Annotated in this window: 45 protein-coding genes (1 of these 45 running past the window's edge); 33 read left to right on the forward strand and 12 right to left on the reverse strand. The window is 65.6% G+C overall.

The features are described 5' to 3' along the window. Window positions 1–658: 658 nt before the first annotated feature. On the reverse strand, window positions 659–1315 hold the full coding sequence (locus GGR00_RS18000; RefSeq protein WP_184700265.1) for a TerC family protein: 657 nt from the start codon (window positions 1313–1315) through the stop codon (window positions 659–661). A 333-nt stretch (window positions 1316–1648) separates the two neighbouring features. Here GGR00_RS18000 and GGR00_RS18005 point away from each other — a divergent pair, with 333 nt between their 5' ends. The 8 genes from GGR00_RS18005 (at window position 1649) to GGR00_RS18040 (ending at window position 11031) form a co-directional block, all read left to right on the forward strand. After that, window positions 1649–2323: a Crp/Fnr family transcriptional regulator gene (locus GGR00_RS18005; RefSeq protein WP_055975907.1), complete on the forward strand. Its 675-nt coding sequence runs from the start codon at window positions 1649–1651 to the stop codon at window positions 2321–2323. A gap of 186 nt (window positions 2324–2509) precedes the next feature. Next, entirely contained in the window at window positions 2510–4483 is a 1974-nt protein-coding gene (locus GGR00_RS18010) for an AMP-dependent synthetase/ligase (protein WP_184700266.1), read from the forward strand. Then, the gene (locus tag GGR00_RS18015; RefSeq protein ID WP_184700267.1) at window positions 4480–5259 is read left to right on the forward strand and encodes an ABC transporter ATP-binding protein; all 780 of its coding nucleotides are present in this window, start codon (window positions 4480–4482) and stop codon (window positions 5257–5259) included. The genes GGR00_RS18010 and GGR00_RS18015 overlap by 4 nt, the downstream gene beginning before the upstream one ends. Window positions 5260–5373: 114 nt before the next feature. Beyond that, a complete protein-coding gene (locus GGR00_RS18020) occupies window positions 5374–6348 on the forward strand; it encodes a branched-chain amino acid ABC transporter permease (RefSeq protein WP_184700268.1) in 975 nt (324 codons plus the stop codon). 4 nt (window positions 6349–6352) lie between these two features. After that, window positions 6353–7429 carry a branched-chain amino acid ABC transporter permease gene (locus GGR00_RS18025; protein ID WP_184700269.1) on the forward strand — a complete coding sequence of 359 codons (1077 nt, stop codon included), beginning with the start codon at window positions 6353–6355 and terminating at the stop codon, window positions 7427–7429. A 48-nt stretch (window positions 7430–7477) separates the two neighbouring features. Continuing rightward, window positions 7478–8809, forward strand: coding sequence for an ABC transporter substrate-binding protein (locus GGR00_RS18030; protein WP_184700270.1), 1332 nt, complete (start codon window positions 7478–7480; stop codon window positions 8807–8809). A gap of 69 nt (window positions 8810–8878) precedes the next feature. After that, on the forward strand, window positions 8879–9715 hold the full coding sequence (locus tag GGR00_RS18035) for an ABC transporter ATP-binding protein (protein ID WP_055975924.1): 837 nt from the start codon (window positions 8879–8881) through the stop codon (window positions 9713–9715). Window positions 9716–9792: 77 nt separating this feature from the next. Continuing rightward, window positions 9793–11031, forward strand: a complete 1239-nt coding sequence (locus GGR00_RS18040) for a phenylacetate--CoA ligase family protein (protein ID WP_184700271.1) — start codon at window positions 9793–9795, stop codon at window positions 11029–11031. Between the two features lie 60 nt (window positions 11032–11091). Here GGR00_RS18040 and GGR00_RS18045 read toward each other — a convergent pair whose 3' ends face one another. From GGR00_RS18045 to pdxA, 4 genes are all read right to left on the reverse strand, one after another. Further along, window positions 11092–12222 carry an iron-containing alcohol dehydrogenase gene (locus GGR00_RS18045; protein ID WP_184700272.1) on the reverse strand — a complete coding sequence of 377 codons (1131 nt, stop codon included), beginning with the start codon at window positions 12220–12222 and terminating at the stop codon, window positions 11092–11094. Window positions 12223–12265: 43 nt separating this feature from the next. Then, entirely contained in the window at window positions 12266–13402 is a 1137-nt protein-coding gene (locus tag GGR00_RS18050; RefSeq protein WP_184700363.1) for a sialidase family protein, read from the reverse strand. A 79-nt stretch (window positions 13403–13481) separates the two neighbouring features. Then, complete coding sequence (locus GGR00_RS18055) at window positions 13482–14387, reverse strand: dihydrodipicolinate synthase family protein (protein ID WP_184700273.1); 906 nt, start codon at window positions 14385–14387, stop codon at window positions 13482–13484. Beyond that, a complete protein-coding gene (gene pdxA / locus GGR00_RS18060; RefSeq protein ID WP_184700274.1) occupies window positions 14384–15373 on the reverse strand; it encodes a 4-hydroxythreonine-4-phosphate dehydrogenase PdxA in 990 nt (329 codons plus the stop codon). Before pdxA ends, GGR00_RS18055 begins: the two co-directional genes overlap by 4 nt. Window positions 15374–15749: 376 nt before the next feature. Here pdxA and GGR00_RS18065 point away from each other — a divergent pair, with 376 nt between their 5' ends. From GGR00_RS18065 to GGR00_RS18130, 14 genes are all read left to right on the forward strand, one after another. Continuing rightward, window positions 15750–17399 (forward strand): ABC transporter substrate-binding protein, encoded by a 1650-nt coding sequence (locus tag GGR00_RS18065; RefSeq protein WP_184700275.1) that lies wholly within the window; start codon window positions 15750–15752, stop codon window positions 17397–17399. A gap of 82 nt (window positions 17400–17481) precedes the next feature. Further along, the gene (locus GGR00_RS18070; RefSeq protein ID WP_184700276.1) at window positions 17482–18438 is read left to right on the forward strand and encodes an ABC transporter permease; all 957 of its coding nucleotides are present in this window, start codon (window positions 17482–17484) and stop codon (window positions 18436–18438) included. 7 nt (window positions 18439–18445) lie between these two features. After that, window positions 18446–19405 carry an ABC transporter permease gene (locus GGR00_RS18075; protein WP_055976007.1) on the forward strand — a complete coding sequence of 320 codons (960 nt, stop codon included), beginning with the start codon at window positions 18446–18448 and terminating at the stop codon, window positions 19403–19405. Continuing rightward, the gene (locus GGR00_RS18080) at window positions 19402–20412 is read left to right on the forward strand and encodes an ABC transporter ATP-binding protein (RefSeq protein WP_184700277.1); all 1011 of its coding nucleotides are present in this window, start codon (window positions 19402–19404) and stop codon (window positions 20410–20412) included. The genes GGR00_RS18075 and GGR00_RS18080 overlap by 4 nt, the downstream gene beginning before the upstream one ends. Further along, window positions 20412–21404, forward strand: a complete 993-nt coding sequence (locus tag GGR00_RS18085; RefSeq protein WP_184700278.1) for an ABC transporter ATP-binding protein — start codon at window positions 20412–20414, stop codon at window positions 21402–21404. The genes GGR00_RS18080 and GGR00_RS18085 overlap by 1 nt, the downstream gene beginning before the upstream one ends. Further along, complete coding sequence (locus GGR00_RS18090) at window positions 21401–22480, forward strand: four-carbon acid sugar kinase family protein (RefSeq protein WP_184700279.1); 1080 nt, start codon at window positions 21401–21403, stop codon at window positions 22478–22480. Before GGR00_RS18085 ends, GGR00_RS18090 begins: the two co-directional genes overlap by 4 nt. Next, window positions 22477–23265, forward strand: coding sequence for a FadR/GntR family transcriptional regulator (locus GGR00_RS18095; RefSeq protein WP_184700280.1), 789 nt, complete (start codon window positions 22477–22479; stop codon window positions 23263–23265). Before GGR00_RS18090 ends, GGR00_RS18095 begins: the two co-directional genes overlap by 4 nt. 51 nt (window positions 23266–23316) lie before the next feature. Further along, window positions 23317–24279, forward strand: a complete 963-nt coding sequence (locus GGR00_RS18100; RefSeq protein ID WP_184700281.1) for a hydroxyacid dehydrogenase — start codon at window positions 23317–23319, stop codon at window positions 24277–24279. 2 nt (window positions 24280–24281) lie between these two features. Then, complete coding sequence (locus GGR00_RS18105) at window positions 24282–25328, forward strand: Ldh family oxidoreductase (protein WP_184700282.1); 1047 nt, start codon at window positions 24282–24284, stop codon at window positions 25326–25328. Between the two features lie 216 nt (window positions 25329–25544). After that, entirely contained in the window at window positions 25545–37133 is an 11589-nt protein-coding gene (locus GGR00_RS18110) for a DUF5801 repeats-in-toxin domain-containing protein (protein WP_184700283.1), read from the forward strand. A gap of 39 nt (window positions 37134–37172) precedes the next feature. After that, on the forward strand, window positions 37173–37532 hold the full coding sequence (locus GGR00_RS18115; protein WP_184700284.1) for a hypothetical protein: 360 nt from the start codon (window positions 37173–37175) through the stop codon (window positions 37530–37532). An 88-nt stretch (window positions 37533–37620) separates the two neighbouring features. Further along, window positions 37621–37995 (forward strand): hypothetical protein, encoded by a 375-nt coding sequence (locus tag GGR00_RS18120; RefSeq protein WP_055975969.1) that lies wholly within the window; start codon window positions 37621–37623, stop codon window positions 37993–37995. A 73-nt stretch (window positions 37996–38068) separates the two neighbouring features. Continuing rightward, window positions 38069–38806: a lytic transglycosylase domain-containing protein gene (locus tag GGR00_RS18125; RefSeq protein ID WP_246441473.1), complete on the forward strand. Its 738-nt coding sequence runs from the start codon at window positions 38069–38071 to the stop codon at window positions 38804–38806. Between the two features lie 133 nt (window positions 38807–38939). Beyond that, on the forward strand, window positions 38940–40157 hold the full coding sequence (locus GGR00_RS18130) for an ABC transporter substrate-binding protein (RefSeq protein ID WP_184700285.1): 1218 nt from the start codon (window positions 38940–38942) through the stop codon (window positions 40155–40157). Window positions 40158–40223: 66 nt separating this feature from the next. Here GGR00_RS18130 and GGR00_RS18135 read toward each other — a convergent pair whose 3' ends face one another. Together GGR00_RS18135 and alr are read right to left on the reverse strand one after the other, a co-directional pair. Next, on the reverse strand, window positions 40224–41477 hold the full coding sequence (locus GGR00_RS18135; RefSeq protein WP_184700286.1) for a D-amino acid dehydrogenase: 1254 nt from the start codon (window positions 41475–41477) through the stop codon (window positions 40224–40226). A 14-nt stretch (window positions 41478–41491) separates the two neighbouring features. After that, window positions 41492–42625, reverse strand: a complete 1134-nt coding sequence (gene alr, locus GGR00_RS18140; RefSeq protein ID WP_377864177.1) for an alanine racemase — start codon at window positions 42623–42625, stop codon at window positions 41492–41494. A gap of 132 nt (window positions 42626–42757) precedes the next feature. Here alr and GGR00_RS18145 point away from each other — a divergent pair, with 132 nt between their 5' ends. Further along, the gene (locus tag GGR00_RS18145) at window positions 42758–43222 is read left to right on the forward strand and encodes an Lrp/AsnC family transcriptional regulator (protein WP_184700288.1); all 465 of its coding nucleotides are present in this window, start codon (window positions 42758–42760) and stop codon (window positions 43220–43222) included. 46 nt (window positions 43223–43268) lie between these two features. Here the strand turns inward: GGR00_RS18145 and GGR00_RS18150 are convergent, their stop codons facing one another. The 3 genes from GGR00_RS18150 to GGR00_RS18160 form a co-directional block, all read right to left on the reverse strand. Continuing rightward, complete coding sequence (locus GGR00_RS18150; RefSeq protein ID WP_184700289.1) at window positions 43269–44702, reverse strand: NAD-dependent succinate-semialdehyde dehydrogenase; 1434 nt, start codon at window positions 44700–44702, stop codon at window positions 43269–43271. A gap of 77 nt (window positions 44703–44779) precedes the next feature. Beyond that, window positions 44780–45901, reverse strand: a complete 1122-nt coding sequence (locus GGR00_RS18155) for an NAD(P)/FAD-dependent oxidoreductase (RefSeq protein ID WP_184700290.1) — start codon at window positions 45899–45901, stop codon at window positions 44780–44782. 1 nt (window position 45902) lies between these two features. Then, the gene (locus GGR00_RS18160) at window positions 45903–46589 is read right to left on the reverse strand and encodes a GntR family transcriptional regulator (RefSeq protein ID WP_184700291.1); all 687 of its coding nucleotides are present in this window, start codon (window positions 46587–46589) and stop codon (window positions 45903–45905) included. Between the two features lie 196 nt (window positions 46590–46785). On the opposite strand from GGR00_RS18160, the gene GGR00_RS18165 reads away from it, so the two are divergent. Next, on the forward strand, window positions 46786–48156 hold the full coding sequence (locus tag GGR00_RS18165) for an aspartate aminotransferase family protein (RefSeq protein WP_184700292.1): 1371 nt from the start codon (window positions 46786–46788) through the stop codon (window positions 48154–48156). Window positions 48157–48467: 311 nt separating this feature from the next. On the opposite strand, the gene GGR00_RS18170 is transcribed toward GGR00_RS18165, so the two are convergent. Both GGR00_RS18170 and pcaQ read right to left on the reverse strand, forming a co-directional pair. After that, the gene (locus tag GGR00_RS18170) at window positions 48468–49220 is read right to left on the reverse strand and encodes an SDR family NAD(P)-dependent oxidoreductase (protein ID WP_184700293.1); all 753 of its coding nucleotides are present in this window, start codon (window positions 49218–49220) and stop codon (window positions 48468–48470) included. A gap of 78 nt (window positions 49221–49298) precedes the next feature. After that, window positions 49299–50216: a pca operon transcription factor PcaQ gene (gene pcaQ / locus GGR00_RS18175; protein ID WP_055972314.1), complete on the reverse strand. Its 918-nt coding sequence runs from the start codon at window positions 50214–50216 to the stop codon at window positions 49299–49301. A 94-nt stretch (window positions 50217–50310) separates the two neighbouring features. On the opposite strand from pcaQ, the gene pcaD reads away from it, so the two are divergent. From pcaD to GGR00_RS18220, 9 genes are all read left to right on the forward strand, one after another. Then, the gene (gene pcaD, locus GGR00_RS18180) at window positions 50311–51108 is read left to right on the forward strand and encodes a 3-oxoadipate enol-lactonase (protein ID WP_055972312.1); all 798 of its coding nucleotides are present in this window, start codon (window positions 50311–50313) and stop codon (window positions 51106–51108) included. 7 nt (window positions 51109–51115) lie between these two features. Next, window positions 51116–51526 carry a 4-carboxymuconolactone decarboxylase gene (gene pcaC / locus GGR00_RS18185; RefSeq protein ID WP_184700294.1) on the forward strand — a complete coding sequence of 137 codons (411 nt, stop codon included), beginning with the start codon at window positions 51116–51118 and terminating at the stop codon, window positions 51524–51526. Beyond that, window positions 51516–52271, forward strand: coding sequence for a protocatechuate 3,4-dioxygenase subunit beta (gene pcaH, locus GGR00_RS18190; protein ID WP_184700295.1), 756 nt, complete (start codon window positions 51516–51518; stop codon window positions 52269–52271). The genes pcaC and pcaH overlap by 11 nt, the downstream gene beginning before the upstream one ends. Beyond that, window positions 52271–52885, forward strand: coding sequence for a protocatechuate 3,4-dioxygenase subunit alpha (pcaG, locus tag GGR00_RS18195; protein WP_184700296.1), 615 nt, complete (start codon window positions 52271–52273; stop codon window positions 52883–52885). The genes pcaH and pcaG overlap by 1 nt, the downstream gene beginning before the upstream one ends. 41 nt (window positions 52886–52926) lie before the next feature. Beyond that, entirely contained in the window at window positions 52927–53991 is a 1065-nt protein-coding gene (locus tag GGR00_RS18200) for a 3-carboxy-cis,cis-muconate cycloisomerase (RefSeq protein ID WP_184700297.1), read from the forward strand. An 89-nt stretch (window positions 53992–54080) separates the two neighbouring features. Then, the gene (pobA, locus tag GGR00_RS18205; protein WP_184700298.1) at window positions 54081–55253 is read left to right on the forward strand and encodes a 4-hydroxybenzoate 3-monooxygenase; all 1173 of its coding nucleotides are present in this window, start codon (window positions 54081–54083) and stop codon (window positions 55251–55253) included. 139 nt (window positions 55254–55392) lie between these two features. After that, window positions 55393–56577 (forward strand): ABC transporter substrate-binding protein, encoded by a 1185-nt coding sequence (locus GGR00_RS18210; RefSeq protein WP_156381140.1) that lies wholly within the window; start codon window positions 55393–55395, stop codon window positions 56575–56577. A gap of 63 nt (window positions 56578–56640) precedes the next feature. After that, a complete protein-coding gene (locus GGR00_RS18215; RefSeq protein ID WP_055972374.1) occupies window positions 56641–57504 on the forward strand; it encodes a branched-chain amino acid ABC transporter permease in 864 nt (287 codons plus the stop codon). After that, window positions 57505–57671 carry the 5' end (the start) of a branched-chain amino acid ABC transporter permease gene (locus GGR00_RS18220; protein WP_184700299.1) on the forward strand. The gene runs 844 nt beyond the window's last position, so only the first 167 of its 1011 coding nucleotides appear in the window; it begins with the start codon at window positions 57505–57507; the stop codon falls past the right edge of the window.

A 57671-nucleotide genomic window follows, 5' to 3' on the forward strand; every position in this document is an offset into this window, starting at 1 on the left:
GTTTTGGTATCTGGCTGCCGGCTGACCGTCTGATTACAACCGCATCAGCCGCCCGCAAGGACCCCAGCGGCCGACGACGCGGGATAAGCCAAATCGCGACCAAATACAAAAACGCACCGCAGCCGAATTGCCATGAGCCCCTAGGCATGCACGTCAAAGGCCGTGGCCTGAGAGCGCCGCTTATGGTGTGGTGCGCGCCCAGGCGGTCGAACACTTCTCGCCAGCCGTGCCAGGCACTCGGATGCCCTCGACGCGTCGAGGCAAACGCCGCGCTACGTCAGCGCATGGCTTTGCAAGCTTCCACGAGCCCGTCCAAACGGTCTTGAGGACGTTATGCCGACCGGGCCAGGGCAGGTTTTGCACAGTTAAGACAGGTACGTGCAGGAATAGGTGCCAGGAAAACCAAGGTCCACAAAGTACAGCGACATGCGGCTCGCATGCAGGGGCGCGTGGCCAATGCCTGGCCGCTCGGGGGCTCCCGCCGGCAAGTTGAGTGGAGGAAAAGTGGCCCTGAATGAGCGATGACCTGGCCGTCCCAGGATCGCAGGCTGGTCGATGCCCGCCGGCCGCAAAAAAGGCCCGCGCGAAGCGGGCCTTTTCATGTCGCACCTGCAGACCGGAGACGTCGTTCTCCGGCCTGCCTGATCGTGCCGTGCCGTCAGGAGCCGGCGATGTAGGGCATCAGCTCATAGGCGCCGCGATAGATCATCTCGCCGGCGACGTAGAGGATGATGATCAGGCCGACATAGGCGATCCAGCGATGCTTCTGCAAAAGATTGGCGATGAAGCTCGCGGCGATGCCCATCAGCGCGATGGACAGCACGAGGCCGAAGATCAGCACGTTGGGATGGTCGCGCGCCGCACCGGCGACGGCCAGCACGTTGTCGAGCGACATGGAAACGTCGGCGATGAGGATCTGCCATGCCGCCTGTCCGAGCGTCTTACGCGGGGCCGAACCGGCAACCTTGCCGTCCTTGTCGATATCGCTTTCCGAAAGCGCCTCGATGGCCTGGGTTTCCTCGGTGTGGGTCTGCCGGAGCTCGCGCCACATCTTCCAGCACACCCACAGCAGCAGCACGCCGCCGGCAAACAGCAGGCCGACGATCTGCAGCAGCTGGGTCGTGGCAGCGGCAAAGCCGATGCGCAGCACTGTCGCGGCAACGATGCCGATGAGAATGGCCTTGGCGCGCTGGTCCTTGGGCAGGCCTGCGGCGGCAAGGCCGATGATGATCGCGTTGTCGCCCGCCAGGACCAGGTCGATCATGATCACCTGGAACAGTGCGGTCATCGCTTCTGGAGTGAAAAATTCTGTCATGCGGCACCCTTTGCTTTCAGCTGGGGGCGGCGCGGCTTGCAATCATAGCCGTAGGCAGCGCGGACTCCGCGCGTGTCACAAAGTGCTGCTACAGCGTAGGGATTTCAAAAGCCAGGCCACCCGGATTGGAACTTCCAGTCCGACATCACAGTCCTCGATGGACTGCCAGAGGGGCCCGGCCTGGTAGCGACTAGCTAATTGCCGCAAGCGAGAAACTCAAGGCCAAATTTTGCCAGGCGCAGAGGATTGGCGCCGATTGGCGGGCCTCGCGGCGTGACGAAGGCGTCGGCGGCATGGTACGCAGGTCACTCATGCCAGTGTGCAGGAGCGCGCGTGATCAGTTCGGAGCAATTTCTGACCTCGGTGTTCTGGGCGCAGGAGCTGCCAGGCGAGGAGCAGGAGCGGGCGCGGCGCGGCATTGCGCTGCGCAATCTCGACGTGGGTGCTTCCCTCATTCACCGCGGCGACCGCGTCGACAGCTGGATCGGCGTCGTCAGCGGCCTGCTGAAGCTCGGCTCGATCACCGATTCCGGCAAGGCGGTCAGCTATGTCGGCTTGCCGCCGAGCTGCTGGTTCGGCGAAGGCTCGCTGCTCAAGGACGAGCCGCGCCAGTACGACGTCGTCGCCTTGCGCCGCACCCAGGTGGCCCTGCTCAACCGCGCCACTTTTTTCTGGCTGTTCGAAAACAGCGTCGCCTTCAACCGGCTGCTGGTGCGCCTGTTCAACGAGCGCCTCGGCCAGTTCATCGCGCTGGTCGAGCACGACCGCACGCTCGATTCCACCGGCAAGGTGGCGCGCAGCCTGGCCTGGCTGTTCAACCCCGTCATCAGCCCCTTCCTTGGCAAGCACATCGACATCAGCCAGGAAGAAATCGGCCTGCTGGCCGGTGTTTCCAGGCCGGTCGCCAACCGCACCTTGCAGGAACTGGAGCGGGCCGGCCTGTTGCGCAACGAGGGCGGCGGCGTGACGATCCTGGATCTGGGAAAGCTGCGGCGCTACGGCGAATAGACGGCGCCAGCGGCACGGTCTTCGGCACTCGCCGCCGGGCGGCGGACCTAGTCCGGTAAGTTATATCAAGCATGCCCGGTCTGTCTGTCAAGCCAGCCCTTGAAAAAGACGGCCAAGGTTGCGAGCTTCCAATCAACGACCGGGAACACCCGGCGATCTACGAGGGAACAAACGGGAGGCGTGCCTTTGGCACAAGGGAGCGCAACGCGCGAGCTCGATACGTTTGCCAAGCTGTTGTGCGAGCATGCCCGCGTGCGGCCGAGCCGCCCGGCGATGCGGTACAAGGATCTCGGCATCTGGCGGACGTGGAACTGGAGCGAACTGGCCGAGACCATCCGCGCCTATGCTGCCGGCCTCGCGCAACTGGGCCTGGAGCGCGGCGCGACCATCGCCGTCATCGGCGAGAACCGGCCGGCCATGTACTGGACCATTCTCGCCGCGCAGTGGCTGGGAGCGATCCCGGTCCCGGTCTATGCCGATGCGGTGGCAGACGAGATGGCCTATGTGCTCGACCACGCCGACGTTGCCTTTGCCGCGGTGCAGGACCAGGAGCAGGTCGACAAGCTGATCTCGGTCCAGGACCGCGTGCCCAAGCTTCGGACCGTGCTCTATGACGAGCCGCGCGGATTGCGCGACTACGACCACAGCCGGCTCCATGCCATCGCCGACGTCATTGCCCGGGGACGCGAGCTTGTGCGCACCGACCCGGCTGCGGCAGCGGCCGTCGATGCCGAACGCGATCGCGGCCAGGCCAGCGACATCTCCATCATCCTCTACACCTCGGGCACCACGGGCCGCTCCAAGGGTGTGCTGTTGACCGCCGGCGGCTCGATAGCGGCGGCACGCGATACCGTCGCCTTCGACAAGCTCACCGACCGCGACGAGGTGCTTGCCTATCTGCCGCTGGCCTGGGTCGGCGATCACTACCTCAACTACGCCCAGTCGCTGGTCGCGGGTTTCTGCGTTGCCTGTCCCGAGAGCCGCGAAACGGCGGAAGCCGACACGCAGGAGATCGGGCCGAGCTTCTACTTCGCGCCGCCGCGCGTGTTCGAGACGCTGCTGACCCGGATCACCATCCGCATGGAGGATGCCGGCGCGCTCAAGCGCGGCATGTTCAACCACTTCGTCGGCGTTGCCAGGCGCTGGGGCGAAAAGATCCTCGACGGCGAAAAGGTACCGCTCCATGCCCACCTCGGCTACGCGATCGGGAACCTGCTGGTCTACGCGCCGCTGAAGAATGTGCTCGGCTTCTCCCGCATTCGCGTCGCCTACACGGCCGGCGAGGCGATCGGCCCGGATTTGTTTTCCTTCTACCGCTCGCTCGGCCTCAACCTGAAGCAGCTCTACGGCCAGACCGAGGCCTTCCTCTATGTCACGGCGCAGCCAGACGGGCAGATCCGCGCGGGCACGGTGGGACCGGCGACGCCCAATGTCGACATCCGCATCGCCGACGACGGCGAGGTGCTCTACCGGTCGCCGGGCCAGTTCGTCGGCTATTACAAGGACACCGAAAAGACGGCCGAAACGGTCACTCCGGACGGCTATGTGAAGACCGGCGACGCCGGCTTCTTCGATCCCGACGGCCACCTCACCATCATCGACCGCGCCAAGGATGTCGGCAAGCTGAAATCAGGCGCGCTGTTTGCGCCGAAATACATCGAAAACAAGCTGAAGTTCTTCCCCAACATCAAGGAAGCGGTGGCCTTCGGCCAGGACCGCGACTTCGCCACCGTCATGCTCAACATCGACCTGACGGCGGTGGGCAACTGGGCGGAACGCAAGAACATCGCCTACGGCTCCTACCAGGAGCTGGCGCAGCGGCCCGAAGTCTACGCGATGTTCACCGAGCATGTCGCCGAAGTGAACCGCGCTTTGGCCGCCGAGCCGCGCATGGCGGCGGCGCAAATCAAGCGTTTCCTGATCCTGCACAAGGAACTCGACGCCGACGACGGCGAGATGACGCGCACGCAGAAGGTTCGCCGCGGCTTCATCGCCGAACGCTACCAGCCGCTTGTCGATGCCCTCTACAACGGCGCCGAAGCCGCCGACATCTCGACCGAGGTGACCTTCGAGGACGGCCGCAAGGGCGTCATCGCGGCAAGGGTCCGCATTGCCGACGCCCAGGTGGCGCAGGGCGCCAAGCCGGGGGTTGCCGCATGAACGCCGCATCGGAAACATTGCTGGCGGTCGACGGCGTGTCGCTGTCCTTCGGCGGGGTCAAGGCCATCACCGATGTGTCCTTCGACATCCGCAAGGGCGAGATCCGCGCCATCATCGGCCCCAACGGCGCCGGCAAGACCTCGATGCTGAACGTGGTCAACGGCTTCTACCACCCCCAGCACGGCCGCATCACCTACAAGGGCAAGACCCGTCCGCGCATGCGGCCCTACCAGGCGGCGAGCCAGGGCATTGCCCGCACCTTCCAGAACGTGGCGCTGTTCCGCGGCATGACCACGCTCGACAACATCATGGTCGGCCGCACGCTGAAGATGCACCGCGGCCTGCTGTGGCAGATGCTGCGCTACGGCCCGGCGATGCGTGAGGAGATCGAGCACCGGCGCGTGGTCGAGGACATCATCGACTTCCTGCAGATCGAGGCGATCCGCAAGACGCCGGTCGGCAAGCTGCCCTACGGCCTGCAGAAGCGCGTCGAGCTCGGCCGGGCGCTGGCGATGGAGCCGGAACTTCTGCTGCTCGACGAGCCGATGGCCGGCATGAACATCGAGGAGAAGGAGGACATGTGCCGCTACATCCTCGATCTCAACAAGCATTTCGGCACCACCATCGCCCTCATCGAGCACGACATGGGTGTCGTCATGGACCTGTCCGACCGCGTCGTGGTGCTCGAATACGGGCACAAGATCGCCGACGGCACGCCCGAGGTGGTCAAGGCCGATCCCAAGGTCATCGAAGCCTATCTCGGCGTGGGGCATTAGCCATGCCGGTGTCTGGTGGAGGAGGAAAGTTCCGCATGAACACGAGACGCAGCGCAGCACGGACGATGGCAGGCCGCTCGACATCCGGCCGGGCCGGCTGAGGAAGGCAGACCGATGCTCTACAACATCTTCATCGACCCTTTCGTGCAGATGGCGCAGATGCCCGATCTGCTGGTCCAGACCCTGTGGGAAGGGCTGGTGTCGGGCGTGCTCTATGCGCTGATCGCCCTTGGCTTCGTGCTCATCTTCAAGGCGTCCGGCGTCTTCAACTTCGCCCAGGGCATCATGGTGGTGTTTTCGGCGCTTACCCTCGTCGGTTTCTACGACAAGTTTTCGGCCGCCGGTTTCTCCGGCCACGTCGCGGCCTTCGTCGCGCTGATCCTGACGGCGGCGGTGATGTTCGTGCTGGCGATGCTGGTCGAGCGCGTCGTGCTGCGGCCGCTGGTCAACCAGCCCGACATCATCCTGTTCATGGCGACGTTCGGCATCACCTACGTGCTGATCGGCTTCGGCGAGATGGTGTTCGGCGGCGACCCCAAGCAGATGATCGCCAGCGAGCTTTACCTGCCCAGCGGCTCGGTCGATGTCGAGATGCTCGGCGGCCTCGTCAGCTTCCAGAAGATCGACATCGCCGCCGCCGTCATCGCGTCCGTGATGATCGTCGGGCTGGCCCTGTTTTTCCAGAAGACCCGCATCGGCCGGGCGTTGCGTGCGGTTGCCGACAGCCACAAGGCAGCCCTTTCGGTCGGCATTTCGCTCAACCAGATCTGGGTCATCGTCTGGTTCGCCGCAGGCCTCGTCGCGCTGGTGACCGGCATCATGTGGGGCGCGCGTTCCGACGTCTCCTTCGCGCTCGAGATCGTGGCGCTCAAGGCGCTTCCGGTGCTGGTGCTCGGCGGGCTGACCTCGGTGCCCGGGGCGATCGTCGGCGGGCTGATCATCGGCATCGGCGAAAAGCTTGGCGAATTCTACTGGGGGCCTCTGCTCGGCGGCGGCATCGAGAGCTGGTTCGCCTACGCCATTGCCCTGCTGTTCCTGCTGTATCGGCCGCAGGGCCTGTTCGGCGACAAGATAATAGAGCGGATCTGACGACATGTTCTATCGCGAAACGGGTCAGTTCAAGCAAAGCTACGCGGCCGACCAGGCGGTGTTTCCGATCCTGCAGGACCGGCTCGGCCTGGCCGTCATCCTGCTCGTCGCCTTCGTCGCAGTGCCGCTGTTCGGCAACGAGTTCCTGCTCGCCTCGGTGATGGTGCCGTTCCTGATCCTTTCGCTCGGCGCGATCGGGCTCAACATCCTCGTAGGCTACACCGGGCTGCTGTCCCTCGGTTCTGCCGCCTTCATGGGCGTCGGCGCCTATTCTGCCTACAAGCTCTCGACCATCTTTCCCGGCGTCAACATCCTGGTCTGGATCCTCTGCTCGGGCTTCTTCGCAGCGGGCATCGGTGTGCTGTTCGGCCTACCGTCGCTGCGCATCAAGGGTTTCTACCTCGCGGTCGCGACGCTGGCTGCGCAGTTCTTCCTGCAATGGTGTTTCGTGCGGATAAGCTGGCTCTACAACGACAACCCGTCCGGCGCCATCGAAGTGCCGGCGCGCACGCTGTTCGGCCTCGCCATCACCGGCCCCTCGGCCACGCCCGTCACGCGCTATCTCGTGGTGCTGGTGATCGTCGCCGTCATGACCCTGCTCGCCTCCAACATCGTCCACGGCAGGATCGGCCGCACCTGGATGGCGGTCCGCGACATGGACATCGCCGCGCAGCTGATGGGCATCCGACTTTTGCCGGCAAAGCTGCTCGCGTTCGCGGTTTCGTCCTTCTACTGCGGCGTTTCGGGCGCGCTGATGGTCTTCCTCTGGCTCGGCGCCGCCGAGCCGTCGGCCTTCGACATCAAGCTCTCGTTCCTGCTGCTGTTCATGGTCATCATCGGCGGCCTTGGCTCGATGATCGGCAGCTTCTTCGGCGCTGCCCTGATCCACATCCTGCCGATCGTCATCCGCATGCTGCCCGAGGCGCTCGGCCTGCCGATCGCTGCGGCAACCGTGGAGCACCTGACCTATCTGATCGTCGGCGCCCTCATCATCTTTTTCCTGATCGTCGAACCGCACGGCCTCGCGCGGCTCTGGCAGATCGCCAAGCAGAAGCTTCGTGTGTGGCCCTTCCCTTACTAGGGGTCCCGCACAAGACGGAAATGCAAAAGAAGTAGGGAGGAGAACCAAATGTCGTTCAAGAACTGGCTATACGCACTTTCTGCAGCAGCAGCGCTGACCTTGCCGGCCGTCCACGGCGCGCAGGCCCAGGAAGAATCGATCTATGTGCCGCTGTTCACCTATCGCACCGGTCCGTTTGCCGGCTCCGGCACGCCGATTGCCAACGGCATGCACGACTATCTGACGCTTCTCAACGAGCGCGACGGCGGCATCGGCGGCGTCAAGCTGGTGGTCGAGGAATGCGAGACCGGCTACGACACCAAGAAGGGCCTCGAATGCTATGAATCGGTGAAGCCCAAGAAGCCGGTGATCGTCAATCCATGGTCGACCGGCATCACCTTGCCGCTGATCCCCAAGGCGGCCGTGGACAAGATCCCCGTGCTGTCGATGGCCTACGGTCTTTCGGCCTCGGCCAAGGGCGACACCTTCCCATGGATCTTCAACCCGCCGGCAACCTACTGGGATGGCTTCACCCAGATCCTGCAATACATCGCCACCCAGGAAGGTGGCGGCATCGACAAGCTCAAGGGCAAGAAGATCGGCTACATCTATCTCGATGCCAGCTTCGGCCGCGAGCCGCTGCCGCTGATCGAGCAGCTGTCCAAGGAGCTCGGCTTCGAGGCCAAGCTCTATCCGGTGGCCGCCGCCGACATGCAGAACCAGTCGTCGCAGTGGCTGAGCGTGCGTCGCGACAAGCCCGACTACATGATCCTCTATGGCTGGGGCGCGCTCAACGCCACCGCCGTCAAGGAAGCGGTCAAGACCAACTATCCGATGGAGAAGTTCATCTCGATCTGGTGGCCGAGCGAGGATGACGCCAAGGGTGCCGGCGACGGTGCAAAGGGCTTCAAGACGCTGAACTGGCATGCCGTGGGCGCGGACTTCCCGCTTCTCGCCGACATCCAGAAGCACGTCGTCGATGCCGGCAAGAGCCAGGTCTCGTCCAAGGACAAGGTCGGCCAGGTCCTCTACAACCGCGGCATCTACAACTCGATGCTGATCGCCGAGGCGATCCGCAAGGCGCAGGAGATCACCGGCAAGAAGGCGGTCACCGGCGAGGACGTCCGGCGCGGGCTGGAAGGCCTCAACATCGACGAGGCAAGGCTCAAGGAGATCGGCCTCGAGGGCTTCACCGGTGCGGTCAAGCTCTCCTGCGCCGACCACAACGGCCACTTCTCGACCTTCGTCCAGAGCTGGAACGGCACCACCTACGAAAAGGTCTCCGACTACATCGCGCCGATGAGCGACAAGGTCGGCCCGCTGCTCGATGCCGACGCCAAGGCCTATGCCGAGAAGAACGCGCCGTGGCCGGCCCGTGCCGAGGCGTGCGACGCCTCGTAAGCCGACTGCGCCCTTCAACGTATCCCTTCCCCCGGTCGGGGGGAGGGACCCCAGCTCCGGAGCTTCGTCATGCCTGAACATGCTTCCATCGCTGTCGACACCGCCCGGCCGATGCTGTCCGTCAACAACATCGAGGTGATCTACGATCACGTCATCCTCGTCCTCAAGGGTGTGTCGCTGGCCGTTCCGCAGGGCGGCATCGTCGCCATCCTCGGCGCCAACGGCGCCGGCAAGACGACGACGCTGAAGGCGATCTCGAACCTTCTTCACGCCGAGCGGGGCGAGGTCACCAAGGGCTCGATCGAGTTCGACGGCGAGCGCGTCGACAGCCTCAGCCCGAACGAACTGGTGCGGCGCGGCTGCATCCAGGTGATGGAGGGGCGGCACTGCTTCGGCCATCTGTCGATCGAGGAAAACCTGCTCACCGGTGCTTTTACGCGGCGTGACGGCAACCGCGCCATCCGCGAAGATCTCGACATGATCTACGACTATTTCCCCCGGCTGAAGCAGCGCCGGTCGTCCATGGCCGGCTACACCTCGGGCGGCGAGCAGCAGATGTGTGCCATCGGCCGCGCCATGATGAGCCGTCCCAAGATGATCCTTCTCGACGAGCCGTCGATGGGGCTGGCGCCGCAGGTGGTCGACGAGATCTTCGAGATCGTCAAGGACCTGAACACCAGGCAGGGCGTGTCGTTCCTGGTGGCCGAGCAGAACACCAACATGGCGCTGAAATACGCCACTTACGGCTACATCATGGAAACCGGCCGCATCGTCATGGATGGCGACGCCGCCTCGTTGCGCGACAACGAGGACGTCAAGGAATTCTATCTCGGCATCGGCGGCGAGGGCCGCAAGTCGTTCCGCGAGGTCAAGAGCTACAAGCGGCGCAAGCGCTGGCTCGCCTGAACCGCGTCATGTTCCGGGTGCTGCGCGGTCATGCCAGCTGGGCGGCGCGCCCCATCGTCCAGAAATCCAGGTGAACCATGGTCACGAACGCACATTACGATGCCGGGGAAACCCAGGATCCTGCCGCCCGCGAGGCCGCCCTTTTTGCCAGGCTGCATTCGCTGCTCGAGACCGCGCAAGCCGGCGCGCCGGCCTTGCGCCAGCAGCTTGAGGGCGTGGCCGTCGCGAGCCTCGTCGACCGTGCGGCACTCCAGCAGGTGCCGGTCATCCGCAAGGGCGACCTGCTTGCCCTCCAGGCCAAGGAACCGCCTTTCGCCGGCCTGTCGCCCGTCAGGCCGGGTGCGTTGAAGCGCCTGCTCGTTTCCCCCGGCCCGATCTTCGATCCCGAAGGCCGTGGCGACGACTGGTGGGGTTCTGCCCGCGCCCTGTTCGCATCCGGCATGCGCCGGGAAGACATCGTCCACAATGCCTTCAGCTACCACCTCACCCCAGGCGGCCACATGATGGAATCGGGTGCCCATGCGCTTGGCTGCGCGGTGATCCCGGCCGGCGTCGGCAACACCGACCAGCAGGTCGAGGCGATCGCGGCACTCAAGCCGTCCGGCTACATCGGCACACCCGACTTCCTCAAGATCCTGATCGACCGCATGAGTGCCGTTGGTGCTGCAAACCCGTTCCGCCACGCTTTGGTTTCGGGTGCGGCGTTCCCGGCGTCGCTGCAGCAGGAGATCGCCGGTGCCGGCATCGACGCCTACCAGGCCTATGCCACCGCCGAGCTCGGCGTCGCCGCCTATGAAACCACGGCGCGTTCGGGGCTTGTCGTCAACGAGGGGCTGATCGTCGAGATCGTGCGTCCGGGCACCGGCGAGGCGGTCGCCGACGGCGAGGTCGGCGAGGTCGTGGTCACGCGGCTCAACGCGGAATACCCGTTGCTGCGGTTTGGTACCGGCGACCTGTCGCGGGTGCTCTCCGGCCTCAGCTCCTGCGGCCGCACCAACATGCGGCTCGCCGGCTGGATGGGCCGCGCCGACCAGCGCACCAAGGTCAAGGGCATGTTCGTGGACCCGGCCCAGGTCGCCGTGATCGGCCGCCGGTTTCCCGGCCTCGGCCGGCTCCGCCTCGTCGTCGGCCGCGACGGCGCGCAGGACACGATGCTGCTGAAGGCCGAAGCCGGCGCGCCGAGCGACGAACTCCGTGCTGAGCTCGAAGCGGCACTGCAAGGCGCGACCAAGATGAAGGGCGGCGTCGAGATCGTCGCCCCCGGCAGCCTGCCCAATGACGGCAAGGTCATCGCCGACGACCGCCCGGTCGAATAGCGGCCGCCGCGTGGCCGCCAAGGCCAAACCAGCAGCTGTTCGGCGGCAGCGCGAAGCTGGTCAGTAGGCCGCCCGGTAGATCGACAGGATGTCGGTGCGCGCCAGGTCGCGCGGGTTGTTGTCGAGCAGGCGGCGGATGGCGAAGGCGTCATCGGCCATCGTCTCCAGGTCGTTTTCCGGCACGCCCAGCTTTGACAGCCGCATCTCGATTCCGAGCGAGGCGCAGTAATCATGCGTCGATCCGAACACGTCCTGCACGGCATTCGCCTCCGGCAGCCCGAGTGCAGAGAGCACATGACCGGTCTTCTCGGTCGCCGCCGGCAGGTTGAAGGCCAGCACATGCGGGAAGATCAGCGCGTTGGCGGCGCCATGGGCGATGTGCCAGCGCGTGCCCAGCGGATAGGCGAGCGCATGGCCGCCTGCCGTATTGACCGGGCCGAGGCAGAAGCCCCCATAGAGCGAGGCGAGCGACAGCCCGGCGCGGGCCTCGACGTCGCTGCCGTCCTTGACCGCACGCGCAAGGTAGCGGCCGACCAGCTTCACGCCTTCAAGCGCGTAGAGGTCGATCATCGGATGCGCCTTCTTGTTGGTGTAGGCCTCGACGCAGTGGGCCATGGCGTCGACGCCGGTGGCGGCGGTGACGGCCGGCGGCACGGTCATGGTCAGCGCCGGGTCGACGATCGCGATGTCGGCCAGCATCTCGATGCTTTCGACGGCGAGCTTCGCCTGCGTCTCCGGATCGGTGACGAGCGCGCGGATTCCGGCCTCGCTGCCGGTGCCGGATGTCGTCGGCACCTGGGCGAGCGCCACCCGGCGCCTTGCCGCCTTGCCAACACCGACGATGTCCTGCAGCCGCTGGCCGGTGCCGGCCATCACCGAGACAAGTTTGGCAAGGTCCATGGCGCTGCCGCCGCCGAAGCCGACGATCAGGTCGGCCTCCGAGCGGGCCGCCAGCTCCAGCACCTTTTCGAGATTGGGCAGGTCAGGCTCCGGGCGCACCTCGCCGAAGACGACCGTCTCGACACCCAGATCAAGCGTGTCCACCCGTGCCGCATTGAATCCGTCGGCGACGACCAGCGCCTTCCTGACGTTGCGTGCCTTCACCCAGGCGGCAAGCCGCGACACCACGCCGGGGCCGAACTCGATGACCGGCGGCCGAACGATCGTGATGGGCGTGTTGAGACCGGTCATCGTCATGGCTCCAGCTGGATATGGCCGCCGCAGTCAAGCATCGTCAGTACGCGCCTGGGGACAAGCGGACATATTTGATGGCGCGGCGGAAATAGGTGAAGGCGACGTGGATGACGCCATCCGGGGTCGCCAGGATCGACGGGTAGGAGAACTCGCGGTTCAGCCCGTCCTTGGAATTGTTGGTCAGGCAGAAGCCGTCGCCCGTCTCGAGGTCGATGCGGTTGCCGAAGCTCTCGCCGCCGTCGGAGGAGAAGGCGAGGCTGAGCGGCGCGCGCGGCACGCCCCAGACGGCCTTGCGGCCTTCCGGCTCGGTTGCTGGCTCGGCCGCGACGGGCTCGTCGCCCTCGATCTCGTCATAGAGCGACAATCGCCGGTCGTCGGACATCGAGGCGTTGGCATGGTTGTAGACGATGGCGATGCGGCCATCGGCCGTGCGCACGGCCTGCACCGACGAGTTGTTGTTGGGCAGGTCGGTGGCTTCAGGCGCGCTCCAGCTGCGGCCGCCGTCAAGCGAGCGGCTGCGCAGCACCTGTTCGGAAAAGCGGTTGCGGTACAGGGCCACCATCTCCTCGCTGCCGAGCGCCACGATGTTCATGTGCACGGCACCTAAGCTGTCGGGCACGTCGTGCATCGTCCAGCTGGCGCCGGCGTCGGTGGAAACCAGCACCGCCGCAGTGTCGACGTCGCCGCTCCAGCGTGTCCCCGGCCGGCCGATGCAGCGAAACACCGGCAGCAGCCATTCGCCGCGGCCGTTGATGATGATCGGCTGGCGCACGAAGGTGCCGGGAATGTCGCAGAGCACCGACACCTTGCCGAAGCTCTTGCCGCCATCCTCGGAGATGCGCCGCTTGACCACCGCGCCGTCCTGATGGCCCGAGGTCTGCGAGGTGTAGAGCAGCCAGACCTTGCCGTCGGGCGCGTTGAACAGCAGCGGGTTCTGTTCGGATTTCTGGGGGTCGTCCGACATCTTCTCCGGCGCCGACCAGCTGTCCGAGCCGGGCGCCAGTCGCGACAGGTAGACCGAGATGTCGCCCATGCCCTCCATCGTGCCGCCAAACCAGACGCAGGCCAGCGTGCCGTCGGGCAAAAGCGACAGGTTGGCGGCATGGTTCTGCACCGTCGGCGACGCCAGGAACGCGTCGCTGCGTCCCGACGACACCTGATGCAGCTTGCCGTCCATCTGCGCGGCGACCTCTGCGTGGGTCGTGACTGCGGCGGACGGGTGCGCCTGGGCTGTATTGGTGGCCACCGCGCCCTCCTTACGGCAGCCGTTCGAGCTGCGGCCGGAGCGCGGCGATCTCGCTTTCGCCCAAGCCCACCAGCGGCGGCCGCAGTCGCTGCCATGCCTTCTCGCCATGCTTCAGGCCGACCATGGCCTTGATGGTCGGGATCTGGGCGTAGCTGTTGGACAGGTTACGCCAGGCGTTGATGCGCGCCTGCGCGGCCTCGACCTTGGCCGCTGCTGCCGCATCGGCGTGGCCGTCGAACACGGTGCGCAGCGAATCCGCGATCAGGTTGGACGTCGCGGTGATGCAGCCGGCGCCGCCTTCGCGCAGCAGCGGCAGCATCAGCGGATCGGCGCCGGGGAACACGGCAAAGCCCGGATAGGCCTTCAACAGCGCCTGCATGTTGGCGAGGTCGCCCTTGGATTCCTTGATGCCGACGACCGTCTTCGGAAAAGCCTCGATCAGGTGGCCGACCAGCTCGACCGACAGCGAAATGCCAGAGACCTGGGGGATGTGGTAGAGCACGACCTTGAGCCGGTCGTCGGCCACGCCTTCGAGGATGCGCGAATAGGCGTCGAACAGGCCGTCGTCGGACACGCCCTTGTAGTAGAAGGGCGGCAGCATCACGACCTTGTCGATCCCCAGCGACAGCGCATGGCGGGTCAGCTCGATGGTCTCCGGAATGGCCGCGACGCCGGTGCCCGGCATCAGCCTGTCGGCGGCAACACCTGCCTTGATCACGCTTTCCAGCATCGCCTTGCGCTCACCGAGCGAGAACGAGTTGGCCTCGCCCGTCGTGCCGAGCAGGGCCACGCCATGGCAGCCCTCGTCGAGCAGCCGCTGGCAATGCTTGGCCAGCAGGCCGTGATCGGGCGACAGGTCGGCGTTGATGGGCGTGGCGGCGGCGGAGAAGACGCCCGAGATTGCGAAACTGGTCATGCTGTCACCCGAGGCGTTCCGGCGAGCTTGCGCGCATAGGCGATCGCCGCATTCATGTTGACGTGGTTGGCCTTGCCGGTCCCGGCAATGTCGAAGGCGGTGCCATGGTCGACCGAGGTGCGGTCGATCGGCAGGCCGAGCGAAATGTTGACGCCGCTGTCGAAGGCGACCAGCTTCATCGGGATGTGGCCCTGGTCGTGATATTGCGCGACGACGAGGTCGAAGGCACCTGAATAGGCGCGGTGGAAGACCGTGTCCGGCGGGACCGGCCCGTGGGCGTCGATGCCCTCGGCCTTGGCTGAAGCCACGGCAGGCGCGATGAACTCGTCGTCCTCGGTGCCGAACAGGCCGTTTTCGCCGCAATGCGGGTTGAGGCCGGCGACCGCGATGCGCGGGTTGGCGACGCCGATGCGGCGCAGGTGGCGATGGCCGGTGCGGATGGTTTCGAGGATGCGCTCCGGCTTGACCCTGATAATCGCCTCCTTGAGCGACACATGGGTCGAGACGTGGATCACCGACATGCGCTCGGAGGCGAGCAGCATCCACGACGAGCGCGAACCGGTCAGATGCGCCAGCATGCCGGTGTGGCCGTCATAGTGGTGGCCGGCAAGGTTCAGCGCTTCCTTGTTGATGGGCGCGGTGACGATGCAGCCGATCTCGCCTGCGGTCGCCGCTTCCACCGCACGCGCGATGAAGCGGAACGAGGCGTCGCCGGCGCGGGTGTCGATCTTGCCGAAGGCGATCGGGCCGCCGTCAATTTCGACATGCTCGATGGCGATGGTGTCGGCGCCGTCGGAGGCGGGCGCGAATTTCAACGGCGCGCCGACGATCTTCGCTGCCGCCTTGAGGCTGTCGCGGTTGCCGAAGACGCGGATGGTGGCGCGGTCGGCAGCATCCATCTCGGCCAGCGACTTGCAGATGATCTCGGGTCCGACGCCTGCCGGGTCCCCCATGGTGATGCCAATCGTGCGGCTAGAACTCGCCATCGCTCCCTGTCCGTCTTTTCCGCAGGCAGCACCCGGCTCCTGCGGTCTGGAATCCTCCCGAGCGCAAGCGCCCTGGGGGCGCGATCTGCACTTGGCTTATGGCCGGAAACTGACCACAAGTAGACAAGTTGTCAAGTTGCTTTTTCCAGCGCAAGCAGGCTGTCCGCTCAACGTAGAAGAGTATTGTATTGATTTAACGAGGAAATTCCTGCGGCATTTAACCGGGAGCTAATTTTTCTCGCCCGGTGTCTGAAAAAATGAATTGACATGTTTACAATATGGCGGCATTTGTTCGGCCCACGGTCGCCGCTTCCGTGTCTGTTGCCTTTCGACTGACCAGAGCATCGCCGTTCACGGGTTTCAGGGAGGAAATGTGATGTCGAAACGGAACACCGAGACTCCGTCGCGTGCCGGGATGACCCGCCGCGACGCGCTCAGGCTCGGCCTGGGCAGCGCTGTGGGCTTCACGCTGCTCGGCCTCAACGCCAAGATCGTCTTTGCGCAGGAAGGCCAGGTGCTGAAGGTTGCCAATCCGGCCTTCAACCAGGATTGGTCGCCGTTGCGCGGCGGCGGCGTGCCCTATCGCTGGAATTCGGCCTGGTGGGCCTCGCCGATGTATTTCGACAGCGAAGGCAAGATCCATCCTTATGTCTTCGCCACCTGGGAAGGTTCGGCTGACTCCAAGACCTGGACCTTCAAGCTCGACCCCAAGGCGACCTTCTCCGACGGCAGCAAGATCACCTCGGCAGATGTCGCCGGGTCGTGGAACGTAGCCGCGATGCCCGGCACCAAGAGCCAGCGTGCCGACCAGGTGCTCGCCAAGGTCGCGGGCTTCGCCGAGGTCACCGGCGGCAGCGCCAACACCATTTCCGGCGTCGCCACCCCGGACGAGGGCACCGTCGTCGTGACGCTGACCGAGTCCGACCCGATCTACTTCATGCGCGTCGCCAACCACATCGTGCCGATCACCAAGGCGTCGCAGTCGCGCGGCGAGGACGGCAACGAGATCCAGGACTGGTTCACGCCCGACGCGGGTGCCGTTTATTCCGGCCCGTTCAAGCTGACCAGCATCGACATCGACGGCGGCAAGCTGGTGTTCGAGCCGAACGAAAACTTCTTCGGCCCGAAGCCCAAGCTCGCCCGCATCGAGATCACCTCGATCGAGGACAATGTGACGGCGACCTCGCTGCTCAAGTCGGGCGAGTTCAACGCCCACACCGAGCTCGTCACCTCGACCATCGTGCAGGACCTCGGCGCCGAATTCGCCTCCGGCCCGCTGATCCCGACCAGCCAGCACTTCTGGTTCAATTCCAAGCGCGCGCCGATGGATGACCCCAAGGTTCGCCAGGCGCTGATCATGGCCGTCGACCGCGACGGCCTGATGAAGGCCTCGTTCCCCGACGGTCCGCACAAGAAGACCGACCAGGTCCTCAACTCGGTGCCAGGCGCCGACAATTCCGGTTTCGAGCCCTATCCCTACGATCCGGAAGGCGCCAAGAAGCTGCTCGCCGAGTCGACCTATGGCGGCCCCGAGCGCCTGCCCAAGATCCTGTTCGTCGGCATATCCTCGCCGGCCAACGAGGCGGCGGCCCAGTTCATCGCCGAGCAGTGGCGCCAGAATCTCGGCATCACCGCCGTCGACATGAAGCCGCAGCAGGACGCCTATGCCGGCCCCGACCAGAACGCGGTGCAGATCTTCCGCGATGACGTCGGCACCCGCGTGCCGGACGCGGCGAGCTATCTCGCCGGCTCCATCGCCTCGACCTCGTCCAACGCCCAGAACAAGCTCGGCGGCTACAAGAACGACAAGGTCGACCAGCTGCTGGCCGAAGCCGCCACCAAGGCGGCGGACGATCCGCAGCGCGTGGCCCTTGCCCAGGAGGCCCAGAAGGTCTTCCGCGAGGACTGGACCTTCATTCCCTGGTACGCACAGGCGATGTCGCGCTGGGCCAACGCCAATGTGAAGGGCATCGACAAGAACCTCGACTGGCAGGTTGTCGCCCCTTGGGAAATCACCGTCGGCTGATGCCGGCGTAACGCGCACGGGGGCTCGGCCCCCGTGCTATCCTCTTTCTGAGATCTAACCGAGCGGTGGGAGGCCGCCCGCCATGCTGCGTTATATTGCAACACGGCTGCTGCTGTGGATCCCGTCCGTCCTGCTGGTCATGCTGGCCGTCTATGCCATGGCCTATTACGGCGCCGGCGACCCGATCAAGCTGATCTTCCTGCGCGCCCCCGGCGATGTCGCCTACAATCCCGAAAAGATCGAGGCGATCCGCGATGCGGCTGGTCTCAACCGACCGTTCCTCGTCCAGTTCGGCAGCTACATCCTCAACCTGATCCAGGGCAATTTCGGCAACTCGCTGACCTCGGGCCGCTCTGTCTGGGCGATGGTGTCGGCCGCGGCCCCCGTCTCCTTCAAGCTCGGCCTCTGCGCCGTCATCCTGACGGCCATCGTCGCAGTGCCCCTCGGCATGATCGCGGCGATGAACCAGAACACCAAGATCGACTACGCGATCCTCGGTTCGGCGCTGTTCCTCTGGGCCATCCCGGCCTATGTCGCCGGCCCGCTGCTGATGGTGCTGCTGATCTTCATCCTGCCGGGCGGCAGCGTTCCCTATGGCTGGGGCGGCATTTTCGACGTCCGCATCCTGTTGCCGCTGCTTGTGCTGTCCTTCCAGCCGATCGCGCTGATCGTGCGCCAGACGCGTGCCGCGGTCATCGAGGTGCTGTCGGAGGATTTCGTCCGTACCGCCCGCGCCAAGGGCGTGCCGGAGATGGTGGTCGCCTTCCGCCACATCCTGAGGCCGGTGCTGACGCCCGTCGTCACCCAGCTCGGCCTGATCATGATCACCATCGTCAATGGCGCCATCTTCGTCGAGCTGGTGTTCGGCCTGCCCGGCCTCGGCCGCCTGACGGTCTCGGCGCTGACCAATTCCGACTATCCCGTCATCCTGGCCATCACGCTGATCGGCTCCTTCCTGGTGATGCTGTCGAACCTTCTCGTCGACGTGCTCTATCCGCTGCTCGATCCGCGCGCCAACGACACGATGAGGAGCCGCTGACATGACGATGACACCCGTCAATCTCTCCTCGACAGTGGCCGACGACGAGCCCCCCGTCAGCTTGTGGCGTGATGCCTGGCATCGCCTGCTGCGCAACAAGCTGGCGGTCGCCGGTCTCGCCGTGGTCATCCTGCTCGCCTTCGTCGCCGTCTTCGGTCCGTGGCTCACGCCCTACGACTTCCTGACCCAGGACCTCAGCGCCCGCAACCAGGCGCCGTCGCTGGCGCATCTGTTCGGCACCGACGACCTCGGCCGTGATGTCTTCTCCCGCGTCGTCTATGGCACCCGCACCGCCTTTGTCGTGGCGATCGTGGTGACGGCAATTGCGGTCGTCATCGGCGTCACCCTCGGCGCCATGGCCGGCTTCTTCGGCGGCATGTTCGACCGCGTCGTCATGTGGTTCACCGACATGACCATGTCGGTTCCCAACCTGCTGCTGGTCGTCGTCATCAACGCCTCGCTCAAGACGCCGATCACCGCCTGGATGGAGGCGCGCTACCAGGCGACGCTCAACCCGTTCTACCGCGAAACCATCTGGGTCGATTTCCTGTTGGTGTTCGGTTCGATGGCGCTGATCAGCTGGCCGCCCTATGCCCGCCTCGTCCGCGCCCAGGTGCTGTCGATCCGTGGCCGGCCCTATGTCACCGCCGCCCGTGCGCTCGGCCTCACCAACCGCCTGATCCTGATGCGCTACATCGTTCCCAACGCTATCGGCCCGCTGATCGTCTCGGTCAGCGCCGGCCTTGGCACCGCCATGGTTCTGGAAAGCGCCTTCTCCTTCCTCGGCGTCGGCGTCAACCCGCCCACGCCGAGCTGGGGCAACATGATCTCCGACGGCCTGCGCGTCTGGCAGCATTATCCACATCTGCTGGCAGCACCCGCCGCCGTGCTCGGCCTCGCCACCGTCGCCTTCTCGTTCCTCGGCGACGGCCTCAACGACGCTCTCAACCCGAGGGGCAGCAAATGACCGCTCCCGCAGACAACAAGCCGCTGCTCGACGTGCGCGGCCTGACCATCGAGATCGACACCCGCCGCGGCCCTGCCGTCATCGTCGACGGCATCAACCTCACCGTCGGCAAGGGCGAGACGCTCGGCGTCGTCGGCGAATCCGGCTGCGGCAAGAGCCTGACCATGCTGAGCCTGGTCCGGCTCCTGCCCAACAAGATCAGGGTCAAGGGCGGCACCGCCGAGTTCGCCGGCCGTGACCTGCTCAAGATGTCGAAGTCGGAACTGCGCCAGGTGCGCGGAGGCAAGATCGGTTTCGTCTTCCAGGATCCGATGACCTCGCTCAATCCGGTGATGCGCATCGGCGACCAGCTGTGCGAGCCGCTGATCTACCACCGCAAGATGAACAAGGCCGATGCGCGCGTCCGCGCCATCGAGCTTTTGCGCCTCGTCGGCATCCCCGGCCCCGAGCAGCGCATCGAGGCCTACCCGCACGAGCTCTCCGGCGGCATGCGCCAGCGCGTCATGATCGCCATCGGGCTCGCCTGCGACCCGGAACTCCTGATCGCCGACGAGCCGACCACCGCGCTCGACGTCACCATCCAGGCCCAGATCGTCGACCTGGTGAAGGACCTGCGCAAGAAGCTCAACATGTCGGTGGTGTGGATCACCCACGACCTCGCCTTGATCGCCGGCCTCGTCGACCGCGTCGCCGTGCTCTATGCCGGCACCGTCGTCGAGGACGCGCCGGTCAACGAGCTCTTCGCCCGTCCCACGCATCCTTATACGCGCGGTCTCTTGGCCTCGATCCCCAAGCTCTCCGACGAACGCGCCAGCCGGTTGTCCTCCATCGGCGGCACCCCGCCCGAACCAGGCCGCCGCCCCAAGGGCTGTCCCTTCGCGCCGCGCTGCGGACTGGCCGAGAGCGTTTGCCATGAGCGCGTGCCGGTGCTCGAGCCGGTCGCGGGATCGGGCGGCCACCGCGTCGCCTGCTTCGTCGCCCAGCGCCAGATGATGGAGGCCGCGTGATGGCTGCCGAACCGCTGATCAAGGTCGAGAACCTCGTCAAGCATTTCGTCGTCCGCCTCGGCGCATTCGGCGAGCGCGGCGCCACCGTCTATGCGGTCGACGACGTCAGCTTCGACATCTTCGCCGGCGAGACGCTGTCGCTGGTCGGCGAATCCGGCTGCGGCAAGTCGACCACCGGCTTCACCTTGCTCAACCTGCAGAAGGCAACCTCGGGCAAGGTCATCTTCCAGGGCGAGAACATCGTCTCGCTCGACGAAAAGCGCATGCGGCCCTATCGCCGCGAGCTGCAGATTGTCTTCCAGGATCCCTATTCGACGCTCAACCCGCGCATGACCATCGGCGAGGTGGTGGGCGAGCCGATCCTGTTCCACAAGCTCGCCACCAAGGCCGAGCTGCCCGAGTGCGTCTCGCGCCTGCTCGCCGATGTCGGCCTGCCCGCGCGTTTCGCCCAGCGCTATCCGCACGAACTGTCGGGCGGCCAGCGCCAGCGCGTGGCGATCGCCCGGGCGCTTGCCTGCCAGCCGAAATTCATCGTCTGCGACGAGGCGATCTCGGCGCTCGACGTCTCGGTGCAGGCGCAGATCATCAACCTGCTGCTCGACCTGCAGGAAAAGTATGGGCTGACCTACCTGTTCATCGCCCACGACCTTGCCGTCGTCCGCCACATCAGCACGCGTGTCGGCGTCATGTATCTCGGCCGCATGGCCGAACTCGCGACCCGCGAGCAGCTGTTCTCCAATCCGCTGCATCCCTACACCAGGGCGTTGCTGTCGGCGGTGCCCGAGGCCGATCCCGAGCTCGAAAAGACCCGCCAGCGCCAGATCCTGACCGGCGACGTGCCGAGCCCGCTGGCCCCGCCGGCAGGCTGCCGCTTCCACACCCGCTGCCCCATCGCCATGGACAAGTGCAAGGCCGTCGTGCCCGAGTGGCGCGAGGTCGTTCCCGGCCACCACGTCTCCTGCCACGCCGTGGGCATGGAAACGGCTGGATGACGCTGATGCTCGCCATCGTCGCCGACGACCTGACCGGAGCGCTCGACACCTCGGCGCCCTTCGTCGCGTCAGGCCTCAAGGTCGCGGTGGCGATGACCCCCGAGGCGACCGGCAAGGCTCTTGCCGGCAGGCCGGATGTCTTTGCCGTCAGCACCGCGTCGCGGGCGCTGCCGGCGGATGTTGCCTCTGCCAGGGTGCGCGACGTGGCGAAGCAATTGATGCCGCATGCTCCCGGCATCGTCATGAAGAAGATCGACTCCCGCCTGAAGGGCAATGTCTGCGTGGAGGCGGACGCACTCGCCGAGGCGTCGGGCCGCGACGCGCTGGTGGTGGCACCTGCCGTTCCGGACCAGGGCCGCACGACGCGCGACGGTGCCGTCGTCGGCCGCGGCGTCGATGCACCCTTGCCGGTGTTGGCGGCATTCGCCGGCTGCGCCAGGCGCGCTTCCGTCCGCAACGCCGCCGCCGATGCCGACCTCGACCGCGTCGTCACCGATACCGACTGGAGCAGGAGCGTTGCCGTCGGCGCGCGAGGTCTGGGCCTCGCCTTCGCGCGGCACCTCGACGGGGACAATTCGGAGCACGCATTGCCATCGCCAAGCGACGGAAACATGCTCTTTGCCTTCGGCTCGCGCGATCCGATCACCGACCAGCAGGTCGCAACCCTGCTGGATGGCAATCCCGATGTCGGTAGCGTCGATGCCCCGAACGGTCGCTTCGTCCTGCCGGACGACTGCGCCTTGCCGATGGTCGTGCGCTGCACTGGCGACATGATCGAGGATCCCTCCCGCATTGCCGCCCGTTTCGCCGAGCAGGTCGCCGCCGTAGTCGAGCGCCTTCGCCCCGCCACGCTCGTCATGGGCGGCGGCGACACGGCACTGGCGATACTTGGCGCGCTCGGCGCCGACGTGCTATTTCCGCAGGGCGAGGTGGCGCCGGGCCTGCCCTGGTTCACCATCGCGACACGCCATGGCGAGGGGCTGCGCTGTGTCGTAAAATCCGGCGGATTCGGGACGGTCGCGGTTCTCTCCGATCTCTTGCGGCCACCGAGCGGGGAACAGGCGGAACAGACATGACGACCGAATTGCAGCAGGACGGAACAGAGCCCGAAGCGGTCGACACCGGCGAAAAGCCGGGCAACGGCGGCACGAAGGGCGCTTCGAAGGCACCCAAGCTGGTCGACAAGGTCTTCGACCAGCTGCAGGAGCGCATCGTCTCGGGCGAATTCCCCTCCGGTTCCAAGCTGCCGGGCGAGCACGACCTGGCGACGCTGCTCGGTGTTTCCCGCCCCGTGGTGCGCGACGCGCTCGGCCGCCTGCGCGACGTCGGGCTGGTTTATTCCCGCCAGGGCTCGGGCACCTATGTCCGTGTCTTTGACACCCAGAAGACCAGCCTCGGCTTCTCCCCGGTCAAGACCATCGCCGACATCCAGCGCTGCTACGAGTTCCGCCTGACCATCGAGCCGGAGGCGGCCTATTTCGCCGCTCTCCGCCACGACGACGCCGCGATGCAGAAGATGCGCGCCGCGCTGTCCGAGCTGCGTGACGCCACGCGCGACCAGACCCACCGCTCCGACGTCGACTTCCTGTTCCACCGCTCGGTGGCCGAGGCCGCCAACAACCACTACTACACCGCCTGCCTCGACGCCCTGCGCCAGCACATCGCCGTCGGCATGAACCTGCACGGCCTGTCGCTGATGGGTCCGCTGACCAAGCTCGAGCAGGTCTACGACGAACATCGCGGCATCTGCGACGCCATTGCCGCCGGCGAGGCCGAGCTGGCTCGCGACCTGATGCGCGAGCACCTCGAAGGCTCGCGCAACCGCCTGTTCGAAAACAAGGTGCTCGACCTCTCGCGCTGACCTCCGGTCGGCTGAACCGACGCCGCGTTCGCGGCACGACAGGAAAGACAGATGACAACGACGATCGTTACGGTCGGCGGCCGCATGGCTGCCGAGGGCCTTGCCATGCTCGAACGTGCCGGCATCGAGTGCATCTCGACCGAACCCTACCCGACGAAGCCGGAGGTGTTGGCGCTGATCGACAAACACCAGCCGGCAGCACTGGTGGTGCGGCTGGTGGAACTTGTCGACCGCGACATGCTGGCTGCCTCGCGCAAGCTGAAGATCGTCGCCAAGCACGGCGTCGGCACCAATGACATCGATGTTGCGGCGGCCAAGGCGCTCGGCATTCCGGTCATCATGGCGACCGGCGCCAACGCCCATTCGGTGGCCGAGCACGCGCTCGGGCTGATCCTCGCCTTGACCAAGGATTTCCTGCGCCAGGACGGCCACATCCGCAACGGCCTGTGGGACAAGAAGCTTTATGCCGGGAGCGAGCTGCGCGGCCGGAAGCTAGGTCTCGTCGGCTTCGGCCTGATCGGCCAGATCCTCGCCCGCATGGTTGCTCCAATCGGCATGCAGGTCTCGGCCTACGATCCGTTTGCGCCCGAGGAGGCTTTCTCCGGCGGCGTCACCCGCGCAACATCGCTCGATACGCTTCTTGCCGAATGCGATGTCGTCAGCCTGCACTGCCCGCTGACCGATGGCACGCGCAACCTGATCGGCGCACGTGAAATCGCTCTGATGAAACCCACGGCCTACTTCATCAACACCGCGCGCGGCGAGGTCGTCGACGAGCCTGCGCTGGTCGCCGCCCTCCAGGCCGGCCGCATCGCCGGCGCCGGGCTCGACAGCTTCGCCGAGGAGCCACCGGTGGCAAGCCCGCTGTGGCAGCTGCCCAACGTCCTGCTGACACCACATGTCGCCGGCGTCACCGAGGACGCGCGCCGCGCCGTCTCGATCATGACGGCGACCAACGTGCTCGCCTTCCTCCGTGGCGAGCCGCTCGCCCGGAACCTCCATGCAAGGGTTTGACCATGGCCTCCGATGACACGCGCCACGACGCCGATGCGCTGACCGATCTCGCCTTCGCCCTGTTCAAGGCGGCTGGCCTCGATCCGGACAAGGCCCATGCCGTCGCCGAGATCCTGGTCGAGGCCGATTTGATGGGCCACACCACCCACGGGCTGGCGCTCGCGCCCTGGTATCTCGAAAGCATCCGCGACGGCGTCATGACCAAGTCAGGCGCGCCCAAAGTCATTTCCGATCGTGGCGCCTGCGTCGCCTGGGACGGTTTGCGCCTGCCTGGCGCCTGGCTGACGGCAACCGCCATGGACCTCGCCGTCGCGCGCGCCGCCACCTATGGCACGGTCACCATAGCCATCGGCAACAGCCACCACATCGGCTGCCTCGCCGCCTACCTCACCCGCGCCACCGATCGCGGCTACATGGCGCTGCTTGCCAGCTCCAGCCCGTCGGGCGCCTCGGTCGCCCCTTTCGGCGGCACCCGCGGCGTCTTCACGCCAAACCCCATCGCCGCCGGCATCCCGACCGATGGCGATCCGATCCTGATCGACGTCAGCGCCTCGATCACCACCAACAACATGAGCTCCCGGCTGATCGCCGAGGGCCGCAAGTTCGAGCATCAATGGCTGCTCGACCGCCACGGCAATCCGACAGACGATCCCAATGTGCTGAACAACGGCGGCACCATCCTGCCCGCCGGCGGCCTCGACCACGGCCAGAAGGGTTATGCGCTGGCGATCCTGGTCGAAGCCCTGACGCAAGGCTTGGCCGGTTTCGGCCGCGCCGACAAACCCGAGGGCACCAATGCCTCGGTCTTCCTGCAGGTCATCGACCCCACCGCCTTCGCCGGCGAGGCCGCCTTTGTCAGCCAGACCGGCTGGCTGGCCGACGCCTGCCGCACCAATCCCCCGCGCCAGGGTGTCGAGCGGGTCCGCCTGCCGGGCGAAAGCGCCGCCCGCCGCAAGCGTCAGGCCCTGGTCCAGGGCATTGCGCTGCACGAAGGCGTGTTCGACAAGCTGCGTGTCGAGGCAACCCGGCTCGGCGTCGATTTCACCTAGTGCGTGTGGCGCCCGGCGCCCGGCGGCGCAACCATTCGTTGATCAATTGAGTCTTCGAACGCTAAAATTTTATATACCAAGATATGCACTGCCGGTTTACCAAAAGAAAAAAATAGAAAAGATCGCATACCAAGATATATATTAGTCGATCCCCATAGGTTGCAATGACGATTGGCGCCTTGTTCTGTCGGGCCAATTAGGCAGGGGGATTTGGCGATGGCGACCAGTATTGAGTTTGAGAACGTCTCGGGTGCGGCTGAAGGTGCTTCGGCAGCAGGCACGGTCCAGTTGGCACAGACCGAGGGCGTCTCGCCGCAGCAGCCGGCAGCGCAGGCCGATCCCGTTCCCGTCGATGCAGGTTCCGGCCAGCCGGTCCAGCAGACCCAGCCGACCGCGGCGGCCCCGGCTGAGGCCCAGGCCGAATATGTCGCCGACGCTTCCAATGTCGTGCACCTGCCGGCCAATGTCTCGATCGACAACATCAAGGTCGACGGCGACAACCTGGTTCTCGAGCAGGCCGACGGCAGCGTCATCGTCATTAAGGACGCCGCGGCCAACGTGCCGACCTTCCTGCTCGGCGATGTCGAGGTTCCGCGCGTTGCCCTGATCGCAGCGCTCGAGGCCGGCGGCATCAACGTCGCATTCGGTGCCGACGGTTCCATTTCGGCCGCCTCTGGCTCGACCAGCAGCTCCGGCGGCAATTTCGAGCTGCCCGCCGGCGGCATCGGCAATGGCTTCGACCTGTCTGCCCTGCTGCCGCCCACCGCGCTGGCCTTCCCGCAATATGATGGCCGCGAACTGACCCTCGGCGAGAACGCCGATCCCGAGTTCGCCGGCTTCTCGATCCGCCTTTCCGAAGAAGGGCTCCAGGGCGGTATCAAGGACGGCTCGGGCTCGCCCGACGACCGTTCCGATTCCCCCGTCTACACAGGCAATTTCGGCGCGACCGATCCCAATGGCGATTCGCTGACCTACAGCCTCGGCCTGCCCACCACGCCCGGCCTCTCCTCCGGCGGCCAGCCGATCACCTGGGAACTCGTCGGCCCGAACCTGCTGGTCGGCAAGATCGATGGTGGCGAAGGTCCGGATCAGGAGATCATCCGCCTGGAGATCACCAACCCGGGCACGGGTGCGTTCGAGGTTACGATCCTGGGCCCGATCGATCATCCGGAACAGGGTGCCGAGGATGTCGTCGGCATCGACGTGCCGGTGACAGTCAAGGATCCCAACGGTGGCTCGGCGACGGCCAATGTGACGATCGAAATCGAGGACGACAGCCCGAAAATCACCTCCGTGGGACTGGGCGGTTCCGCGGTCGTTGATGAAACGACGGCAGGCACGACGGCCGGCTATCCGGTTGAGGTCACGAGCGGCAGCCCGGTCCTGGACCTCGACGCGCATTTCGGTGCCGACGGCGCTGCCGCTGGCGGTGGCATTTCTTACGCGCTCTCCCTCACCGGCGGTGTTTCGACCTTGAAGACCGCCATCGGCGACTTCCCGATCTCGCTGGTCCAGGTCGATCCGACGACCATCGCCGGCGTGTACCAGAACAACGGTCAGCAGACCGCGTTCACCGTCAAGATCAACGCCAACGGCACGTTGACCGTCACGCAGAACGTGCCGCTTGAGCACAACACCGACGGCGACACGCCGGCCGCCCACGACGACTTCCTCAGCCTGTCCGGCCTCGTCAACGCCACCGTGACCATAACCGATTTCGACAATGACAGCGTTTTCGGTGGCGCGCAGGTCGGCGGCCTGATCCGCTTCTATGACGACGGCCCCAGCGTTTCCGAAAATGCGGTGGTGCTTCTCGATGATGACGCGATGGACGGCGGCAATGCTGGTACGCCTGCAGTCGGCGACGACGCTGACAGCGCCAATACCTCGGGCACTCTCGGCTACGATTTCGGCGCCGATGGCGGCTCGGTCGCCTGGCTGGTGAGCGGCGCCCCCACCGGCTTCGAGTACAAGCCCGGTACCAACGGCGCACTGGAGGTCTTCCAGAACGGCACCAAGGTGCTCACCGTCACGCTGGACGGCGCCACCGGTGCCTACACCGTGACGCAGAACGCGCCGATCCAGCACGCAACGGGCGGCAACGAAAACAACCAGATCTTCAACTTGACCTACCAGGTCACCGACAATGACGGCGACACCGCCAACGGTACGCTGCAAATCAACGTCGACGACGACACGCCCACCATCGCAGGGTCCGGCGAAGGCCCCGTGCTGACGGTCGACGACAGCAGCCTCGGCACCAACGCGACCGCGTCATTCGCCAACAATTTTGTCGCTTCCTATGGCGCCGATGGCCCCGGATCGGTCACTTACGCTCTGAGCGTCGTTGCCGGCGTTTCCGGCCTGACCGACACCGCGACCGGCCAGCAGGTCGTCCTGAGCATGAACAACGGTGTTGTGGAGGGCAGGACTGCCGTCGGCAATAGCCTCGTGTTCACCGTCAAGGTCAATGCCAACGGCGATGTCACGCTTGATCAAATTCGCTCGGTTCGCCACGAAAATACCAACGATCACGACGACGCCCGCAGCCTGGCCGAAGATCTGGTCAAGCTGACCGCGACGGTCACCGACGCCGACGGCGACAGCCAGTCGGCGACGCTGAACATCGGTGACAATCTGGTGTTCAAGGATGACGGCCCGTCGGTCAAGCCGGGCGATGCGTCCGTCAAGGTCGACGAGGACGACCTCTGGACGGCGTTTTCGCACGGTACGTCGCCCGACGGCGACACCGAATGGTTCACCGGCGCGGCAAAAGCCACGGGATCGGTCGCAGGCTTGGTCAACTTCGGCACTGACGGCGCCGCTACCGGCGGTGGGTTCGGCTTCACCGCTACGGCAGCCGACCAGATGGAAGCGCTTGGTCTGCAGTCCAAGGGTTCGCCGCTGAGCTATGCCGTGGTCGGCAACACGCTCGTCGCCTTCGTCGACAACGGCAATGGTCATTACGACCTTCTCCAGGATCGCCCTGTCTTCACGATGACGCTCGACGGCGACGGCGACTTCACTTTCCGCCTGCTCGACCAACTCGACCATGTCGCGCCGCCATCCGGCGCCAATCAGAATGAGGATCTGCAGGCCAACGGCGCGCCGGTGTCGTCGATCGACTTCGGCTCCGTCATCCAGGCCACGGACAGGGACGGCGATTCCGTGACCCTGTCCGGCAAGGTCAACGTGACCGTTGTCGACGACATCCCGCAGGTCCACATCAAGGCGACCGGCGCTGCGGTGACGCATGACGAGACGGCAGGCCTCCAGGGCGATGACGCCGACCCGTCGGTCATCGCCGACCGCTTTGCCTCGCTCAATCAGCCCGCCGCCCTCGGCTACGCGCATCAGGGCAACGTGGTCAGCTACGGCGCCGATGCTTTCGAACCGGGTGCCGATGAGCCGATCACGATGTCGATCGCGCTTGCCCTCAATGGCGGCAATGGCACCGACTCCGGCCTCAAGACGACGTCCGGCAGCCAGATCTCGCTCTACCTCGTGGACGGCTTGATCGTCGGTCGGGTGGATAATGCCGATGGATCGGCGAATCCGAACGGCCAGATCGCCTTTGCGGTCGCCCTCGACCAGGACGGTGGCGTCAGCATCGCCCAGTATCTGTCGCTGGAGCATCCGAAGCAGGGCAATGGCTCGCAGAATTCGCACGACGAGCCGGTCAATCTGGGCAACCTCGTCAAGGTCGTCCTCACGGCGACCGACAATGATGGCGACACGGTCGAGAAGTCGGTCACCATCGGCAACAAGATCGTGTTCGAGGACGACGGTCCCAGGATCACGGCGCCCGTCGCGGGTGCTGGCGTCGTTCACGACGAAACGCCCGGCAACGATCCCGACGCCAACGACAATGGTACGATCTCGCCGCTCAACGTTAACAATCCGGGCAGCGACCCGCACGTCAATGGCGGCGTCGGCCCCATCGGGGTTGCCCAGTCGCAGGGCGCCATCGTCACGGCAAACGTCGACTATGGTGCAGATGGCGCCGGCGGGCTGACCTACGCGCTCAATATCGGTGCCGCAAGCACGACCCTGCTCACCACCGAAGGTCGGGCGATCCAGCTGTTCAACGAAGGGGGCATCATCGTCGGCCGCTTCGACGCTGCCGGCGGCCAGATCGACCAGGGTGATCCTGCGGCATTCGCCGTCGGCATCGACCCGGTGACCGGCGTGGTCACGCTCGTGCAATACGTCTCGCTGCAGCATCCGACCCAGGGCTCCAGCCATGACGAGGAACTGTCGCTCGCAGCCAACAACATCAGGGTTGTCCTGACCGCCAGGGATGGCGACGGCGACACCACAAGCGCCACCGTCAATGTCGGCAATGCCATCAAGTTCGAGGACGACGGCCCGAAGCTGATCTCGGTCGTCCCGACGGTGCCGGCGCTCGGACAGGAGTTGGTCGTCAACGGCAGCTTCGAGGATGGCCACGGACTGACCGGCTCGAACTGGGAAATCTACGCCCAGTTGCCGGGCGGCGGCTGGACCATGGGTCCTGACGGCGTTCCGTTCGAGATCCAGACGGGTGGCGCTGGCGGTCTTGGTGCCGATGGCCAAGGCAACGCCATCGTCGAACTGGATGGCGACACCCAGAGCAACGGCAATCCGGATGTCGTTCCGGTCCAGGCCACCAACGCGACCATCCAGCAGGCGATTGCCGGCACCGAGGCCGGCCAGACCTACCAGCTCAGCTTCGCCTATTCGCCGCGTGGCGGCGAGGGCGCCGGCTCCAGCGGCATGCAGGTTTGGTTCGACGGCAAGCTCGTCTACGAAATCCCGGCGAACAACAACTATCCCGCCAACACTTGGCAGCATTTCACCGTCAACGTGACGGCAAGCGGTCCGGGTGCTGTGCTCGCTTTCAAGGGCACCGGCAGTCAGAACGAGCTCGGCGCCCTGCTCGACAGCGTCAGCCTGAAGGCAGTCTACACCGCGACCATCGACGACGAGAACGTGCCGGGCGGTGCCGCGGGCATTCCGGGCGGCCCGGGCGATGACGGCGCGGGCAATGTCGCCACCGGCAAGATCAATTTCGACGCCGGCAGCGACGGCCTGAAGTCGATCGCCGCGACGGGCGTTGCGGGTCTCCAGGCGATTTATGTCGACCCGACGACCAATGTCGGCACGCAGTACAATGTCAACAATCAGGCCTGGGTGGCCAATGGTGCCGGCGGTACGCTGACCGGCACGATGGACGTGCCCAATGTCGGCACTGTCACGGTCTACACCCTGACCATCGACGCGTCGGGCAACTACACGCTGACCATGCTTCAGCCGCTGGTGCATTCGGTTACTGACAACCCTGCCACGAGCGAAGAGGAGACGTCTTTCGAAGACAATCGTCCGCTCGATTTCGGCTTCACCATCACCGATGGCGATGGCGACACCGCGACCGGCACGGTCGCCATCAGCGTCGACGACGACAGCCCGGAATTCGTTAATGGCGGCATCGAGGACGGCGCGGTGTCGGCCTACAATACGGCAGTGACAGGCGATCTGAACCTTGCCTTTGGCGAGGATGGCCAGCACGCGACGGACGGCCTCCGCATCACCGGTTGGCCAGAGCTTGAAGGCGTCACCACCACCCTCTCTGGCGACGGCAAGACCCTGACAGCCACGATTGGGGGTCAGGGCGGCGCAACGCTCTATACGCTTCAGCTCAATGGCGACGGCACCTACACCTTCAACCAGGTGAACTCGCTGCCGGGCGGCGGCAACACGCTGCCGGAAGTCTCAGTTTCGAGCGGCTTTGGGCCGACCGCGACCAAGGATTACGAAGGCTTCACGCTCAAGGGCCTCGACGGCGGTCTGCTCAGCGGTTCCGGTGATGGCATCGGCATTGGCAACAATGGCATGAACCCCGGCGAGAAGTTTGCCATCGTTTACGATGTCGAGATGACCTCGGCCAAGCTGGGCGTCAACCATTTTGGCAACGGAACGGTTCGCCTGGACTGGGTCGCAAAGGATCAGGACGGCAACATTGTCGCGTCTGGCAGCAGCGCGGATTTCAGTTCGGACGGCACCGTGACGATCACGCCGCCTCTTGACCCGGGCGAGAAGTTCTTCAGCCTCGAAGTGACGACGGTTGGAGTGGATGGTCCTGCTCCGAAGTTCAAGCTCATCAGCGTCGGTGGCGAAACGCACGGCGATGCGGTCATCGACAAGCTGAACTTCCAGGTCACCGGCAAGGACGGCGATGGCGACTCGGTCTCCGATGGCTTCGATATCAAGCTCGGCGGCTCGAAGCCCGTGGCCATCGACGCTTCGGCGGCCGTCGATGACGACGGCCTGTCCGGTGCCAATACTGGTGGTCTCCAGGATATCGCAGTCCCAGACAACGACAATGACGGCAAGGAATCGACCTTCTCCGGCGCGCTGCAGGGCAGCGGCGGCGATGGCGCACTGGTGTTCAGCTTCGCCGGCATGAGTGGCCAGTCCGCGCAGGTTGGTCAGGAAATGGTCTCCTACAGCCTCGTCGGCAACACGTTGACGGCAACCGTCTCGGGGGCGGCGCCAGGCGCGGTTGCTGCCCCGCGAACCGGCCAGGTTCTGTTCGAGATCGTGCTCAATCCAAACAGCGGCCATTACGACCTGGCGCTGAAGATACCTGTGCTGCACGCCAATGCAGACAACTCGGAGGCGAGTGTCAGCGTCATCCCGCCGATCACATTCACTGTTGGCGACTCCGACACCGACACGTCAGCTGCCGACACTGATACCGGTACGCTGGCGATCGAGTTCAACGACGACGTGCCGATTGCCGGCAACCATCCGGGCGGCAGCTTCGTCGAGGGCAGCGCGACTCAGGATCTTGGCGTTGCGACAACCCTGCTCGGAATCAGCGGCGGTGCCGACGGTCTTGCCGGCACGCTGCAGCAGATCGCCTTCAACAACACCGGCGGCACTGGCGGTGCGCTGTCGATCGACAACAACGGCCACCTGATCTACACGCCGGCCGCCAATGTCGGCACCTCGGGTGCGACGGAGACGTTCAGCTATACGGTCACCGACAAGGACGGCGATGCGATCACCAAGCAGGTGACGTTCGAGATCTCCGACACCGGCGTCAGCAACCTGTCGGCGACCGATGCCCTGGTTGATGAGGACGACATCGCCGGCGCTGGCGGAGTTGCCGATGGGCCCGGCGATCTGACGACGCCGGTTCCGGGCGGCACGATCAGCTACACGTTGGGTGCGGACGGTAACGGTGCTTCGGTCGCACTTTCGGCGACCGTCGGCTTCACCAAGCTGGACGGTACGTCGATCAGCACGCAGTGGGATCCGATCGGCAAGGTTCTGGTCGGCTACGGCACCAATCCGTCCGACGTGGTGTTCAGGATCACGCTGACGGCGGTCGGCACGGCGTCGAACGCCGCCAACAGCGCCTCCTACACGGTCGAACTGCTGCAGCCGGTCGCGCATCCCGCCCATGACGAGGATGGGCTGAACGATGGCGCCGAGACGGCGTTCGAGGACGATCTGTCGATCTCGGTCACCGCAACGGTCACGGACGGCGACGGCAGCACCGGCACGACTGGCTTCACCGTCACCATCGACGACGACGTGCCTGTCGCCGGGAACCATCCGGGCGGCAGCTACGTCGAGGGCAGCGGGACGCAGGATCTTGGCGTTGCGACGACCCTGCTGGGGATCAACGCCGGCGCCGACGGTCTTGCCGGCACGCTGCAGCAGATCGCCTTCAGCAACACCGGCGGCACCAGCGGCACGTTGTCGATCGACAACAATGGCCACCTGATCTACACGCCGGCCACCAATGTCGGCACCTCGGGCGCGACGGAGACGTTCAGCTACACGGTCACCGACAAGGATGGCGATGCGATCACCAAGAAGGTGACGTTCCAGGTCACCGACACGGGAGTGACGGGGGTCGGCGTATCGGCGACGCAGCTTGTTGCCGATGAAGACGACATCGCCGGTGCAAACGGCAATGCGGGTGGCACGGACGATGCCTCGCCGGCTCTGTCTGGCACGATCAGCTATACGCTGGGGGGCGATGCCATCGGCAGCGTGACGCTGTCGACGGCGAGCGATGCGACGGGTCTTCAGACGCTGGACGGCCAGGCGGTCAAGACGGCCTGGGTGGGTAGCCAGCTGATTGGTTATGTCGGCGCCGATGCCGGCAATGCGGCCAACCAGGTGTTCAGGATCGTTGTCGGCGCGCCGACCAATACGGGTGCGTCCTACCAGATGACGCTGCTGCAGCCGGTCAAGCACTCGGTGAGCGGCACGGAGGACGACACGGCACCGTTCACCGTCGACGTGAAGGTGACGGATGCCGACGGCAGCGTCGGCACCACCAGCTTCACCGTCGTCATCGACGACGACACGCCGATTGCGAACACTGCCGTCAACAACGATCCGGTTGCCCCGCAGGTAACCGAGGGCGGTTCGATTTCGGGCACCTGGAGCCAGGCAGCCGGCGCCGACGGACTGAAGGAGATCGTCTTCTCCGCGGGTTCGCAAACGCAGACGGTCACGACGGGGGCCTTTGGCAGCCTCGAGTTGAACGTTGCCGGAGGTAAGGTCACCTTCAACGACAATGGCACCTGGACCTTTGCTTCGCCCAACAACTCCGTCGCCGCTGACCAGAACTTCACGCTCGGCGTCAAGGTGGTGGATCGCGACGGCGACGAGCACAGCAGCAGCGAGGTGATCAAGGTGGTCAACAGCGCATCGCCCACGGCGACTTCTGCTGCGGTGACCGCCGATGAAGACGATCTGGCTGCCGGCAACCACAACACGAACAGTGACGGTGATGCGGCGCAGTCGGGCCTGACGGGATCGTTAGGCAGCTTCGGTCCCGATGGGGCTGGATCCGTGGCGTTCGGCGTCACCAACGGCGCTGCGGTGACGGCGAGCGGTTACCCGACGGTCAGCGCCGGCGGACAGCAGCTGTTCTACCATTGGGATGCGGGCACCAAGACGCTGTACGGCACCACCGACACGTCGGCGGCCGCGGCAAATGCTGCATTCAAGGTCACGCTCACCGGCACCAGCTATGAGTTCACCTTGCTCAAGCCGCTGGACCACAAGACGGCTGGCACCGAGGACGATATCGACATCAGCCTCGGCTACACCATCACCGACAGCAATGGCGACACGGCCAATGGCAGTTTGTCGATCAAGGTCGATGACGACATGCCGCTGGCCAAGAACGATACGGCCACGGTTGTCGAGGGTGCCAAGCCGAGCATGAATGTCGTGCTGGTCATCGACACCTCCGGCAGCATGGCCGATGACGGGGACCCCAACACCCCGGGCGTTCAGTCGCGGCTGGCCATGGCCAAGGCGGCGGCCCTCAACTTGCTCAATTCGAGCGGTGTCACCATCAACCAGGTGATGGTTGTTGAGTTCTACGACCAGGTCCAGGTCAACGATCCCAAATGGGGCACCTGGAGCAATCCGGCCGACAGGGCCGATATCGAGAGCTTCATCAACACCAGAGTCACCGGCGGCGGCACCAACTACGATGCAGCAACCGGGGCGGTTCGCGCCAGCTGGGGCACCGGGCCCACTGCGGCCGATCTCACCAATGTCTACTTCCTGTCGGACGGCGATCCCGATCCCAATTCGGCGGGGCTTGATGCCGGCGAAACGACGGTTTGGCAGAACTTCCTTGTCAATCCTGACGGCAACGGCGCGACCAACGACGCCGTGGACAACGTTTACGCCGTGGGCATCGGTTCTGGCGTGAGCACCACTGCGCTCGATCCTGTTGCCTGGGCGAATGGCAATGCCAACTTCCCGCCGATCGTCATCACGGATGCGACGCAGCTGAGCTCTACCCTGACGGGTACCCTGCCGGGCTCGACCACCGGAAACGTGCTCTCCAATGACGGCGGCTTCGGCGCCGACGGTGGCCGTATCCTGTCGATCGAGGTCGACGGCGTGACCTACACGTGGAACGGCGCCAATTCGATCGCCAAGTCCAGCGGTGGCGCGATCGCCGGAACGTCGTTCACCGTGAACACGGCCACTGGCGGAACCTTCACCTTCCAGTTCGCAACGGCTGGAGGAAAGAACGCCGGCGACTGGAGCTACAAGGCGCCGGCAAGCGTGACCCAGGACAGGGTCGAGCACTTCACCTACGTCGTTCGCGACGGTGACGGTGACACGGCGTCGGCGAACCTGGATATCACGGTCCAAAACATCAACCAGGCGCCAGTCGGCATCGATGGCGTTGTCAACGGCACTGAAGACACCACTGTCACGCTGACGGCGGGCAACTTCAGCTTCACCGACAGCGACAACCATCAGCTCCAGTCGGTGATCATCACGACACTGCCGGCAGGTGGCCAGTTGCTGCTCAACGGCGTTGCTGTGCTTGCCGGGGCGACGATCTCGTCAACGGCGATCGCCGCCGGTCAGCTGACCTATGTTCCCGCGGCGAATGCCAATGGCTCGGTCAACCTGTCGTTCCAGGTGGTCGACAATGGCGGCACGGCAAATGGCGGGAAGAACACCGACACGTCGCCGAACACGCTGACGATCAACCTGGCGGCGGTGAATGATGCACCGACAGCGGCCATTGCTCCCACTAGCTACAGCGCGACCGAGCAAACCAACCTGACATTGCATGGCACCGGATTGTCGATCGCGGATGTGGATGCAGGTTCAGGCACCGTGACAGCCGTACTGTCGGTGACATTCGGCATTCTGGATGTCGTACGAGGGAATAGCGGCGTTTCCGTCAGCGGAAGTGGCACCGGTTCCGTAACATTGACCGGTACCATTGCCCAGATCAACAATCTTCTGGGTGGTGTCGACACGGGGTCGGGCTCGGCTGGGACTATTCGCTATAATGCGAACAACGATGCGCCGCCGAGCAGCGCGGTTCTGACGCTGACGGTTAGCGACGGTGGCAACACCGGCTCCGGCGGAACACAAATCGCAAGTGACAGTGCAACGATCAACATTACTGCTGTCAACGATGCTGCAGCAGCGACGGATGACAATGTTATCGTCAACATTGCACCAGTTGATGGTAGCGTGCTGCAATTGCCCAATTGGGCGCTGCTGGCAAACGATGATCCGGACGGCCCCAATCCCTCGCTCAACATTGCGACGGTCAGTAATCCCAGTGACTTGGCGTCGGTAAGCCTGGCGACGAATCCGGGTTACGTGACGGTCAAGAACAACTCGGGATGGTGGGGGGATGACACAGACTGGGGCGATTTCAAATATGCCTACGCCACTGGCGGCAAAGCCGATGTCTCGATATCGCATGACACCGTCGGGGCCATGGACGGTACCAGTTCCGACGATGTGATGATCGATCTTATCAACAACGCGGCCACCGAAATGCGTGGCAACGGCGGCAACGATGTGCTGATCGGCAACGGCGGGAATGACCTGCTCTTCGGTGGCGATGGCAACGACATCCTGCACGGCGGTGACGGCGCTGACACCATGACCGGCGGATCGGGCGCCGACACCTTCGTCATCAGTGCCGACACGTTGGGGGCGATCAACGACGTCATCACCGACTTCAATCCGGCCGAGGGTGACCAGATCGATCTCAGCGAACTGTTGAAGGGCATAGCGCCCAACACCAACCTGGAGACGGCGGGTTATGTGAAGATCGAAGACCAGGGTAACGGCACTTCGATCCTCAGCGTCGACGTCGACGGCAATACAAGCAATGCCAACACCTATCAGGAGGTCGCAGTTCTCCAGAACTTCAGCTACGATAGCAGTGGAGTTAATGACCTCGTGAAGGTGCTGTACGAAAACAGTTCGGGTAACAAGAACCCGGATAACGTATAGAATGGCGCCTGGGTTGATTGAGAGGGACTGCAGTTTTCGATGACGGTCGACAGACCTGACACAACGGACGAAGGGGCGGGTGCTGCGGCGCTCGCCCTTGATGTCGTGGGGATCGCGGAGTGGCGGGCGGAGCCGGATTTCCCGGACCTGCCCATGCTCGCCCCGTCTCCGTTGCCGGCGACCGACCAGGCGGCACTCGGCGAGATCCTCGCCGATGCGCTGTTCGGCGAGGTCATCGAGATCTCCGACCTGATCCCGCATCTGCTGGCGCCTGGCGTCGAGGCTGCGGCGGGGCCGGTCGACGTCGTCGTTGCAACGGACATGGCCGGGGATGCCATGGTCGCCATGGTGCCTTTCACCATCCTCTTCGAGGAAGAGCCGGGGCACGGCACGTTTTGAGAATGTGAATACGCCCGGGCTGCCGGGCGGGGACGTCAACGGGTTGCAGCCGGCGACCAAGGCATGCCGGCAGGAGAGGGGATTTCTCATGGCTTTTGATTGGAAGATGCGGTCGGCCGTTGCCGGCCTTTGCCTGGCCGCCTTCGCCGGCCAGGCTGTGGCGGCCGACCTGATCGACATGCCCACGGTCAGCTATTGCACCACGGCCGGCACCTCCAGCCTGGCGCTGAACGAGAATGTCGGCGAGCTCAAGACCGAGGTCGTGCGCCTGATGGACGAGGCGGTCGCGGCGGCGAACAGCTCGCAGTGGATCGATTCCAAGCGCCCGGTCTTCGTCTGGGCCTCCGAGGCCAAGGTCGCCTGCGGCAAGGCCTATGGCTACCTCAAGACTAACTACCGCGACGAAGACTACCTCAACAAATGCGAATGCTTCCACAGCCGCATGGTCGAGTACATGAACTAGCCGGGCAGCGGGCACGCGTTCTCCCGTGGCCTTCGCCGCGCCGATGGTGTCTCGAACGCCCCGGCCCCGCGCGATGAGGCGAGCGCTCGTTGCCCCGCTCCTGGGCTGCCTTGCGCTGGCGGCGACGGCGGCGTCTGCCGCCGTCCCTGAGCTCAGGCTGCCGCAGGCCGATCCTGTCGTGGCACCGGCGCCATGCGCCGACCCGGCTGTCGAGGCCGGCCGACCAGCCTTCCGTGCCTTTGCCGCCTGCGAGGCGAGGAACCGGAGCCTGCCGGCAGAATTCGCCCTTGCGGTGATGGAGATCGAGAGTTTTTACGATCCCGAGGCGCGTGGCGGCGATGGCGAGGTCGGGCTGATGCAGGTGATGCCGGCCACGGCCCGGATGATGGGCTTTCGCGGCACCCTCGACGACCTGGCGGAGCCGCGCACCAACATCGCCCTTGGCGTGCGGTATCTCGCCGGCGCGTTCCGCCTGGCCGGCGGCGATCTTTGCACCACGGTGATGAAATACCGGGCAGGCCATGCCGAGACGCGGTTTTCGGCGCTTTCGGTGCGTTATTGCCTCCGGGCGCGGGCGATCCTCCAGCGCGATGGCCACAAGGTGAGTGGCGTGGTGCCCGAGGCGACGTTCGGTTTCGCCGCGGTAGCCGGCCTCGGCGCGGTCACGGTTGGCGGCTCGGCGCCTCCCAGGGGCGTCTGCGTCAGGCGCTCCTTCGTGCCGGGCCCACGCTACATGCGCTGCGTCGAATACCGGCCGGCGGCCCAGGCGCGGCATATCCGCAGCTTGCGCGCCAAGCTGTTTGGCGGCTAGGTCTGGATGCGGGGGACTGATTACCGCGCCGCACGCCTTCGGGCGCGCATGGACGCGGGTGCACTTTGGTTCTGCGCATGATCCTGTCCGGGGATCGATCCCATCCCGGGAACCATGCGCCAGGGGAGAAATGATGACGGTATCCCGACAGCGCATCTCGCGGCATGCCGCATTGCTGGCCCTCGCACTGGCGTTGCCGCTCGGCCTGAGCGCCTGCCAGTCCGGCGGCGCCGGCAGCGATGACGTTCTGGGCACCGTGGCTGAAGGAAATACAGCCGGCGCGGAAGCCGCCGCCGCGAAGCCAGGCCCGGCCAAGGCCGGCGAGACGCTCGGCAAGGGCCCGGTCAAGGTGGCCATGCTGCTTCCCCTCTCCGCCGGTGGCGCCGCCGGCGACCGCGGCCGCAAGATGCGCGATGCCGCAGCCCTTGCCATGGCCGATCTCGGCAACGACCTCATCACCCTCAATGTCGAGGACACCGGCGGCAATGACGGTCGCGCCCGCACGCTGGCCACGGGTGCGCTGGCCTCGGGCGCCAAGCTGGTCATCGGTCCCAGCGAGCAGGGCGCGGTGCGGCAGCTGGCTGCGGTCTCGGGCACCAACCGGCCGCTGGTGCTGGCGCTGGCCGACAATTATGCCGGCGCCCCCGGCGTCTATTCGGTGAGGCTCAACGAGGCCGACAGTGCCGCCGCAGGCGCGGCCGCCATCGCTGCCAAGGGGCCGCGCAAGTTCGTGCTGTTCATGGCCGAAGGCGAGGCCGGCAAGGCGGTCGAAAAGCGGGTCGCCAACAGCCTGTCGATCTATGGCGCCTCCCTTGCCGTGGCGCTGCCCTTTGGCCCGTCGTCGGGCGGCTCGGAAAAGGCGGTCGCCGACATGATGGCGCTGGTCAGCGATCCGCAGGCGGTCGTCATCGCCAGCGGCGGCGCCAATCCGGCGCCGCTGGTTTCGGCGCTCAAGGCCAAGGGAGTGCTCGGCAACAACGTCACGCTGGTTGGCTCCAACCGCTGGCTCGAGCACGGCATTGACGACCCGGTGCTGCAGGGCGCCTACATCGCCACTCTCGACAGCGCCGAGATCGGGCCGATCGCCGAGCGTTTCCGCAAGACCTACAATTACGAGCCCGACGTCAACGTCGCCTATGGCTACGACACCGTGGCCCTTGCCGCCGGCATCGCCAGTGCCATGGGCCCCAAGGGCTTCACCAAGAAGGTGATCGAGAATCCCACCGGCTTCCGCGGCTCCACCGGCGTCTTCCGCTTCCGCGAGGATGGTGCGGGCGAACGCGCCATGCCGTTCTTCCGCATCGACAAGGGCAAGCTCAGGCAGGTCGAAAAGTCGACCTCGGGCTTCTGACGGGCTGTCCTGAAGGCAAAAAAAGCGCGGGAACGCGGCGCCTTTTTCGTTTCGACTGGACGTTGCTCAGGCGTAGCGCGACAGCGCCAGATCCGAGACGTCGATCTCCGGCCGGACGCTGCCGATCATGTCGGCCAGCACGCGGCCCGAGCCGCAGGCCATGGTCCAGCCCAGCGTGCCGTGACCGGTATTGAGGTAGAAATTGTCGAACCTGGTCCGTCCGATGACCGGCGTGCCATCCGGCGTCATCGGCCTGAGCCCGCTCCAGAAGGTGGCGCGGCTCTGGTCGGCGGCGCCGCCGAACAGATCCTCGACCGAGAACTGCAGCGTTGCCTTGCGCGACGGTGACAGGTCGGTGTTGAAGCCGGCAATCTCGGCCATGCCGCCGACGCGGATACGGTCGCCGAGGCGGGTGATGGCGATCTTGTAGGTGTCGTCCATGATCGTCGACACCGGCGCCTTGCTCTCGTCGACGATCGGCACGGTGATCGAATAACCCTTGACCGGATAGACCGGCACCGTGAGGCCGAGCGGCTTGACGAAGGCGGGCGTGAAGCTGCCCAGCGCGCCGACGAAGGTGTCGGCCTCGACCTCGCCTTCCGAGGTGCGCACGGCAACGATGCGGTTGCCTTCCTGGCGCAGGCCTTCGAGCTTCACGCCGTAGCGGAACTCGACGCCCAGTCCTTCCGCCAGCTTGGCCAGTTCGTTGGTGAACTTGAAGCAGTCGCCGGTCTCGTCATTGGGCAGGCGCAGGCCGCCGGCGATCCTGTCGCACACCGGTGCCAGGCCCGGCTCGGCGCCGACGCAGCCGGCGGGGTCCAGCACCTCGTAAGGCACGCCGTCGCTCTTCAGCACCTCGATGTCCTTGGCCATGCCGTCGAGCTGCTTGGCGTAGCGGAACAGCTGCAGCGTGCCCTGCGTGCGGTGGTCGTACGCGATGCCGGTGTCGTCGCGCAGCGCGATCAGCTGGTCGCGGCTGTATTCGGCGAGCCGCACCATGCGGCCCTTGTTCAGGGCGTAGCGGGCCGAGGTGCAGTTGCGCAGCATCGCCGTCACCCAGCGCCAGGTCTTGATGTCCAGCATCGGCTGGATGATCAGCGGCGCATGCTTCATGAACAGCCACTTCATCGCCTTCTGTGGAATGCCGGGCGCGGCCCAGGGCGAGGCATAGCCGGGCGAAATCTCGCCGGCATTGGCAAAGCTGGTCTCCAGCGCCGGGCCCGGCTGGCGGTCCAGCACGGTCACCTTGTGGCCGGCCTTGGCCAGGTAGTAGGCGGAGGTGACGCCGATGACGCCGGCGCCGAGAATGACTATGCGCATGATTGCCCCTGTGGTTAGCGCGCTGCCGGGCTGAGGTAGCGGCGCTCGTAGCGCCGGCCCAGGCTGGTCAGGATTTCGTAGGAAATGGTGCCGGCATCCGCCGCGATCGTTTCGAGCGTCTGGTGCGGGCCGATCAGCTCGACCATGTCGCCGAGTTTCAGCGCACCGGGCTGGAGCGACGTGACGTCGAGGATGATGCTGTCCATCGACACGCGCCCGACGATGGGCAGGCGCACGTCGCCGTAATATGCGGCACCCGTATTGCTGAGATGGCGCGGCAGTCCATCGGCATAACCGGCGGCGATGGTGGCAAGCCGCATCTCGGATGAGGCGACGAAACTCGCGCCATAGCCGATCTCGGCGCCGGCCGGCACGGTGCGGGTCTGCACGACGCCGACCTCGAGCCGCACGACCGGCCGCATCGGGTTTTGGCCTTCGCCCAGCGGCGCGCCGCCATAGAGCGCGATGCCCGGGCGGGCGAGTTCGCCGCGATAGTCCTCGCCGAGGAAGATGCCGGCCGAGTTGGCAAAAGACAGTCTTGCGTCGGGGAAGCGGCTCCGGACGGCGCCCATCCGTGCCAGCTGGCGGGCGTTGGCCGCGTGCGCCGGCTCGTCGCCGCAGGCAAGATGGCTCATGATGATGTCAAGATCGATGCCGGCAAGCCTGTCCGGCTCGGCAAGCAGCGTGTCCAGTTCCCGCGGTTCGAGCCCGAGCCGCGACATGCCGGTGTCGGCCTGCAGTGCTGCTGGCAGCGTGGCGTTGCGCGCCCTTGCCGTCGCCGACCAGTTGGCGACCTGTTCCAGCGAGTTCAGCACCGGCACGACGCCGAGATCGGCGCAATCGCCTTCGCTGCCGGGCATCAGGCCGTTCAGCACCAGGATGCGCGCGTCGGAAGGGAGGTACGGCTTCAGCCTGATGGCCTCGATGAAATGCGCCACGAAGAAGTCGCGGCAGCCGGCCTCGTAGAGGGCAGGGGCGACATGCGCGACGCCGAGGCCATAGGCGTCCGCCTTGACCACGGCGGCGGCCTTGGCCGGTGCCGTTTGCCGGCAAAGCAGTTGGTAATTGGCAACCAGCGCGCCAAGATCGATGGTCAGGACCCCGCAGGCCGCACGGCTCTCGATGTCGCTTCGCACGCTCATGGTCACGCCCGGGCTCCGTCCCTCGCCAATCCCGTGACCATACCGCAATGATCGTCGAAAATCTTGCCAATATGATGCATCTTGTGCGAACAACAGGATGTTGGTGCAATTTTCAGCGCCTCATTGGAAGGAAATGCGATGCCGTCGCTGGATGCCATCGACCGCAACATCATCCGCGCCCTGCGTGCCAATGCGCGCATCAGCAACGCCAGGCTGGCCGAGGAGGTCGGCCTGTCGCCGTCCGCCTGCCTGAGACGCGTGCAATTGCTGGAGCAGGAAGGGGTGATCCGCGGCTACACCGCGATCATCGGCAATGCCGCCGCCGACGAGGGCATCGCCGTCATCGTCCAGATCACGCTGGAACGACAGACCGAGGATTATTTCAACCGCTTCGAACTGGCGGTGCGGCGCTACCCCGAGATCAAGGAGTGCTACCTGATGACGGGCGATTCCGACTATTTCCTGCGCGTCGAGGTCGCCAGCGCCGGCGATTTCGAGCGCGTGCACAAGGAAATCCTGTCGGCCCTGCCGGGCCTCGCCCGCATCCATTCGAGCTTTTCGATCCGCAACATCCTGCAGTCCAAACGGCCGAAAACGTCTTGAACAGAGCCGGCGCCTGTGCGGCGCCGGCTCTGTTCGATCGTCAGGTTCAGACGGCTGCCTGGGTCAGGAACTTGGTCACCAGATAGGCTTCCAATGCTTCCGAGCCGCCTTCAGAGCCGTAGCCGCTGTCCTTGATGCCGCCGAACGGCGTTTCGGGCAAGGCGAGACCGAGATGGTTGATGGTCAGCATGCCGGTTTCGATCTCGGCGCCAAGGTCCGTCACCGTCTTGTTCGACTTGGTGAAGGCGTAGGCGGCGAGCCCGTAGGGCAGGCGGTTGGCTTCGGTCACGACATCCTCGAACGTCTTGAACGGCATCACCAGCGCCACCGGGCCGAACGGCTCCTCGTTCATGATGCGCATGTCGGGGCGCACGCCCGAAAGCACCGTCGGCTCGAAATACGATCCCTTGTTGCCGATGCGCTTGCCGCCGGTCTCGATCCTGGCGCCGTCGCTCACCGCCTCGTTGATCAGCGTCTCGACTGCCTCGAGGCGGCGTTCGTTGACCAGCGGCCCCATGCGGGTGCCCTCGGCAAGGCCGTCGCCGACCTTCACCGCGCGCACATGCTCGACGAACTTGCCGAGGAAGCGGTCATGTGCGCCTTCCTGGATCAGGAAGCGCGTCGGCGACACGCAGACCTGGCCGGCATTGCGGAACTTCGAGCCTGCCAGGATCGCCGCTGCCGCGTCGATGTCGGCGTCGTCGAACACCATCGCCGGGGCGTGGCCGCCGAGTTCCATCGTCGCCCGCTTCATGTGCGTGCCGGCCAGTGCGGCGAGATGCTTGCCGACCGGCACCGAGCCGGTGAACGACACCTTGCGGATGATGGGATGCGGCACGAGGTAGCCGGAGATCTCCGGCGGATTGCCGTAGACGAGGTTGAGCACGCCGTCCGGCAGGCCGGCATCCCTGAACACGTCGGCCAGGCAGGCCGGTGATGCCGGCGTCTCTTCCGGCGGCTTGACGATGATCGAGCAGCCGGTGGCGAGTGCGGCGCCGATCTTGCGCACCGCCTGCGACACCGGGAAGTTCCAGGGCGTGAACGCCGCCACCGGGCCGACCGGCTCCTTGACCACGAGCTGCTGGATGCCGGGCGCGCGGGCCGGTATGACCCGGCCATAGGTGCGGCGGCCCTCTTCGGCGAACCAGTCGAACAGGTCGGCCGACGACAGGATTTCCATCCTGGCCTCGCCGATCGGCTTGCCCTGTTCCTGCGTCATCAGCGTCGCGATCTGGTCCGCGCGCTCGCGCATCAGTTCGGCGGCGCGGCGCAGCACCTTGGCGCGGTCGAACGGCGAAACCTTGCGCCACGCCTTGAAGCCGCGCTCTGCCGCGGCAAGTGCCCGGTCGAGATCGCCCTTGCCGGCCGAGGCGACCTTGCCGATCACCTCATTGGTGGCGGGATTGGTGACGTCGATGGTCTTGCCGCCTTCTGCGTCGCTCCATTTGCCGTCGATGAACAGTTTAACGTCAGGGTACATTGCGGTGTCCTTGCTGGAACGGTGGCGGGAAGGGGCTTGCGTCGGCAATGGCCTAAACGCCTAATCGGGGAGTTGTACTAGACATAGGGTGGCGCAATTCTTTGTGCCACGAGATCTGCAATCGCCAGCGACGAGGTCAGCCCCGGGCTTTCGATGCCGAACAGGTTGACGAGGTTCTTGACGCCATGGGTCTCGGCGCCCTGGATGACGAAGTCGGCTGCCGGCTCGCCCGGCCTCGACAGTTTGGGGCGAATGCCGCTGTAGGTCGGGCTCAGGCTGCCATCGGCAAGGTCCGGCCAGTATCGTCGGATTTCGCCGTAGAAATGCTCGGCGCGGCGCGGGTCGACCGTGTAGTCCTTGTCCTCGATCCACTCCACATCGGGGCCGAAGCGCATGCCGCCATTGAGGTCGAGCGTCAGGTGCACGCCGAGCCCGCCCGGCTCCGGCACCGGGTAGATCAGCCTGGAGAAGGCCGGCTTGCCGGTGACCGAGAAATAGCTGCCGCGCGCCAGCTTGAGCGTCGGCACGAATTGCGGGTCGAGCCCTTCGAGCGAGGCTGCCAGCCTGTTGGCGCCCAACCCGGCGGCATTGACGAAATGCCGCGCCGCGATCTCGAAGCTGGCGCCGCTCGACCCGTCCCGCGTCTGCAGCACGAAGCGCTCCGTCTCGATCCGCCCCGACACGATTTCGGTGTTGAGGCTGAGAAAGGCGCCATGCTCCTCCGCCTCGCCGAGCAGCGCCAGCATCAGCGCATGGCTGTCGACGATGCCGGTCGATGGCGACAGCACTGCCGCCACGCATGTCAGCGATGGCTCCATCGCCATGGCCTCGGCGGCGTTCAGCATCACCAGATCGTCGACGCCATTGGCCTTCGCCTTGGCGATGATCCCGGCCAGCATCTCCTGCTGCCCGGGCAGGGTCGCCGCGATCAGCTTGCCGCAACGCTTGTGCGGAATGTTGCGCGCGGCCGCATAGGCGTAGAGCCGGTCGCGGCCCTCGACGCAGAGCTTCGCCTTCAGGCTGCCTTCGGGATAATAGATGCCGGCGTGGATCACCTCGGAGTTGCGCGAGCTGGTCTCGGTGCCGATGGCGTCCGCCCTCTCCAGGACGATCGTCTCCATGCCGCGCCTGGCAAGCTCGCGCGCCACGGCGAGGCCGATGACGCCGGCGCCGGCGACGATGCAGTCGACGCTGTCCATCTCAGGCAGCGCCTCCGGCCGGCTTCAGCGCGCTCAGTTGCTCGATGATGACCGAGCTTGCGCCGCGGATGTCGTCGACGATGGCGCGTTCGGCCTTGTCGGCGTCACGGGCCTCGATGGCGGCAAGGATGATGTGGTGCTGGTCGATCATCGCCCGCCCGCCATGCTGGTAGGATGCCGCGATGATGGGACCCATCTGCAGCCACAGCCGGCCCAGAATGCCGCGCAGCACCGTCATGTTGGCGATCTGGGCCAGGGCGAAATGGAAGGTCTGGTTGAGCTCCAGCGCGCCGGCCCAGTCTTCGTCGGCGATTGCCCGTTCGTTGCGGTCGATCAGATCGCGCAGCCGCGCCATGTCCTTGGCCTCGGCTTTCAGCGCGGCCTCGCGGGCGGCCAGCCCTTCGAGCTTCATCCGGATCTGGCGTATCTCGAGATAGCGCTCCAGTGTCATCACCGGCACACGCACCTCGCGCGCCGATTTCTGCACCAGCGCCTCGTCCTGGATCAGCCGCAAAATGGCATCGCGCACCGGGGTCACGCTGGTGCCGAGCGACTGCGCGAGATCGCGGATGGTCAGCCGCGCGTCCGGCGCGAAGCGGCCCTTGATCAGCGCATCCGACAGCTGGCCATAGACGATCTCGCCGAGATTGTCGTGTTCCACCGCCTGCAAGCCGAAACTCTCGTTCATTGCTCCTCGATCCTGCCGATGCCGCGTGGCCTGCCTGCGGGCATGCTCTGGCCCTTGACAGTCCGCTGCTTGAAAAACATGATGCATCAAACAGCAAAACGTGGATTTTGCAAGTGCGGTCGCGGCACCAGGCCGGATCGCCCTTGCATTCGGACAGCCGCTCGTGCGGCTCAGGATCGGAACGGAGGAAGCCCCGATGGACACCCAGCCCAATTCGCCCGAGGCGCGCGACAAAAAATACCACATGCACGCCTACACCAACGCCCGTCGCCACCAGGAGGTCGGGCCGCTGATCATCGAAAAGGGTGACGGCATCTATGTCGAGGACATCTCGGGCAAGCGCTACATCGAAGCGATGTCGGGCCTGTGGAGCGTCGGCGTCGGCTTCTCCGAGAAGCGCCTCGTCGATGCGGCGACCCGGCAGATGGCCAAGCTGCCCTTCTACCACAACTTCACCCACAAGGGGCATTCGCCGGTCATCGACCTTGCCGAGAAGCTGGTCACCATGGCGCCGGTGCCGATGAGCAAGGCGTTCTTCACCAATTCCGGATCAGAGGCCAACGACACGGCCATGAAGATGATCTGGTATCGCTCCAACGCGCTCGGCCAGCCACAGAAGAAGAAGATCATCTCGCGCAAGCGCGGCTATCACGGCGTCACCATCGCCTCGGCCAGCCTCACCGGCCTGCCCTACAACCACATGTCCTTCGACCTGCCCATCGCCAACGTGCTGCACACCTCGTCGCCGCACCACTGGCGCGAGGCGCAGCCGGGAGAGACCGAGCAGCAGTTCTCGACCCGCCTCGCCGATGACCTGGAGAAGCTGATCCTCGCCGAAGGCCCCGACACCGTTGCCGCCTTCTTCGGCGAGCCGGTCATGGGTGCTGGCGGCGTCGTCGTGCCGCCGGCCGGCTACTGGGAAAAGATCCAGGCCGTGCTCAAGAAGTACGACATCCTGCTCGTCGCCGACGAGGTCATCTGCGGCTTCGGCCGCACCGGCAACATGTTCGGCACCGAGACCTACGCCATGCAGCCCGACATCATGGTGATGTCGAAGCAGATTTCCTCGTCCTACCTGCCGATCTCGGCGATGCTGGTCAATGACAGGGTGTTCGACCCGCTGGCCGACGAAAGCAACCGCATCGGCACCTTCGGTCATGGCTTCACCGCCGGCGGCCACCCGGTGGCGGCGGCCGTCGCGCTTGAAAACATCGCCATCATCGAGGAGCGCAACCTCGTCGCCAACGCCCGCGAGGTCGGCGCCCACATGCAGAAGCGCCTCGCCGGCCTCGCCGCGCACGACCTCGTCGGCGAAGTCCGCGGCGTGGCCCTCATCGGCGCCATGGAACTGGTAACCGACAAGGCGACCAAGGCGCCATGGGGCAACGTCGGCGCGCTCGGCGGCCTGGTCAACGGCATCCTGCAGCAGAACGGCGTCATCTCCCGCAACATGGGCGACTCCCTCGCCTTCTGCCCGCCGCTGATCATCAACGACAAGCAGGTCGACGACATCTTCGACGCCGTCGAAAAGTCGCTCGACGAAGCCGCCAGGCAGGTCAAGGCCTGATCGACTGCACGTCGCCAACAGCAAAAAGCCCGCCATCTGGCGGGCTTTTTTCGTTGAGGTTGCGTGCTCATCCGTCAGTTGCGCGACCGGAAATCGGCACGCCATCTCCGTAGCCCTCATGGTGAGCCTGTCGAACCACGAGGGCGCTGGACACCGGAGGCGCTGGCTCAGGCGTCAATCTCGTTCGGGGACCGGTCGCCCAGCGCCCTCGTGGTTCGACAGGCTCACCATGAGGGCTACTGAAACGCTTCGCCGCTCAGTGCCGGAGGTTTGGTCCCTTGCCCCCTCGGAGAGAACGCCAGGCGCGCCGCTCACACGTGCTGGCCGCCGTTGATGTGGATCTCGCCGCCGGTGACATAGGACGCCTGGCTCGAGCACAGGAAATAGATGATGTCGGCCACCTCGGACGTGGCGCCCAGGCGCCGCATCGGGATCGTCTCGACGATCTTCTCGGTGCCCGGCGACAGGATGGCGGTGTCGATCTCGCCGGGGGCGATGGCGTTGACGCGGATGCCGTGCGGGCCGAAGTCGGCGGCCATCTCGCGCGTCAGCGCGCCAAGTGCCGCCTTCGAGGTCGCATAGGCCGCGCCGGCAAAGGGGTGGACGCGCGTACCGGCGATCGAGGTGACGTTGACCACCGAGCCCTTCGCCGCCGCAAGTTCCTTGAACAGGCCGCGCGCCAGCATGATCGGCGCCAGGAAGTTGACCTGGAACACGTCGCGCCAGACATGCATCGGCGTGTCGAGCGAGTTCATGCGCGCGCCGCCCTTGAGCTTGGGCGAAATGCCGGCGTTGTTGACCAGTGCGTGCAGCATGCCGCCTTCTTTTTCCAGCCGCTGGCGGATTTCCGAAACGGCGCTGCCGACGTCGCCCTGGTCGGCAAGGTCGACCTTGATGTGGTCTTCAGGTCCGGCCGGCCAGGGGCAATCGTCGGAAAATGCCTGGCGCGAGCAGGTGATGACGCGCCAGCCTTCGCGCGAAAAGCGCTTCACCGTCGCATGGCCGATGCCACGGCTGGCTCCGGTCAGCACGATCGTCTTTCGCCCTTCGGTCTTCTCGGCCATCGCATCCTCGTTTCAAACGTCTGACGTATGTAGCGGATGCACCTGGCCTTTGCGAGGGGGCACGGCCGATGGCGGCGTTCAGCCGCGCTCGGTCGCCGCTTCGCGGATCGTCTTGAGCAGGATCGAAAACGCCGCCGAAGGCTGCGTGTCGGTGCGCATGGTCAACCCCACGGGCCCGCGCGTCTCCGCCGTGTCCACCGGCAGCATTTTCAGCGTGCCGGCCTTGATCTCGTCGCTGACCACGCCATGCGAGATGATCCACACCGCATCGCTCTGGCGCACGAAGGCGCGGCCGAACGAATCCGATACGGTCTCGATCTCGGTCGGGATCGAGGCGACGCCGTTGGTGATGAAGAAGCGCTCGACGAAGGGCCGGATGATCGAGCCGCGCGTCGGCATCAGCAGCGGGAACTCGCCCAGCCGTTCGAACACGTCGGCGTCGCCCTTGAGCAGTGGATGGCCGGCGCGGACCACGAAGACCACCTGTTCCGAATAGAGGTGCTCGAAGAAGAAGCCGGTCATCTTCTCGGGTGCCGCCAGTCGGCCGACGACGAGGTCGAGCTCGCCGAGCCTGAGCTGCTCCAGGAGCACTGCGTTCTCGCCGGTCACGATCTTGATCGTGGCGCCCGTGTCTTCGCCGAGGAACAGGCTCATGGCGCGCGGCATGATGTGCGCCGAAACCGTCGGCAGCGCGCCGATGCGGATAGGCGGTGCGCCCTCGGCCCGCGCATTGGCGACCGAATCGATGCCCTGGCGCAGCGCGGTGATCGCCATGCCTGCGTGCTGCATGAACACTTCGCCCGAGCGCGTGATCTTGATGCCGCGTCCGTCGCGCTCGAACACGCTGACGCCCAGCGCCTCCTCCAGCTCGCGGATCGTCTTGGTCACCGCCGGCTGGCTGACATTGAGCAGCCCGGCTGCCTTGACCACGCTTTTCTGGCGCGCGACTTCTAGGAAAGTCTGGAGGTGGCGGAACCTGACACGGCTTTCGATCATGGGATTTTCATAACCCAGCAGTTAAGAGAAGGCCACAAAATATCATTTTACCAAACCAAACATCTCATCCACTGTCATCCCGAGGAGAAATCGAGTGCAATTCACAGACATCGGCGGCATCACGCTGCACCACCAGCTCATCGGCGGTCCCGCAGGCAAGCCGGTCCTGGTATTTGCCAATTCGCTGGGCACCGATTTCCGCATCTGGCGCGACGTCATCGTCCGGCTTGCCGGTGACTTCCCCATCGTCACCTACGACAAGCGCGGCCACGGCCTTTCCGACACGGGGACGGCTCCCTATTCGATGGACGACCATGTCGGCGATCTCGCCGGCCTGCTCGACCACCTGAATGTCAGGAACGCCATCGTCTGCGGCCTGTCGGTCGGCGGGCTGATCGCCCAGGGTCTCTATGCCAGGCGTCCCGACCTGGTCCGCGCGCTGGTCCTCTGCGACACCGCCCACAAGATCGGCACCAACGACAGCTGGAACACGCGCATCGCCGCCGTCGAGAAAAACGGCATCGCCTCGATCGCCGATGGCGTCATGAAGCTTTGGTTCACGCCCGAATTTCACGAACAGCGCCAGCCCGACCTCGTCGGCTATCGCAACATGCTGTCGCGCCAGCCGCTCGCCGGCTACACCGGCACCTGTGCCGCCCTGCGCGACGCCGACTACACCGAGGCCGCCAGGGCGATCGCCGTGCCCACGCTCTGCGTCGTCGGCGACCATGACGGCTCGACCCCGCCGGCACTGGTGCGCTCAATGGCCGATCTCATTCCCGGCTCGCGCTTCAAGATCATCGACGGCGCCGGCCATATCCCTTGCGTTGAAAAGCCGGACGAGCTCGTCGCCCTCATCAGGCGCTTCGTCGCCCGCCTTCCACTGGAGTGATTTGACAATGAACGCATCGGCGCCAGCCTCGACCAGGTATCGCCAGGGTCTCGCCGTTCGCCGCTCGGTGCTCGGTGATGCCCATGTCGACCGCGCCGAAACGGCCTCGACCGATTTCGACCGGCCGTTCCAGGAACTGATCACCGAGGCCGCCTGGGGCACGGTGTGGGCGCGCCCGACCTGGAGCAAGCGCGAGCGCTCGATGGTCACCCTCGCCCTGCTCGCGGCGCTGGGCCATGACGAGGAGGTGGCAATGCACGTCCGCGCCACCGCCAACACCGGCGCGTCGCGCGAGGACATCTGCGAAACCTTCCTGCATGTCGCGATCTATGCCGGTGTGCCGGCGGCCAACCGCGCCATCAAGATCGCCAAGCAGGTCTTTGCCGAAAAGGACGCGGGCAAATCCGATGAGCATTGATCCCAAGCCGAACCGCCAGCCCGAGATCGGCGCCTTCTTCCAGCGCGACCGCTCCTGGCACCCGCCGGCCTTCACGCCCGGCTACAAGACCTCGGTGCTGCGGTCGCCGCAAAAGGCGCTTCTGTCGCTCGACAACACCATTTCCGAGATCACCGGTCCGGTCTTCGGCCACGATATGCTGGGCGAACTCGACAACGACCTGATCCACAATTTCGCCAAGCCGGGCGAAAGCGCCATCGGCGAGCGCATCATCGTCTACGGCCGCGTGCTCGACGAGCGCGGCAAGGGCGTGCCGGGCGCGCTGCTGGAATTCTGGCAGGCCAATGCCGGCGGGCGCTATCGCCACAAGAAGGAAGGCTACATTGCCGCCCTCGATCCCAATTTTGGCGGTTGCGGCCGCACCATCACCGACGAGGACGGCAGCTATGCCTTCCGCAGCATCAAGCCCGGCCCCTATCCGTGGCCGAACGGCGTCAACGACTGGCGCCCCGCCCACATCCACTTCTCGGTCTTCGGCCACGGCTTTGCCCAGCGGCTCATCACCCAGATGTATTTCGAGGGCGATCCGCTGATCTGGCTCTGCCCGATCGTCAGGACCATCCCCGACCGGGCTGCCGTCGAGACGTTGATCGCAGCCCTCGACATGCAGGCGACGATCCCGATGGACGCCCGCGCCTACAAGTTCGACATCGTGCTGCGCGGCCGCCGCTCCTCGGTGTTCGAGAACCGTCTGGAGGGCAACTGATGGTCCAGTCGCTGAACCGGCTCAAGGAAAGCCCCTCGCAGACGGCGGGTCCTTACGTCCATATCGGTCTCACCCCCAATTTCTGCGGCATTCCGGGCGTCTTCGAAAAGGACCTCGGCACCGACATGGTCAACGACAAGACCATGGGCGAACGCATCACCGTGCGCGCCCGCGTGCTCGACGGTACCGGCGCGCCGCTCAGGGATGCCCTCATCGAGATCTGGCAGGCCGATGCCGCTGGCCTCTACAATTCGCCGACCGAAATCCGCGGTGCCGCCGACCCCAACTTCACCGGCTGGGGCCGCAAGGCCACCGACATGGTCTCGGGCGAATGCCTGTTCGAGACCATCAAGCCGGGCCGCGTGCCCTACAAGCCCGGCGTGCTCATGGCTCCGCACATCACCTTCTGGATCGTTGCGCGCGGCATCAATCTCGGCCTGCAGACCCGGATGTATTTTGCCGACGAAGAACAGGCCAATGCCGATGACCCGGTGCTGGCCCGCATCGAGCACCGTTCGCGCGTGCCGACGCTGATCGCCGCGCGCCTGGACGATGTCTACGTCTTCGACATCCACCTCCAGGGCGACAAGGAAACGGTGTTCTTCGACATCTGAGCCCGAGCCCACGACCCTTCAGCACATGCCCCCCTGAGCAGATGACAGTATCGCCCTTCGATCATCCCTTCCTCTCCGGCCTGCTGGCCGATGCCGAGACCGCGCGCCAGTTTTCCGCCGAGGCGGAGATCGCCGCGATGCTTGCCTTCGAGCGCGCTCTGGCCGAGGCCGAGGCAGGCGAGGGCGTCATCGGCAGCGTGGCAGCCGCTGCGATCGTCGCGGCAGCCGCCTCCTTCGAGCCCGATGTGACGGCGCTCAACGCCGCCGTTGCCCGCGACGGTGTCGTCGTTCCCGAGTTTGTTCGCCAGTTGCGCCTTGCGGTTGGCGCACCGCATGGCGACAAGGTCCATTTCGGCGCCACCAGCCAGGACGTCATCGACAGCGCACTCGTGCTCCGTCTCAAGCCCGTCGTCGAGCGCCTCGACGCGCTCCTTGCCGGAGCGGCGGCCAGGCTTGCGGCGGTGGAGAGGCAATTCGGCGACCGTCCGCTGATCGGCCGTACCCGCATGCAGGCGGCGATCGGAATCACCGTCGCCGACCGCGTCTCGTCCTGGCGTGCGCCGCTGGAGCGTCATCGCGTGCGGCTGGCCGCGACCCGCGCCGAACTTCTCGTCGTCCAGTTCGGCGGTGCCGCCGGCACGCTGGAAAAGCTGGGTGGCAAGGCTGCCGCGGTGCGCAGGGCGCTGGCGCAGAAACTTGGCCTTGGCGACGCCCCGCAATGGCACAGCCAGCGCGACCGTCTGGCCGAGTTCGCCGGCCTGCTGTCGCTGATCTCGGGCAGCCTCGGCAAGTTCGGCCAGGACGTTGCCCTGATGGCGCAGGACGGCTCCGAGATCGCGCTCGGCGGCGGCGGCCGCTCCTCGGCGATGCCGCACAAGCAGAACCCGGTCGCTGCCGAGGTGCTCGTCGCGCTCGCACGCTTCAATGCGACGCAGCTCTCCGGAATGCACCACGCCCTGGTCCACGAACAGGAGCGTTCAGGCGCCGCCTGGACGCTGGAATGGCTGCTCCTGCCGCAGATGGCGGCGGCGGCGGCGGCGTCGCTCGGGCACGCGGCCGCACTTGCCGGCCAGATCGAAAGCATGGGCGCGCGGCCGGGCAACTAGCCGGCGGCGGCCCGTCAGCCAAACGCCTGGAACGTCGGTGGGCCCAGGCCCGCAGGTCGACGGTGGGCGTGCGGGAAAAAGGAAAACAGATGCGTACTCAGGTGGTCATCATCGGCTCCGGCCCTTCCGGGCTCCTGCTCGGGCAACTGCTCGCCAACAGCGGCATCGACAACGTCATTCTCGAGCGCGTCGATCGCGACTATGTGCTCGGCCGCGTCCGTGCCGGCGTTCTGGAACAGGGCATGGTCGACCTGCTCGACGAAGCCGGCGCCGGCGCCCGCATGCATGCCGAGGGCCTGCCGCATGAGGGCATCTCGCTTGCCTTCGACAACCGGCTGCATCGCATCGACCTTGCCCAACTCACCGGCGGCAAGCGCGTCACCGTCTACGGCCAGACCGAGGTCACGCACGACCTGATGGACAAGCGCGAGGCTGCGGGCCTGGCCACGATCTACGACGCCAAGAACGTCACGCCGCACGGTTTCGACACCGACACGCCCTTCGTCACCTACGACAAGGACGGCGCCACCCACCGCATCGACTGCGATTTCATCGCCGGTTGCGACGGCTTCCATGGCGTCTGCCGCAAATCGGCGCCCGAGCGCGCCATCAAGACCTATGAGCGGGCATACCCGTTCGGCTGGCTCGGCATCCTGGCCGAGGTGCCGCCGGCCGACCACGAGCTGATCTACGCCAATCATCCCAGGGGCTTTGCGCTGTGTTCGATGCGCTCGACCCACCGCAGCCGCTACTATGTCCAGTGCCCGCTCGACGATCACGTCGAGGACTGGAGCGACGAGCGCTTCTGGGACGAGTTGCGCCGCCGCCTGCCGCCCGAGGTCGCCGCGCGCGTCGTCACCGGTCCGTCATTTGAAAAGTCGATCGCGCCACTGCGCTCCTTCGTTGCCGAGCCGATGCGCTTCGGCCGCCTGTTCCTCGTCGGCGATGCCGCCCACATCGTGCCGCCCACCGGCGCCAAGGGTCTCAACCTCGCCGCCAGTGACGTGCGTTATCTCTACTGGGGCCTGCGCGAATTCTACCAGGACAGGTCGCAGGCTGGCATCGATGCCTATTCGGCCCGTGCCCTGTCGCGCGTCTGGAAGGCGGTGCGGTTCTCCTGGTGGATGACCACCATGCTGCACCGTTTCCCCGACACCGACGATTTCGGCCAGCGTATCCAGGAGGCGGAACTCGACTATCTCGTCCATTCGCAGGCGGCATCGGCCTCGCTCGCCGAAAACTACGTCGGCCTGCCTTATTGATCCCGTGGAATCGCGCCGGTCACATATCTGTCAGGTTATAGATTGAGCGATTCTTTTCATTTTACATTACCGTTTCGAACATGACACTTGGCTACGGACATACCGGGACCGGCGCGCGCGACAGTGCCGGCTCGTCCAGATGGAGGAAAAATTGAAGAAGTCTGTTTTGGCCGCCCTGGCGGTACTTGCGCTTTCCGGCACCGCCTTCGCCGACACCATCAAGGTCGGTGTCGTCGGTCCGTTCTCCGGCCCGTTCGCCATCCAGGGCAAGAATTTCAAGGCCGGCATCGACGCCTGGATCGCGCTCAACGGCGCCAAGGTCGGCGACGACGACATCGAGATCGTCTACCGCGACCTGCCGGCCGCCGATCCGGCCCAGTCCAAGGCGCTGGCCCAGGAACTGGTCGTCAAGGAAGGCGTGCAGTATCTCGCAGGCTTCTACTTCACCCCTGACGCGATGGCGGTCACCCCGCTTCTCGAACAGGCCAACGTGCCGCTGGTCGTCATGAACGCCGCCACCTCGGCCATCGTCACCAAGAGCCCGCTGGTCGTGCGCACCTCCTTCACCACCTGGCAGACCTCGGCGCCGATGGCCAGGGTCGCCAGGGAGCGCGGCGTCAAGAAGGTCATCACCGTGGTTTCCGACTACGGCCCGGGCGTCGATTCCGAAAACGCCTTCAAGACCACCTTCACCGCCGAAGGCGGGGAGATAGTCGATTCCGTCCGCATGCCGCTGTCGACCAACGACTTCAGCCCGATCATGCAACGCGTCAAGGATTCGGGCGCCGATGCGGTGTTCGCCTTCCTGCCGTCGGGCCCGACCACGCTCGGCTTCGTCAAGGCTTACAACGAAAACGGCCTTGCCAAGGCAGGCGTGCAGTTCCTCGCCCCCGGCGACCTGACCCAGGAGTCCGATCTGCCGGCACTCGGCGAGGCGGCATCCGGACTGCTGACCACCTTCCACTACGCCGTGTCGCACGACTCGGCCGAAAACAAGACGTTCGTCGAGGCCGCCCGCAAGGCCATCGGCAACCCGGCCGAACTGTCCTTCCCCTCGGTCGGCGCCTATGACGGCATGCATGTCATCTACAAGATGATCGAGGCCACCGGCGGCGAGCAGGACGCCCAGAAGGCGGTCGACGCCGTCAAGGGCCTCGCCTGGGAAAGCCCGCGCGGCCCGGTGTCGATCGATGCCGAGAGCCGCCACATCACGCAGAACATCTATCTGCGCGAGGTCGCCAAGGCCGAGGACGGCACCTTCTACAACAAGGAAATCGCGACCTTCGAAAAGCAGGGCGACCCCGGCCTTGCAGCCCTGAAGTAACAGCGTTACGCCAACGACAGGGCCCGGATGCCTGATGCGTCCGGGCTGCTGCTGGATCACACGATGCAAACCGTTCTCAGCGTTGGGATCGACGCCCTTGCCTATGGCATGGTGCTGTTCGTCATCTCGATAGGACTTTCGGTGACCATGGGCCTGATGCGCGTGGTCAACCTCGCCCATGGCGCCTTCGCCATGATCGGCGGCTACATCGCCTCCTATGCCACCCAGACGCTCGGCCTCGGCTATGGCGTGGCGATCCTCGCCGCGGTGGTCGGCACCATCATCATCGCCGTCCCGGTCGAGCGCTTCCTCTACCGCCGCATCTACGGCGCGCCCGAACTCACCCAGGTGCTGATGACGATCGGCATCACCTTCTGCGTCATCGGCATCGCCAACTACGTCTTCGGCCCGACGCTGAAGACCATCCCGCTGCCCGAGGCGCTGCGCGGTCCGGTCGATCTCGGCTTCCGCTCGATCGCCGCCCACAAGCTGTTCGCCATCGCCTGCGGCGTCGCCGTTGCCGGCGCGCTCTGGTACCTGATCGAACGGACCTCGTTCGGCGTCAAGCTGCGTGCCTCGGTCGACAATGCCGCCATGGCCGCCTCGCTCGGCGTGCGCACCAGGATCGTCTATGCCGTCAGCTTCGCGGTGGCCGTCGGCCTCGCCGCCTTCGGCGGCATCGTTGGCGCCGAGCTGCTTCCCATCGAACCCTATTACGCGCTCCGCTACATGGTCACCTTCCTCGTCGTCGTTTCGGTCGGCGGCGCCGGCTCCATCCCCGGCGCGCTGCTTGCCTGCCTGCTGCTCGGCGCCATCGACACCACCGGCCGCTATCTTCTGCCGGAATATGGCGAGTTCTTCTTCTACCTCGCCGTCATCGCCATCGTCTGCGTTTTCCCGCGCGGCCTTCTCGGCAGGAGAAGCTAGATGGCTGCCATCGAGACCACCTCATCTGCGAAGCCTGGGGCTGCCGCGCGCCCGAACTGGCTCATGCGCGACCTGCTCGGCCTCGCCGTCATCCTGGCCGTCGCCGCCATCGGCTATTTCCTGTTCCCCAACAACCTGGCGCTGCTGACCCGCATCCTCGGCGTCGC

Source organism: Aminobacter aganoensis (genome assembly GCF_014206975.1).
In the GTDB taxonomy this organism is placed as follows: domain Bacteria; phylum Pseudomonadota; class Alphaproteobacteria; order Rhizobiales; family Rhizobiaceae; genus Aminobacter; species Aminobacter aganoensis.

What these genes read in the sequence shown, in the direction of transcription:
- GGR00_RS18000 (WP_184700265.1), bottom strand. Translation starts at nt 1,315, where the DNA reads ATGACAGAATTTTTCACTCCAGAAGCGATGACCGCACTGTTCCAGGTG.
- GGR00_RS18015 (WP_184700267.1), top strand. Translation starts at nt 4,480, where the DNA reads ATGAACGCCGCATCGGAAACATTGCTGGCGGTCGACGGCGTGTCGCTG.
- GGR00_RS18020 (WP_184700268.1), top strand. Translation starts at nt 5,374, where the DNA reads ATGCTCTACAACATCTTCATCGACCCTTTCGTGCAGATGGCGCAGATG.
- GGR00_RS18025 (WP_184700269.1), top strand. Translation starts at nt 6,353, where the DNA reads ATGTTCTATCGCGAAACGGGTCAGTTCAAGCAAAGCTACGCGGCCGAC.
- GGR00_RS18030 (WP_184700270.1), top strand. Translation starts at nt 7,478, where the DNA reads ATGTCGTTCAAGAACTGGCTATACGCACTTTCTGCAGCAGCAGCGCTG.
- GGR00_RS18035 (WP_055975924.1), top strand. Translation starts at nt 8,879, where the DNA reads ATGCCTGAACATGCTTCCATCGCTGTCGACACCGCCCGGCCGATGCTG.
- GGR00_RS18040 (WP_184700271.1), top strand. Translation starts at nt 9,793, where the DNA reads ATGGTCACGAACGCACATTACGATGCCGGGGAAACCCAGGATCCTGCC.
- GGR00_RS18045 (WP_184700272.1), bottom strand. Translation starts at nt 12,222, where the DNA reads ATGACCGGTCTCAACACGCCCATCACGATCGTTCGGCCGCCGGTCATC.
- GGR00_RS18050 (WP_184700363.1), bottom strand. Translation starts at nt 13,402, where the DNA reads ATGGACGGCAAGCTGCATCAGGTGTCGTCGGGACGCAGCGACGCGTTC.
- GGR00_RS18055 (WP_184700273.1), bottom strand. Translation starts at nt 14,387, where the DNA reads ATGACCAGTTTCGCAATCTCGGGCGTCTTCTCCGCCGCCGCCACGCCC.
- pdxA (WP_184700274.1), bottom strand. Translation starts at nt 15,373, where the DNA reads ATGGCGAGTTCTAGCCGCACGATTGGCATCACCATGGGGGACCCGGCA.
- GGR00_RS18065 (WP_184700275.1), top strand. Translation starts at nt 15,750, where the DNA reads ATGTCGAAACGGAACACCGAGACTCCGTCGCGTGCCGGGATGACCCGC.
- GGR00_RS18070 (WP_184700276.1), top strand. Translation starts at nt 17,482, where the DNA reads ATGCTGCGTTATATTGCAACACGGCTGCTGCTGTGGATCCCGTCCGTC.
- GGR00_RS18075 (WP_055976007.1), top strand. Translation starts at nt 18,446, where the DNA reads ATGACACCCGTCAATCTCTCCTCGACAGTGGCCGACGACGAGCCCCCC.
- GGR00_RS18080 (WP_184700277.1), top strand. Translation starts at nt 19,402, where the DNA reads ATGACCGCTCCCGCAGACAACAAGCCGCTGCTCGACGTGCGCGGCCTG.
- GGR00_RS18085 (WP_184700278.1), top strand. Translation starts at nt 20,412, where the DNA reads ATGGCTGCCGAACCGCTGATCAAGGTCGAGAACCTCGTCAAGCATTTC.
- GGR00_RS18090 (WP_184700279.1), top strand. Translation starts at nt 21,401, where the DNA reads ATGACGCTGATGCTCGCCATCGTCGCCGACGACCTGACCGGAGCGCTC.
- GGR00_RS18095 (WP_184700280.1), top strand. Translation starts at nt 22,477, where the DNA reads ATGACGACCGAATTGCAGCAGGACGGAACAGAGCCCGAAGCGGTCGAC.
- GGR00_RS18100 (WP_184700281.1), top strand. Translation starts at nt 23,317, where the DNA reads ATGACAACGACGATCGTTACGGTCGGCGGCCGCATGGCTGCCGAGGGC.
- GGR00_RS18105 (WP_184700282.1), top strand. Translation starts at nt 24,282, where the DNA reads ATGGCCTCCGATGACACGCGCCACGACGCCGATGCGCTGACCGATCTC.
- GGR00_RS18110 (WP_184700283.1), top strand. Translation starts at nt 25,545, where the DNA reads ATGGCGACCAGTATTGAGTTTGAGAACGTCTCGGGTGCGGCTGAAGGT.
- GGR00_RS18115 (WP_184700284.1), top strand. Translation starts at nt 37,173, where the DNA reads ATGACGGTCGACAGACCTGACACAACGGACGAAGGGGCGGGTGCTGCG.
- GGR00_RS18120 (WP_055975969.1), top strand. Translation starts at nt 37,621, where the DNA reads ATGGCTTTTGATTGGAAGATGCGGTCGGCCGTTGCCGGCCTTTGCCTG.
- GGR00_RS18125 (WP_246441473.1), top strand. Translation starts at nt 38,069, where the DNA reads ATGAGGCGAGCGCTCGTTGCCCCGCTCCTGGGCTGCCTTGCGCTGGCG.
- GGR00_RS18130 (WP_184700285.1), top strand. Translation starts at nt 38,940, where the DNA reads ATGACGGTATCCCGACAGCGCATCTCGCGGCATGCCGCATTGCTGGCC.
- GGR00_RS18135 (WP_184700286.1), bottom strand. Translation starts at nt 41,477, where the DNA reads ATGCGCATAGTCATTCTCGGCGCCGGCGTCATCGGCGTCACCTCCGCC.
- GGR00_RS18145 (WP_184700288.1), top strand. Translation starts at nt 42,758, where the DNA reads ATGCCGTCGCTGGATGCCATCGACCGCAACATCATCCGCGCCCTGCGT.
- GGR00_RS18150 (WP_184700289.1), bottom strand. Translation starts at nt 44,702, where the DNA reads ATGTACCCTGACGTTAAACTGTTCATCGACGGCAAATGGAGCGACGCA.
- GGR00_RS18155 (WP_184700290.1), bottom strand. Translation starts at nt 45,901, where the DNA reads ATGGACAGCGTCGACTGCATCGTCGCCGGCGCCGGCGTCATCGGCCTC.
- GGR00_RS18160 (WP_184700291.1), bottom strand. Translation starts at nt 46,589, where the DNA reads ATGAACGAGAGTTTCGGCTTGCAGGCGGTGGAACACGACAATCTCGGC.
- GGR00_RS18165 (WP_184700292.1), top strand. Translation starts at nt 46,786, where the DNA reads ATGGACACCCAGCCCAATTCGCCCGAGGCGCGCGACAAAAAATACCAC.
- GGR00_RS18170 (WP_184700293.1), bottom strand. Translation starts at nt 49,220, where the DNA reads ATGGCCGAGAAGACCGAAGGGCGAAAGACGATCGTGCTGACCGGAGCC.
- pcaQ (WP_055972314.1), bottom strand. Translation starts at nt 50,216, where the DNA reads ATGATCGAAAGCCGTGTCAGGTTCCGCCACCTCCAGACTTTCCTAGAA.
- pcaC (WP_184700294.1), top strand. Translation starts at nt 51,116, where the DNA reads ATGAACGCATCGGCGCCAGCCTCGACCAGGTATCGCCAGGGTCTCGCC.
- pcaH (WP_184700295.1), top strand. Translation starts at nt 51,516, where the DNA reads ATGAGCATTGATCCCAAGCCGAACCGCCAGCCCGAGATCGGCGCCTTC.
- pcaG (WP_184700296.1), top strand. Translation starts at nt 52,271, where the DNA reads ATGGTCCAGTCGCTGAACCGGCTCAAGGAAAGCCCCTCGCAGACGGCG.
- GGR00_RS18200 (WP_184700297.1), top strand. Translation starts at nt 52,927, where the DNA reads ATGACAGTATCGCCCTTCGATCATCCCTTCCTCTCCGGCCTGCTGGCC.
- pobA (WP_184700298.1), top strand. Translation starts at nt 54,081, where the DNA reads ATGCGTACTCAGGTGGTCATCATCGGCTCCGGCCCTTCCGGGCTCCTG.
- GGR00_RS18210 (WP_156381140.1), top strand. Translation starts at nt 55,393, where the DNA reads ATGGAGGAAAAATTGAAGAAGTCTGTTTTGGCCGCCCTGGCGGTACTT.
- GGR00_RS18215 (WP_055972374.1), top strand. Translation starts at nt 56,641, where the DNA reads ATGCAAACCGTTCTCAGCGTTGGGATCGACGCCCTTGCCTATGGCATG.